50 protein-coding genes, 3 tRNA genes and 1 pseudogene (1 of these 54 running past the window's edge) are annotated in these 57,671 nt (G+C 59.8%); 6 read left to right on the forward strand and 48 right to left on the reverse strand.

Translation table 11 applies throughout. The features are described from left to right. Window positions 1-127 precede the first annotated feature (127 nt). The 17 genes from XcodCFBP4690_RS22500 to uvrB all read right to left on the reverse strand — a co-directional run bounded on the left by XcodCFBP4690_RS22500 (window position 128) and on the right by uvrB (window position 16,783). Entirely contained in the window at window positions 128-427 is a 300-nt protein-coding gene (locus tag XcodCFBP4690_RS22500) for a killer protein (RefSeq protein ID WP_146091925.1), read from the reverse strand. 51 nt (window positions 428-478) lie between these two features. After that, window positions 479-997 (reverse strand): DUF4189 domain-containing protein, encoded by a 519-nt coding sequence (locus tag XcodCFBP4690_RS16290; protein WP_104542492.1) that lies wholly within the window; start codon window positions 995-997, stop codon window positions 479-481. Window positions 998-1,023: 26 nt separating this feature from the next. Next, the gene (locus XcodCFBP4690_RS16295; RefSeq protein ID WP_244183681.1) at window positions 1,024-2,199 is read right to left on the reverse strand and encodes a TrbL/VirB6 family protein; all 1,176 of its coding nucleotides are present in this window, start codon (window positions 2,197-2,199) and stop codon (window positions 1,024-1,026) included. A 53-nt stretch (window positions 2,200-2,252) separates the two neighbouring features. Further along, window positions 2,253-3,026 (reverse strand): TrbJ/VirB5 family protein, encoded by a 774-nt coding sequence (locus XcodCFBP4690_RS16300; protein ID WP_146091926.1) that lies wholly within the window; start codon window positions 3,024-3,026, stop codon window positions 2,253-2,255. A 67-nt stretch (window positions 3,027-3,093) separates the two neighbouring features. Next, window positions 3,094-5,526, reverse strand: coding sequence for a VirB4 family type IV secretion/conjugal transfer ATPase (locus tag XcodCFBP4690_RS16305; RefSeq protein ID WP_104542496.1), 2,433 nt, complete (start codon window positions 5,524-5,526; stop codon window positions 3,094-3,096). Between the two features lie 93 nt (window positions 5,527-5,619). Then, the gene (locus tag XcodCFBP4690_RS16310) at window positions 5,620-5,922 is read right to left on the reverse strand and encodes a VirB3 family type IV secretion system protein (RefSeq protein ID WP_104542498.1); all 303 of its coding nucleotides are present in this window, start codon (window positions 5,920-5,922) and stop codon (window positions 5,620-5,622) included. A gap of 1 nt (window position 5,923) precedes the next feature. Continuing rightward, the gene (locus XcodCFBP4690_RS16315; protein WP_104542500.1) at window positions 5,924-6,316 is read right to left on the reverse strand and encodes a TrbC/VirB2 family protein; all 393 of its coding nucleotides are present in this window, start codon (window positions 6,314-6,316) and stop codon (window positions 5,924-5,926) included. 62 nt (window positions 6,317-6,378) lie between these two features. Beyond that, window positions 6,379-7,320 carry a lytic transglycosylase domain-containing protein gene (locus tag XcodCFBP4690_RS23360; protein WP_104542502.1) on the reverse strand — a complete coding sequence of 314 codons (942 nt, stop codon included), beginning with the start codon at window positions 7,318-7,320 and terminating at the stop codon, window positions 6,379-6,381. 107 nt (window positions 7,321-7,427) lie between these two features. Then, complete coding sequence (gene virB11, locus XcodCFBP4690_RS16325; protein ID WP_104542504.1) at window positions 7,428-8,465, reverse strand: P-type DNA transfer ATPase VirB11; 1,038 nt, start codon at window positions 8,463-8,465, stop codon at window positions 7,428-7,430. 11 nt (window positions 8,466-8,476) lie between these two features. Further along, complete coding sequence (locus XcodCFBP4690_RS16330) at window positions 8,477-9,730, reverse strand: TraB/TrbI/VirB10 family type IV secretion system protein (RefSeq protein WP_104542506.1); 1,254 nt, start codon at window positions 9,728-9,730, stop codon at window positions 8,477-8,479. Continuing rightward, entirely contained in the window at window positions 9,727-10,473 is a 747-nt protein-coding gene (locus XcodCFBP4690_RS16335; protein WP_410049653.1) for a TrbG/VirB9 family P-type conjugative transfer protein, read from the reverse strand. The genes XcodCFBP4690_RS16330 and XcodCFBP4690_RS16335 overlap by 4 nt, the downstream gene beginning before the upstream one ends. Before the next feature lie 20 nt (window positions 10,474-10,493). After that, on the reverse strand, window positions 10,494-11,414 hold the full coding sequence (locus XcodCFBP4690_RS16340; RefSeq protein ID WP_104542510.1) for a VirB8 family type IV secretion system protein: 921 nt from the start codon (window positions 11,412-11,414) through the stop codon (window positions 10,494-10,496). A gap of 69 nt (window positions 11,415-11,483) precedes the next feature. Beyond that, window positions 11,484-11,894, reverse strand: a complete 411-nt coding sequence (locus XcodCFBP4690_RS16345; RefSeq protein ID WP_104542512.1) for a hypothetical protein — start codon at window positions 11,892-11,894, stop codon at window positions 11,484-11,486. Window positions 11,895-12,237: 343 nt separating this feature from the next. Next, on the reverse strand, window positions 12,238-13,914 hold the full coding sequence (locus tag XcodCFBP4690_RS16350) for a type IV secretory system conjugative DNA transfer family protein (protein ID WP_104542514.1): 1,677 nt from the start codon (window positions 13,912-13,914) through the stop codon (window positions 12,238-12,240). A 34-nt stretch (window positions 13,915-13,948) separates the two neighbouring features. Next, the gene (locus XcodCFBP4690_RS16355; RefSeq protein ID WP_104542516.1) at window positions 13,949-14,191 is read right to left on the reverse strand and encodes a hypothetical protein; all 243 of its coding nucleotides are present in this window, start codon (window positions 14,189-14,191) and stop codon (window positions 13,949-13,951) included. 397 nt (window positions 14,192-14,588) lie between these two features. Beyond that, window positions 14,589-14,663: transfer RNA gene (locus XcodCFBP4690_RS16360), tRNA-Val, on the reverse strand. Window positions 14,664-14,761: 98 nt separating this feature from the next. Further along, window positions 14,762-16,783 carry an excinuclease ABC subunit UvrB gene (gene uvrB / locus XcodCFBP4690_RS16365; protein WP_104542518.1) on the reverse strand — a complete coding sequence of 674 codons (2,022 nt, stop codon included), beginning with the start codon at window positions 16,781-16,783 and terminating at the stop codon, window positions 14,762-14,764. Window positions 16,784-16,966: 183 nt separating this feature from the next. Between uvrB and XcodCFBP4690_RS16370 the strand changes: the two genes are divergently transcribed. Continuing rightward, window positions 16,967-17,467 (forward strand): GspH/FimT family pseudopilin, encoded by a 501-nt coding sequence (locus XcodCFBP4690_RS16370; RefSeq protein ID WP_244183683.1) that lies wholly within the window; start codon window positions 16,967-16,969, stop codon window positions 17,465-17,467. Window positions 17,468-17,514: 47 nt separating this feature from the next. On the opposite strand, the gene XcodCFBP4690_RS16375 is transcribed toward XcodCFBP4690_RS16370, so the two are convergent. The 12 genes from XcodCFBP4690_RS16375 to grxD all read right to left on the reverse strand — a co-directional run bounded on the left by XcodCFBP4690_RS16375 (window position 17,515) and on the right by grxD (window position 31,896). Continuing rightward, window positions 17,515-17,591: transfer RNA gene (locus XcodCFBP4690_RS16375), tRNA-Asn, on the reverse strand. A 52-nt stretch (window positions 17,592-17,643) separates the two neighbouring features. Beyond that, window positions 17,644-18,093 (reverse strand): type IV pilin protein, encoded by a 450-nt coding sequence (locus tag XcodCFBP4690_RS16380; protein WP_104542522.1) that lies wholly within the window; start codon window positions 18,091-18,093, stop codon window positions 17,644-17,646. 12 nt (window positions 18,094-18,105) lie between these two features. Continuing rightward, a complete protein-coding gene (locus tag XcodCFBP4690_RS16385; protein WP_244183684.1) occupies window positions 18,106-21,999 on the reverse strand; it encodes a pilus assembly protein in 3,894 nt (1,297 codons plus the stop codon). Window positions 22,000-22,009: 10 nt separating this feature from the next. Next, the gene (locus tag XcodCFBP4690_RS16390; RefSeq protein ID WP_104542526.1) at window positions 22,010-22,519 is read right to left on the reverse strand and encodes a pilus assembly PilX family protein; all 510 of its coding nucleotides are present in this window, start codon (window positions 22,517-22,519) and stop codon (window positions 22,010-22,012) included. Between the two features lie 3 nt (window positions 22,520-22,522). Further along, window positions 22,523-23,689: a PilW family protein gene (locus XcodCFBP4690_RS16395; RefSeq protein WP_104542528.1), complete on the reverse strand. Its 1,167-nt coding sequence runs from the start codon at window positions 23,687-23,689 to the stop codon at window positions 22,523-22,525. After that, window positions 23,686-24,165: a type IV pilus modification protein PilV gene (gene pilV, locus XcodCFBP4690_RS16400; protein WP_104542530.1), complete on the reverse strand. Its 480-nt coding sequence runs from the start codon at window positions 24,163-24,165 to the stop codon at window positions 23,686-23,688. Before pilV ends, XcodCFBP4690_RS16395 begins: the two co-directional genes overlap by 4 nt. Next, window positions 24,162-24,677: a GspH/FimT family pseudopilin gene (locus tag XcodCFBP4690_RS16405; protein ID WP_104542532.1), complete on the reverse strand. Its 516-nt coding sequence runs from the start codon at window positions 24,675-24,677 to the stop codon at window positions 24,162-24,164. Before XcodCFBP4690_RS16405 ends, pilV begins: the two co-directional genes overlap by 4 nt. A gap of 186 nt (window positions 24,678-24,863) precedes the next feature. Next, window positions 24,864-26,249 carry a nucleotide 5'-monophosphate nucleosidase PpnN gene (ppnN, locus tag XcodCFBP4690_RS16410; protein WP_104542534.1) on the reverse strand — a complete coding sequence of 462 codons (1,386 nt, stop codon included), beginning with the start codon at window positions 26,247-26,249 and terminating at the stop codon, window positions 24,864-24,866. A gap of 106 nt (window positions 26,250-26,355) precedes the next feature. Next, a complete protein-coding gene (locus XcodCFBP4690_RS16415) occupies window positions 26,356-29,601 on the reverse strand; it encodes a TonB-dependent receptor (RefSeq protein ID WP_104542536.1) in 3,246 nt (1,081 codons plus the stop codon). A gap of 641 nt (window positions 29,602-30,242) precedes the next feature. Continuing rightward, entirely contained in the window at window positions 30,243-30,842 is a 600-nt protein-coding gene (locus XcodCFBP4690_RS16420; protein WP_039407493.1) for a YhgN family NAAT transporter, read from the reverse strand. Beyond that, window positions 30,839-31,579 carry an SDR family NAD(P)-dependent oxidoreductase gene (locus tag XcodCFBP4690_RS16425; RefSeq protein ID WP_104542538.1) on the reverse strand — a complete coding sequence of 247 codons (741 nt, stop codon included), beginning with the start codon at window positions 31,577-31,579 and terminating at the stop codon, window positions 30,839-30,841. Before XcodCFBP4690_RS16425 ends, XcodCFBP4690_RS16420 begins: the two co-directional genes overlap by 4 nt. After that, window positions 31,576-31,896: a Grx4 family monothiol glutaredoxin gene (grxD, locus tag XcodCFBP4690_RS16430; protein ID WP_104542540.1), complete on the reverse strand. Its 321-nt coding sequence runs from the start codon at window positions 31,894-31,896 to the stop codon at window positions 31,576-31,578. Before grxD ends, XcodCFBP4690_RS16425 begins: the two co-directional genes overlap by 4 nt. 120 nt (window positions 31,897-32,016) lie before the next feature. On the opposite strand from grxD, the gene XcodCFBP4690_RS16435 reads away from it, so the two are divergent. Beyond that, on the forward strand, window positions 32,017-32,595 hold the full coding sequence (locus XcodCFBP4690_RS16435; protein ID WP_104542542.1) for a superoxide dismutase: 579 nt from the start codon (window positions 32,017-32,019) through the stop codon (window positions 32,593-32,595). 144 nt (window positions 32,596-32,739) lie between these two features. Here the strand turns inward: XcodCFBP4690_RS16435 and XcodCFBP4690_RS16440 are convergent, their stop codons facing one another. After that, window positions 32,740-33,885, reverse strand: a complete 1,146-nt coding sequence (locus XcodCFBP4690_RS16440) for a 5-(carboxyamino)imidazole ribonucleotide synthase (RefSeq protein ID WP_104542544.1) — start codon at window positions 33,883-33,885, stop codon at window positions 32,740-32,742. Continuing rightward, window positions 33,882-34,385 carry a 5-(carboxyamino)imidazole ribonucleotide mutase gene (purE, locus tag XcodCFBP4690_RS16445; RefSeq protein ID WP_104542546.1) on the reverse strand — a complete coding sequence of 168 codons (504 nt, stop codon included), beginning with the start codon at window positions 34,383-34,385 and terminating at the stop codon, window positions 33,882-33,884. The genes XcodCFBP4690_RS16440 and purE overlap by 4 nt, the downstream gene beginning before the upstream one ends. Before the next feature lie 58 nt (window positions 34,386-34,443). Here purE and XcodCFBP4690_RS16450 point away from each other — a divergent pair, with 58 nt between their 5' ends. From XcodCFBP4690_RS16450 to XcodCFBP4690_RS22505, 4 genes and pseudogenes are all read left to right on the forward strand, one after another. Beyond that, a complete protein-coding gene (locus XcodCFBP4690_RS16450; RefSeq protein ID WP_104542548.1) occupies window positions 34,444-34,713 on the forward strand; it encodes a Trm112 family protein in 270 nt (89 codons plus the stop codon). A gap of 8 nt (window positions 34,714-34,721) precedes the next feature. Further along, on the forward strand, window positions 34,722-35,594 hold the full coding sequence (gene nadC / locus XcodCFBP4690_RS16455; protein WP_104542600.1) for a carboxylating nicotinate-nucleotide diphosphorylase: 873 nt from the start codon (window positions 34,722-34,724) through the stop codon (window positions 35,592-35,594). 63 nt (window positions 35,595-35,657) lie between these two features. Next, window positions 35,658-36,709, forward strand: a pseudogene (locus XcodCFBP4690_RS16460) (DUF2272 domain-containing protein). Between the two features lie 110 nt (window positions 36,710-36,819). After that, on the forward strand, window positions 36,820-37,044 hold the full coding sequence (locus XcodCFBP4690_RS22505; protein ID WP_146091927.1) for a hypothetical protein: 225 nt from the start codon (window positions 36,820-36,822) through the stop codon (window positions 37,042-37,044). 13 nt (window positions 37,045-37,057) lie between these two features. Here XcodCFBP4690_RS22505 and pnp read toward each other — a convergent pair whose 3' ends face one another. The 17 genes from pnp to nuoF form a co-directional block, all read right to left on the reverse strand. Continuing rightward, window positions 37,058-39,172: a polyribonucleotide nucleotidyltransferase gene (gene pnp, locus XcodCFBP4690_RS16465; RefSeq protein ID WP_104542550.1), complete on the reverse strand. Its 2,115-nt coding sequence runs from the start codon at window positions 39,170-39,172 to the stop codon at window positions 37,058-37,060. A gap of 167 nt (window positions 39,173-39,339) precedes the next feature. Beyond that, the gene (rpsO, locus tag XcodCFBP4690_RS16470; protein ID WP_003485583.1) at window positions 39,340-39,600 is read right to left on the reverse strand and encodes a 30S ribosomal protein S15; all 261 of its coding nucleotides are present in this window, start codon (window positions 39,598-39,600) and stop codon (window positions 39,340-39,342) included. 156 nt (window positions 39,601-39,756) lie between these two features. Continuing rightward, window positions 39,757-40,683: a tRNA pseudouridine(55) synthase TruB gene (gene truB, locus XcodCFBP4690_RS16475; RefSeq protein WP_104542552.1), complete on the reverse strand. Its 927-nt coding sequence runs from the start codon at window positions 40,681-40,683 to the stop codon at window positions 39,757-39,759. Between the two features lie 80 nt (window positions 40,684-40,763). Further along, window positions 40,764-41,156, reverse strand: coding sequence for a 30S ribosome-binding factor RbfA (rbfA, locus tag XcodCFBP4690_RS16480; RefSeq protein WP_104542554.1), 393 nt, complete (start codon window positions 41,154-41,156; stop codon window positions 40,764-40,766). Window positions 41,157-41,272: 116 nt separating this feature from the next. Beyond that, window positions 41,273-43,984 (reverse strand): translation initiation factor IF-2, encoded by a 2,712-nt coding sequence (gene infB, locus XcodCFBP4690_RS16485; protein ID WP_167394674.1) that lies wholly within the window; start codon window positions 43,982-43,984, stop codon window positions 41,273-41,275. Between the two features lie 95 nt (window positions 43,985-44,079). Continuing rightward, the gene (gene nusA / locus XcodCFBP4690_RS16490; protein ID WP_104542558.1) at window positions 44,080-45,591 is read right to left on the reverse strand and encodes a transcription termination factor NusA; all 1,512 of its coding nucleotides are present in this window, start codon (window positions 45,589-45,591) and stop codon (window positions 44,080-44,082) included. A gap of 4 nt (window positions 45,592-45,595) precedes the next feature. After that, entirely contained in the window at window positions 45,596-46,186 is a 591-nt protein-coding gene (gene rimP, locus XcodCFBP4690_RS16495; protein WP_104542560.1) for a ribosome maturation factor RimP, read from the reverse strand. A gap of 197 nt (window positions 46,187-46,383) precedes the next feature. Continuing rightward, window positions 46,384-46,460: transfer RNA gene (locus tag XcodCFBP4690_RS16500), tRNA-Met, on the reverse strand. Between the two features lie 199 nt (window positions 46,461-46,659). Then, on the reverse strand, window positions 46,660-48,120 hold the full coding sequence (gene nuoN, locus XcodCFBP4690_RS16505; RefSeq protein WP_104542602.1) for an NADH-quinone oxidoreductase subunit NuoN: 1,461 nt from the start codon (window positions 48,118-48,120) through the stop codon (window positions 46,660-46,662). A gap of 36 nt (window positions 48,121-48,156) precedes the next feature. Further along, on the reverse strand, window positions 48,157-49,659 hold the full coding sequence (locus tag XcodCFBP4690_RS16510) for an NADH-quinone oxidoreductase subunit M (RefSeq protein WP_104542562.1): 1,503 nt from the start codon (window positions 49,657-49,659) through the stop codon (window positions 48,157-48,159). 20 nt (window positions 49,660-49,679) lie between these two features. Beyond that, window positions 49,680-51,860 (reverse strand): NADH-quinone oxidoreductase subunit L, encoded by a 2,181-nt coding sequence (gene nuoL, locus XcodCFBP4690_RS16515; RefSeq protein ID WP_104542564.1) that lies wholly within the window; start codon window positions 51,858-51,860, stop codon window positions 49,680-49,682. A gap of 7 nt (window positions 51,861-51,867) precedes the next feature. Continuing rightward, complete coding sequence (gene nuoK / locus XcodCFBP4690_RS16520; RefSeq protein WP_005914274.1) at window positions 51,868-52,173, reverse strand: NADH-quinone oxidoreductase subunit NuoK; 306 nt, start codon at window positions 52,171-52,173, stop codon at window positions 51,868-51,870. Then, window positions 52,170-52,832 carry an NADH-quinone oxidoreductase subunit J gene (locus XcodCFBP4690_RS16525; protein WP_208622759.1) on the reverse strand — a complete coding sequence of 221 codons (663 nt, stop codon included), beginning with the start codon at window positions 52,830-52,832 and terminating at the stop codon, window positions 52,170-52,172. The genes nuoK and XcodCFBP4690_RS16525 overlap by 4 nt, the downstream gene beginning before the upstream one ends. A gap of 4 nt (window positions 52,833-52,836) precedes the next feature. Beyond that, window positions 52,837-53,325, reverse strand: coding sequence for an NADH-quinone oxidoreductase subunit NuoI (gene nuoI / locus XcodCFBP4690_RS16530; protein ID WP_014508211.1), 489 nt, complete (start codon window positions 53,323-53,325; stop codon window positions 52,837-52,839). Window positions 53,326-53,328: 3 nt separating this feature from the next. After that, window positions 53,329-54,420, reverse strand: a complete 1,092-nt coding sequence (gene nuoH / locus XcodCFBP4690_RS16535) for an NADH-quinone oxidoreductase subunit NuoH (RefSeq protein WP_104542566.1) — start codon at window positions 54,418-54,420, stop codon at window positions 53,329-53,331. After that, window positions 54,417-56,651 carry an NADH-quinone oxidoreductase subunit NuoG gene (nuoG, locus tag XcodCFBP4690_RS16540; RefSeq protein WP_104542568.1) on the reverse strand — a complete coding sequence of 745 codons (2,235 nt, stop codon included), beginning with the start codon at window positions 56,649-56,651 and terminating at the stop codon, window positions 54,417-54,419. Before nuoG ends, nuoH begins: the two co-directional genes overlap by 4 nt. After that, window positions 56,648-57,671 carry the 3' portion of an NADH-quinone oxidoreductase subunit NuoF gene (gene nuoF, locus XcodCFBP4690_RS16545; protein ID WP_104542570.1) on the reverse strand. It continues 311 nt past the right edge of the window, so the window shows 1,024 of its 1,335 coding nt (coding positions 312-1,335); its start codon lies off the right edge, out of view; the stop codon is at window positions 56,648-56,650. Before nuoF ends, nuoG begins: the two co-directional genes overlap by 4 nt.

A 57,671-nucleotide genomic window follows, 5' to 3' on the forward strand; every position in this document is an offset into this window, starting at 1 on the left:
GCTTGATCTCTTCTTCCATCACTTCGCTCATCGGTGTCTCCTTCGGGGAAAGTAACACCTGAGCAGGAAATCAGTGGGTCATTACAGCTTATGCCGCCAAAATCCTTAAAAATCATCAACAGATACTTTAGAAACCCAAACGCATGGTTCCAAATTTATCGTTGATGCGTTTACCCTCGCCTGTCGTTTCCGAGCTGCAAGAATCTAGATATGCCTGCCGGGCATTTTTTGTCTTACTTTCACTGTAACCGTGACGATCAAATTGAACGATTTTGAAATAATCTGCCATCGGACCTGCACAACTTTTGCCAGTGCTGGCCCCTACTAATTTTCCTGACATGCACATCAACGTCGCACATGAATCTCCCGCATAAGCTGGTCCAACACCAAGCATCACTAATAAAAGCGCTACATGCAAAAGCCTCATAAGACAAACTCCGGATTTGTACTCGTTATGCTAAAAGCCTGATGAAGTGCTTTAATATTTAAAAAAAACAGGCTGACTGCAAGCAGAATATATTACTTTGCAATCTCCACCACTGTCATTACAATTATTGATGGCACGGATCTTCGCATAATTTTCCTCTTTTGCTAGCCCGGTTGAAGCAGGCCTTCCCTTAACAGATGGCCAAGCTAGCGCAATGCATTGATTGCTATAAGTTGTTATAAGCTTGCATTTTTTTGAATCTTCCACCGCACAAGTGCTAATTGCTTCGGAAGCAGCAGCTGACTTACTTTTTAGGTCAAATGAAGTCCCGACGCTTCCAGTCAGACTGTCGATAGCAATAGCACCCCAACGCGACTCCCACTTACCGGTAGGTACGGCCCTAGGAGCAGGCACCTCATTATTATTGTAACCACCGCCACCAGTCTCGGTAGGGCCGCACACTGCTGAGCCTGCTGCAGTGCCAATTGGACAAGCAGTTTGCGCGTCCGCCTCACCAATTAAAAAAGCGTAAAAACCAATGATGTAAAAAAAACAAAAAATAACATTCATATTAAACTACCGGTTTATGACATTTACTAGGCTTGGTCATTGCGATTATAAACGCCTTTCGAACCAGCTAACATTTCCTGACCTCCCTGTCGACCTCTAACGACTGGCGAATTCATTCCAGAGTTGACATTTCGCTCTTCTCGGCCCACATCAGCCGGCTGCTGGGGATTGTAGCCATACGACCCCGGCGGTTGCCCCTGCGGACCCGGCCGATTTGCAGCACCAGAAGCGCCGGTGGCTGCTCCCATCGCTGCATACGGCGTAAACGCTCCAAGCGTTCCTTGGAAGAACATCGCAGCCATGGGAGGTGCGGTCAAGATCAATGTGGTCAGGATCAGGCCCATACCCCCTTGCTGCAGGGCTTGGCTGCTGATACCCGAGTTGAAATCCTGGCCTAAAACGCTGCCTATCAGCGAAGAGCCCCAGAAGGCCAAAGACACCTTGCTGACCATGTCCAACGCGATGGACGTCATGACCGCAAGGACTGACATTGAGAAAAATGTGCCGATCCCATAGAACAACCACCGTTGAAACAAGGATTTTGTCTGCTCAAATAACAGACACAAAATGAACAACGGCCCAAAGCCGACAAACAATGCCATCGCAATGCGATACAGCAACATCATGGAACCGGCTACGACCGCCGGCCCGCCCGTTCCAACGCCGACCATCCACATTGCGCGGGACTTCTGCGAGTCCAACGTCGGGTCCTGTACAACGTCAAGCACGTCAATGCTAGACAGAGCTACCTGCATCCACCCCAAGCTTTCGTCGACTTGATCTTCCGGAGTCTTGTTTTCACCAGTGATCGCATACGCGATTTCTTTCTTGACATCGTCGTTGACGAACTTCTGGATAAAGGGACTCGACATGCCGATCGAAGCGGCTATCGTGACGATCAGTGCGCTTTTGCACATCGTCACAATGAAGGCAGCCATCGATTCCCGGCTACGACCCGTGATCATATTGAAGCCTTGGATCATTACCCAAATCGTCAACACGATCATCGCGACGCCTGAGACCCAGAGGGTAAACCGCCCCAGAAGATCTGCCTCAAACTCCGAAATTCTATTCGTCAGATAACTCATGATCTGACGATAGAACACGAAGTCTCCGACCGATGAAACCGCCGGATATGGACTAAATGCCTGAACACTCAGGTGATTCATCCATTGCCCAAAATTTGAAATTCCATTTGCCATTACAACACCTCAATCAACGATTCGGGCAACGACGAACATCTAACCACCGCGGTCTAGTCTTCCAGCGCTTTAGCGAGCGCGGCAGTTTTCACCACGGTCCCTACGATACTCTGCTTTCCGCGCAACATATCTTGCGTAAGCGCACGCTGGTTGTCTTCTAATGCAGCAATGTACGTGTCATAACCCTTGACTTGGTTATTTACCTGCTCAAAGGTCTTGGTCATACGGGTGTTTGTATCGTTCAACGAATACATAGATGCACCCAAATCACCAGGGTTTGTGCTGAAATTTCGCAACGACATCAATTTATTCAAGCTTTGATCCATCGTCGGCATGGTTTCAGCTAGAAATCCAACAACGTAGTTGTAACGCTGATTCTTCATATACTGAATTGCCACGCAAAGCTGCTTTTGCTGCTCACGTGGATTAGTGTTCGCAAACCCGGTCGAGCTACTGAGCATGCTTGTGATGGACGACATACTAAAGCTGATGCCGCTACCGCAACGCTCAAATCCAAAGTTAGGCGCTACAGGCTCAAGTTTGACCCCAGTCGGCAGACCAAATGTGTTGATCATGGACTGTAACTGCACCAAGTTTTTCTGAAGAAGCTCGAACTGCGCAGTATATTGGCTATATTCAACGCCCCACTGCTTTACAGTGGCAAGCATATTCTTTATAGATTCTCCAATTGCAGCCACGTCAATAACCGGAACGCCAGTAGCTCCAGCATTAAGCGGCACCAATGTCAAGCCGAGACTGGCATATAGAGACATTGCCAAGATCCGGGCTTTTAGTTTTGGAAATCCAACCTTCAACTGACGACTCATGGAATTTCTCCTATCATTCATGGTTGCAACAGCAGTGACGACAGCAAAGTTCAAAATCAGTTGCCAACTAGGCAACAACCTTTCCTTTACCAGAACCCTTTCTATTCCGATAAAACGCAGGAAGCCATTCTTCCGGCGGCACATCATTTGCGGAAACGTGCAAACGTGCAGCTGCATCGTTGACTACCGAGTGCATGATTTCGATGTTATCTGTTGACGCCGAAATTACCGCCAATGCGTCGTCCATCCCCCGCAGATTGAGCTGACAGACGCTGGACGCATGTCCTTGTTTGACCAAGAAGCAACGTGAACGCTCGTCCAGCCCGATCACAACCTGATACTCCGCCTCGCTTAGCTTAAGACCATTGATGTAATCATCGCGGTCCGCATTTGGATTAGGCAGGAGGATCAACGTCGCAGTTTGCTCGATCAATGCAGCCGAAATATCGCTTTTTAGCGCATCTTCCGGACTTTGCGTGGCGAAGATGCCCAAGCCGTTTTGCTTTCGAATGGTCTTCTGTTTGTTTTTTGCGAATTCTTTCAATCCGCCACCACCATCAAGGATCTTCCAGAACTCATCCATCACATAGATCAATGGCCGACCATCGATCAACGTCTCCAGCTTATGGAGCAGATAATTGATAACCGGAACACGAACCTCAGGATTATCGATAACGTCGGTATAATCGAAACCGATAATATTGGCACGCGACAAATCGATCGTATCGACGGGATTGTCGAATACCCATCCCAGAGAATTACCCGAGGTCCAGCGACGCATGCGTGCAAATAAACCATCATCGCCCATGTTAGGCAAACTTTTTTGGAAATTTGTCATGCTGCGTAGGTGCATGGGCGTATCAAGCATGTTTTCAACGGCTCGAAAGATATCCTCTTCTTCACGAGCGCTGTATTCGCGCTTGCCAGCCAGCACCTTGATCAAGTCAGCGAGAAACTGCACATTGCTTTCGTTTCTTTCACACTGAAAAGGATTGAAACCTGTTGGCATGCCGTTATCGAGTGCAAGATAATTTCCACCACACGCGCGCACAAAGATTTCAGCACCACGGTCTTTGTCAAAGAAAAAAATGGTCGGCGATGGTTCATACTTTTGAACCTGACTCAGCAGAAAGTTGATGAGTGCAGTCTTGCCGGTACCAGACTTACCAATCACCATCGTGTTCGCAATTGCCTTCTCGCCCAGCGAATTCTCGCTCGGGTGAGTTGCGTGAAAATTGAAAAAGTAAGGCTGACCGTTTGTGGTTTGGAGCGTGGTAACACAATCGCCCCAGGGGTTATTGTTTCGTTTACCAGTCGCAAAGTTATGAAGAGGCGAAAGCCCAAGAAAGTTTAACGAGCTGACATTGGCAATACGCGTGCGATATCGCCAGTTACCTGGAAGCTGTGAATAGAATGATGATGCGACAGCAAGATCTTCTTTGGCGGAAACAAACCCTCCATTCGAAAGCTCTGCGCGCGTAGCAGCGATGTTTTGCGTTAAAGTCTCTTGACTATCAGCATAAACCGCCATTGTGAAATGATATTCTCCAAGCACAAAGTTACCGGATGCGATTTGATCCATCGCCATGTCCAGCTCTATGATCTGGCTGACTGCCTTGTCCCCGGATGAAATCATCATTCCTTTCGTGCGATCTAGTACACGCAAAGCATCCTGACGTCCGATCGGGCTAAAAGAGTGCGTAATCACATACTCAAAGTCCAGATACTTCAAACCATTCAAAATCCCCGGGTATGTACCCTCAGCATATTCCTTGACGTTCAGCAGAGCCCCGAAATGATTCGCTCCATTTGGAGTATTAATTACGTAGTCGCCGCTTTTAGCCGAGAACATGTGCCGGCTGACCGGCAAATATTCGTTCACCGGAGCAGTAAGAACCGGAACTGGCTCATCAATCCTATTGATGAGATAAGCAAAAAATTCGAGAGTTTCGGAAAAAACGACGCCGTTCTTTGCTTCATAGATACCGAGTCGATAAGGTGCATAGTCACGAATGACGGCTTCGACGTTGCCTGCTAGCTCCATCAACTTTGCAACTGCCTGCTCTTGGGCAGCTTGCAACCGCTTGATGTCGGTCGTTTTCTCTGCAAACCTTTTGCCGCTGACCATGGGGCGATACAACATTGTCAAATACAGCTCATTTTGCATAAGCCGCTGTGAAGACAACATTTCGAAATATTTTTCGGATAGTTTCTGATTGAACAGATTGCTGTAGCTGCCTTTTTGAGTCAGCTTTCGTCTACGGCGGACGTCATGCACCCAAAAAGCTACATTTACAAAGTCGGGAGCACGAAGGGTTTGTAACAACCTGTTAAATGTATTATGCCGATGTTCAAGCTCCCATTCGTCACGACCGACGAACGGCAGACCTTCCAAGTGCCAGGTAAGCAAGTAGTCGCCACCAGTTGTCTTGACCACATTGGTCGAGACATGGGACGAAAAAGGAATGAATTCGCTTATGGAAGTATCCGGGTTAAACATCAGCTTGATCTAGCCCCTGTGGCTAATACTGTGAACGCAGGGAAGTCGGCGTCTGACGACGCCGACTTCCACTCCATCAGAAGCCCAACAATTTCACGGTGGTGGGTTCTTCCGATAACTATTGGGTGTAAAAACCCACTTCCCTGAATTTGAACGAACGTTCCTGACTTTAAGCTTGAACTGCCAACGCAAACCTAACAAGCGGAAAATCATTTCATCACGACGCGCCATCTGACGCATTATGAAAATAATGACAGGAATGAGGAAAAGATATAGCAAATTCGTATACATAGAGAATACTAACGTCCCGCCCGCACCGATGAAGAACGGAACATATGGCACGCCCAAGAACATGGCAGGCCTCGTGCAACCGCGGAAGACGACGTTCTTCTTCATATTAAACGGTCAGGAACGGCACACTGTGAGTAATAAACGCGTTTACAGCTCCGCAGGAGCCGCCCGCGCCGGTGCCCAGTAGCATACGGGCAATCTGACCTGCCGCTCCGATCAAAACGCCGCCGATCAGAATTGGGGCCACGTCGCCAATCCGCTTGTGCGCGAACGCGATTTGGTAGCCGGCGAAGATAACTGCGATTGTTACCACCGCAATAGAAGCGATGTTAAGCAATCCAGTGATGCTTGTGAAAAACTCACATGTCTTGGTGTCAGTACCACCGAAATTTTGCGCGAAAGCTGAAGACGCGGAGAGGGCTGCAACAAATATTGCAGACTTCACAACAGTCTTCGCAGTGCGCTCAGTTTCCAGTGACATAAATTTACCATGCTTCATTGTGACTCTCCTTGTTAAGGCCCAACATGACGATGCACCTACCGGATTGGCCAAACCGGAGGCTAGAAAACAAATGCAGCGTCTCCTGCCTGCACAAGTGGCTGTTGCAGAGAGGGACTTGCCGCAACGTGTGAGGTGGCTGCTTGCGTGGGAGGGGCACCTAGTATCACCGGTGTCCGTGAACTCATCAAGACAGCGACCTCCCCATCGCCCGAAAGGCCCGGAGAGGCTCGGGATTCAGCTGACGATCTCGAAGGGGTAGCAGCCCTGCCACCAGACAACTGCGCGGAAACTTCCGGTCTGCGCATCCCAGAACTGGCTGAACCAGTTGGGTTCTCTTTGTTTGACCGAGAAGTTCCGACCTCTGAGGTAACACTTGTCTGAGGAAACACCTGCGCGGGATCCTGCTGCGACGCTGAGTTAACACTTTGAGTTCGTTCTTCCAATACACGCGACAACACTCGATCAGGCAAGGACTGTGTGAATTCCTTCGTTGACCTGGCCGTCTGCCTGATATGCATCGGACTTTGGCCCACTAAAGGAATAGCGGTAGCTCCCGCCTGTGCCGTGGTTCGTGCCATGGAATCAAACACCTTTTGCACATATCCGTGCCGAAAGCCAGTCACGAAGTTCCCTGAGTAGTAGCAACTCAGTGCTTTGCCCCAATCCCTTCCAGAGCGCTGATAGCATTCTGAGAGAATGGCTGATCCAGCTTTCAGGTTCGGACACTGCTGGAACGCCTGCTCATAAGACAGCAAGCCATATTTTGAAAGGTTGTAACGATTCACTTGTGCAAGCCCAAGAGAAAAGTTGTAGCCTTTTTCCTGAAGCATCTGAACCGTGGATAGAGCTTCGCCCAAGTTTTTCGGCTGTCGCACCAGTCGCCCGCCCACGACGCCGATGGCGTAAGGATTATAAGAAGACTCTACTTGGACAACATGCTGCATCACAGAAAGCGGCGCTGACATTTCTCCGCAGGCCATCATTTCAATTCCGGGCAGCATGAGACTCCCCCCTGGCGCTTCATTTTGGAAGCCAGCTACCGACGCGCACGTGGCAAGACTTGGAGCAAACCAACCCAGAGATAAAAAAATCGCTGCGCCTTTTTTTATCATGATTGAAATTTCCTCTCAGGATTAAAGTCAATACCCGTGATATATCGACGGCCTTCGTGGGCTTTAATGTGCACAACCACATCGATTGTCATCATCAACAACCGTTTTATCACGTTGAATTCCAGTCCAGAGCCCTCCACGGAAGCCTTTACCATCAAGGCCAGTTGGTCCCAAGTCTGCTCTGGGCTACCGGCATGACAGCTGGTAATCGACCCGGGATGACCGGAGGCGCAGTTTCTTATAAAATAAAACGCTTCATCGCCGCGCAATTCTGCCAAAATTATTCTATCCGGCTTCATACGCAAGCAAGCTTCCATACAACTTTTGGCTGTCACGTTGCTTGCGCTCTGCCCGCCTTTCGAATACAAAAGATGCACCACATTGGGCTGCGAAATGAAGAGCTCACGTGCATCCTCAATCGTGACCAAACGCTCGCTTCCGGGAATGTGGTTGACAAGCGATTTCATGAAGGTCGTCTTACCGCTACCGGTCGCACCAGAAACGACAATATTCTTCTTATAAAGCACTGCCTGCTTGAAGAATTCGGCATATTGTCGGCATTGACGGAGCATTAAGAGCTCTTTATCGTGCTCACTTACTTCACCGCTATGCTCCAAGATTTGATCAAAGAACCCATCTTCCTGGTATTGGGACAGGGTCTTTGTGTGCTTGGAAGGCAAACGAATAGTGATGGATACCTTTCCGGCATCACAGGCAGGAGGGATCACAAACTGAGCACGTTGACCGGTTGGGAAGGTTAGTGAAACAACTGGATCAGCATCAGTAATCCGCTGACCAGTATTACTTTCATTAACCACTGCTGTACAAAACTGACGGGCGCGCTCAAATGTCAGACCGGGCACTTCTACACGCTCCCATCCCCCGCGCGTCTCTAGGTAAACCTCTCCAGGACGATTTATGCAAATTTCTGTCACTTCGGACGACAGCATGTAATCCTGAATACCAAGTACGCTGTACTGGTATTCAAGAAACTCGCTAGATGCCTTTGAGACGGGCGAAACTTCTGCGTCCACGTGCGCTCTCGTTACCTTCTTGGCAGTACATTCGTAAAATCAACATCTTTCGCAACATACACATTAACCAATGATCCCTGATTAATGGTGACAGTTGCTGGCCGTCTCATACTTTCCGTAGCGGCGTCATTAGCAATACGCTCCATCGTTCTCGCTGTAGCACTTTCATAAGGCGACTGAACTTCTACGCCTGTTTGCGAAACCGTCGTCTGCTCAGGACCGTACTCGGCAGCTGCGTACTTGAAAGCGTCTGCCAACAGACTAATCATCAATGCCGACGACAGACGCTGCCCCCAATGCGCGTCGTACTGCCCAGGGTGTCCAGCTCCGCCCAATCCATCGGTGCCAGGACTTGACATAGTCACGTCTATGCCGTTCGGGGTGGTAATACGATCCCAAATAACAGACACGCGTCGCCCTGTCGGACCGCCGCTGTAGCTTCCGTAAACTTTTGATCCCTTAGGCAGCAGTAGAGTACGACCATTTATCGAATAAACCGGCTCTGTAATGAGACAAGACGTAAAGCCTGGGATATCGGTAATCACCCGAGTCTCCAAAATGCAGCGCAGATACGTTCCCCGTACAAGCAGTGCGTCTGGGTGTCGAATGAATTGCGCATTCGTCACTTTCTGCCTGTCTGCGTCAGCACTGCCTTCCGAATTTGCAGATCCTGCTTCACCTGCGGGATTAAGTCCGGCAAGGATAGAGTTGGAGTACTCCTCGGCACTCATTGGTGCACCGCTAGCAGATTCCGGGGCACCTCCAGCTGACGCCATACGTCGCTCAGCTAAAGTGGGACCGGCAGGCCTGCTGCTTGGTGAATAAACCGGCTGCGGGTAATCGGGGGCTTGCGCCGGAGGCAACGGCGGTGCAGCAAGTGAAATCGGCGGTACATCTTGCTGAACATCGGTCGACGGAGGCGTAGTTGCCATTTTTGGCAGGCTTGGCGCAGTTACGGCGGCTGTAGGCTCTTTTTTCGCTTCTGCGGAGTTACGATTGGTCGCGCTTTTGTAAAGGAAAAAAGCGAGCACGAGCAGAACCAAGACAATTGCCCCGAGAAAAAACAACGCTTTCCTGTTAAGGCGCTGATCTTCCACTGAACGAAGCTCAGGGGCTGAGGCATCCAAATTTGGAAGTGGTTGCGCTTGAGTACGCGCATAGTAGGGGTTATTTGGATCCTGGCCGCTGCCCTGAGCCTGCTCGCGATCCAGATCGCCGCTATCCAAGCGGCCCTCATTGTTCCCAGGAGGATTATTTTGGCTCATTTTCTCACATTCCTCCGCAGACCAACGACATTACTTCCATGTCTGATGACTAGATAGGGATATGTACCGTGCACGACGAGCACATTTCCCTCGACTGTTGTATTGACTACAAAATCTTCGCCATGCTCTTTTTCGCGACCGAACACCGCCGGGAAATTTCCGGTTTGGAATTTATTTGAATCTGTAAGCTTCAGGTATGTAAAACGACCATCATCATATGCGCTTACAGGCACAAGCCAGCCCAACTTGCTCCTAGTGGCGTAAGAATAGTCAAAGTAATATTGCCTATCTTTGGACAACTCGGTACTCAGAAGCGGCTTCGCTTCTTCCTCAGTCGTTTCCTTCGCGACTGAGAATTGGGAGTCACTCGGGTAATTAAAGACAACTTTGTACTGGACTCCTGCGCGACGCGCTTGTTCAAGTTCGCGCCAATCAGTTGCAACCACTTTTAGCTCGAAGATATATGAGTGCGTTTCAGTTCTCACCATCATGTTAGTATCAACATCGATGTTTTTTGGCTTTAAGTAAAACACATTGTCTCGACGGGTCAGTTCCCACCCGCTACTGAAACCTGTGCTGTAGTCCAAAATTTTCTCGTTGGGATTTAGCTCGATTTGAGTTGTAATTCCCAAGCCAGCCCGGATCGGGTAGATTTGATCAGCTTTGTAGTCGTAGTAATCTACAGCTTGAGCGCCAACGCTTCCTGCCGATCCAACTCCTGTGACTACAGCAAGGAGCCACATTATTAATTTCTGTCTATACTTCATTGACCTCTTGCTCCGTCAGTTCCAATCGAAATCCCTTCGGCCGACCCTGCTACATCTGGCTTGGTCGCTGCTGGCACTGCAACGCCAATCGCCGGGGCGGCTAGGTCTGAATTCGGAATCGCAACAACCTGAGGCTGTGCTACACCGGCAGCTACACTGGCACCAGCAGCGGGCGCGCCCACGTCTGGCGGAGCCTTATCGTAATCATTATCGACGCGGTACTCAGTCACTTGGAATCCCAAGGGATTTTGCAACCGGTCTTGCTCATCCAACTTAAGGTTGTCGTTGTAGTCAAACGCCAAGGTAACCAGCTTGTTGTCAATGAAAGTCGAGATACCAGTGGTTTTTTCGTACAGATTGCGCTGTATTCTGACAGCAGCCCCTCTGAATCCGCCTCCAGCTCGCTGACCCAATGGGGTTATACTCAAAATTTTAACCCGAATCGACTTCCCCTTACCGTACTTCAGGAAGGGATTATCAGGGTTATTTTCCATATAGAGCTGTTTGTGTCCAGCACCCACTTGCGGCGTGGACATAATGAAGACGAGATTCCAATCCCGCAGTGTCATTATCTCTGAGTCATAAGACTCACGCGCCGTCACGTACTGAGCAACATTACTTCGATTTATTGCTTCGCTAGAGGTAATTTGCTGGTTGTAAAAATCCTCCTGCAACCGAGCGACGGTCGCAGTTCCCGTCGAGGCATCCGCCATCACCAGATAAGGCACCTTTTCCTTAAGCGGCAGCATGTAGTAGTAACCGCCTGCTAGCATCACGGAAACTGCCAACGAGACGGTAGCAACCATCCAAGCACGCTTCTGGCTACGCTGCGCGAGATCTGCAATTGTCAGCTCATAGTTAACCGCTTTGGCGACTACTTGATCGACCTGGCGACTTGGTTCTTTCTTACGGAACATAAGTAATCCGCTTCCACCTAATTTACAGAAAAACTGCCTGATTGGTTAGCACCGCGGCAACGACAGTAGTTAACCAGCCGCCTTGGAAACAGGCTGAACTACAATCTGATTTCCAACAACCGAAACGAGCACACCCTGAGTCGCATAAACCGCGCTAAGCTCTTCTACAGCCTGCTTGATACTCGTCGTATCAACTTTTGCAACGGCAGAATAAAGGGTGTAGTCAGATGTTATGTTGTAAGCGAGGGTCATATTGGAGTCTTTAGCCCACCGCTCCAGCATTGTCTTCAGTGTCCCGTCCATGGGAGTTGCCTGATAGACGTAAGAAGAATGCAGCGGGAGTTCCATCGGAGTTTCCGCGAAACGATTTACTGGCTTCCATCGCCCGCCAAAGTCCGCGGCAGGTTTCGTCGCGCAGGACGACAGCGCTGCCGTAGTCACCAGAAGTACTGAAACCTTCAAAAGATGGACCTGTCTCACGCCCTAATCTCCATAACAAACAAGTTATTCTGATTCCACGCCGGCGAAAACGCGCATGCAATCCATCGTAAGCCAATTCTTAAAACCTGCTCGCGTCGAGATATTTCAGAAACGGAAAATCGTTCGCATTTGAAGCGAACGTGGCGGAAAGTTTCTGAATTCGTTTTGTCAAGCATAAAGCCCCTACACTCCATGTACCCCGAGTCCATAAGAGCAGCCATACTTAGGTATCGCCAGACTGCCAGCTCAAGTGATCAATTTGCCTAGCACCCGACAAGGTGTCAAGTCTGAAGTGATAAAAGTCACTAATTTATGAAAAATTATCATAAAATTGTGATAAAATTCACAATTTCACACGAAGCGTGGGCACGTCAGCTTTTGTCATTAGACGAGACGTAAAGTGCTTGTCTTCGTAGTACTTGATTTTTTCGCATTTGACAGGGTGAGGAATGCCTTCGTAGAGGAAGACCTCAGCGTCGCTTCCCATTGCCTTCAGCTCCTGGGGCAACATCAGCGCCCGACGCTCCTCTGAGACGCTGTGCGTTATCTCACGCCCTCTAGTGACATTCTTCTTCTTGATGGTGGTGTAGCCCAGCATCTCCGAATAGTCGTTAGCGTCTTGCTGCTCGCGTGGCGCGTACAGAATCTGCAGGGCATGGTTGGTAATGATGGTGCGCGACAAGTCTTTGCCATAAGTGGCGTCCAGCTGCGCCATGCTTTGGATGATGGGCAGAAGACGGATGTTGTAGCCAGCCATGTAGGCTACCGCAGTCGCGATGATGTCCACCTTGCCAATCGAGGTGAACTCGTCCATCAGCAATAGGCACTGGTACTTTAGCTCAGGGTTGGACTTCGGCAACTCACGGGTATTGAGGTTGATGATCTGACTGAAAAGCAGATTGATGATCAGACGGCTTTCGGCCAGCTTGTTTGGCTGGATGCCGATATAAATGGTCATCTTTTTTTTGCGAAGATCGGTCAGCAGGAAATCGTCAGCACTGGTTGCCGCATCCAGGACAGGATTGATCCATGCATTGAGCGGCTCTTTCAGCGTTCCCATGATGGAGGCGAAGGTCTCATCCGCCTGTGACAGCATGTTGGCAAAGGCCGACTTGGCATTGCTGCTGAGGAAGCGCCGCTCCGATAGGGATTTCAGGTATTTCTTGAGATCGGTGCCGTCACCTGACGACAGGCGATAGATGCCGCCAAGCGTCGGGGCCCCTGCCCCGCCAGGGAAACCAAGCGTCAGCTCTTCATCCCAGTTCTCGAACAGATAGAGGGAAAAGGCCATGAACGCATTACGCGCCTGGCTGACCCAGAATTTCTGATCGTCCGAGCCATCCGGATAGAGCATCGCCGCGATGCTCATAAGATCCGAGACCCGAAATGCCGGATCGCTTGACACGTAAGTCAGCGGGTTCCAGCGATGCGTCCGCCGATCTTCGGCGAACGGATTGAACAGGAAAACCTCATGCCCCTGGCTAGCGCGCCACCCGCTGGTCAGGTCGAAGTTCTCCTGCTTGATATCGAGCACGACAACCGATTCCTGATATTCGAGCAGGTTCGGAATGACCACTCCAACGCCTTTGCCGGACCGCGTTGGCGCAGCGAGAATCACAAACTGCTGACCACTCAGCCGCACCAGCTTGCCATTGAATTTGCCGACGACAATGCCATTAGGGCTCGCCTTGAACAGACCATGCTTGGAAAGATCAGCCGCTCCTGCAAAACGCGCATCGCCATGCAGAGCCTTCTGCTTGGGTTTGACCAGGATCACCATGCCGATGGCCCAAATGATCCCGGGCAGGCCGAATCCGAACATACCAGCCAGCTTGATCTTGGTGACATAAGGCGCCACCTGCGGCAGGCCTAGCGCGCTGACGTAACGATAATACGTATCCCACGCATACAGCTTGGCATCTAGCCGTAGCAGCAGAAGCGTGAGATAGCCCGACAGGCAATATCCAACGATCAACGTTGCCACTGTGGCGATCGCAGCGATCTTGAGCTTGGAGGACACGCGCCCTACTCCTTGGCTAATCTTCTATCGACGTCTAGCGACGCAGGGTTGGCTGGTGGTCGAGGGGGCCAAGCTTACGCCCTCCGCTCTCGCTTTCGACCAGTGAGTCGATCCACATCTTCGCTTGGTCGAGGGACAAATCCGGAGTCAACCGTGCACCCGCATCCGTCACGACGGCATACGCCACAACGTTGTCGGCGGAATACACCTCTTCGCGAGTAATGGCCACCACGCGATACTTCCCCCTGCTCAGCACGGTGTGCTGGAACTCGTCCATCGCCAGTCTTCCTTTCCGTCAGCGCGGTAGGCGATGCTAAAGCAAGACGCCTGTCGGAGAAAGCGATTTCAGCATGACCCACAAGTGTCTTGCTCAACTGAGGGGGTGCGGGCCGGGCCGCTGCGTCCGTGGACATGACGGAGCCGCCTCGTTCGTCGTCGAACCGCAGAGGGGAACATCCGCATTGGCATTCGTAGATTCGAGGCCGACGCCGCGTGGAGACTAGGCGTCACGCTCCTTGCAAGGAGCAGCTCATGGTCAACCCTGCCTAGCCGGAAGCCAACGACACACGACGCCTGGATTGCCCACCGGCAAGGAGACGACAGGCTTTTACCAGCTTCCACGCTTGCTGCCTGCACTAAATCCACCCAAGTCGTCATACCATCTGGACTTGGAGTGGTGGGCGGTACAGGGTTCGAACCTGTGACCCCTACCATGTCAAGGTAGTGCTCTACCGCTGAGCTAACCGCCCGAATCCTGCGTCAGCATTGCGCTGTGCAGGGCGCGCATTCTAGCGCAGGGTTTTACCGACCACAAGCCCCACTGCACCTGCAGGGCGAGCGACCCGCCCTATCCCAGGCTGGCGGCCTTCAACTTCTGGATCTGGTCGCGGATCTGCGCTGCGGCCTCGAATTCCAGGTCCTTGGCGTGCTGGTACATTTTTTGTTCCAGGCTCTTGAGCTTGCCGGCGATCTCCGCGGGCTTCATTGCGCGATAGTCGGGAGTCTCTTCTGCAATCTGGCGCGACTTCGAACGGCCCTTGCCCGCCTTCTTCTCGGCCGCATCCTCGCGCGCGCCTTCCATGATGTCTTCGATCGGGCGCGCCACGGATTTGGGTGTGATGCCGTGCTCGAGGTTGTACTCGACCTGCTTCTCGCGACGGCGGTCGGTCTCGTCGATCGCGGCCTGCATCGAGCGCGTGATCTTGTCGGCATACAGGATCGCCTTGCCGCGCAGATTGCGTGCGGCGCGACCGATGGTCTGGATCAACGAGCCGGTCGAGCGCAGGAAGCCCTCCTTGTCCGCATCCAGGATCGCCACCAGCGACACCTCCGGCATGTCCAGGCCTTCGCGCAACAGGTTGATGCCGACCAGCACGTCGAACTTGCCCAGGCGCAGGTCGCGGATGATCTCCACGCGCTCCACGGTGTCGATGTCCGAGTGCAGGTAGCGTACGCGGATGCCGTGCTCGCCCAGGTATTCGGTGAGATTTTCGGCCATGCGCTTGGTCAGCGTGGTGACCAGCACCCGGTCGCCGAGCTTGATGCGCTCGTGCACCTCGGACATCAGGTCGTCGACCTGAGTGCCGACCGGCCTGATCTCGACCACAGGATCGATCAGGCCAGTCGGGCGCACCACCAGTTCGGTCACCTCGCCCGCCGACTCGCGCATCTCGTAAGGGCCCGGCGTGGCCGACACGTAGACACTGCGCGGCGAACGCGCTTCCCATTCCTCGAAGCGCAGCGGCCGATTGTCCAGCGCCGACGGCAGCCGGAAGCCGAATTCCACCAGCGTCTCCTTGCGCGAGCGGTCGCCCTTGTACATCGCGCCGATCTGCGGAATGGTCACGTGGGATTCGTCGATGACCAGCAATGCGTCCGGCGGCAGGTAGTCGAACAGGGTCGGCGGCGGCTCGCCTGGCGCCTTGCCGGTGAGATGTCGCGAGTAGTTCTCGATGCCGTTGCAGAAGCCCACCTCGGCCATCATCTCCAGATCGAACTGGGTGCGCTGTGCCAGGCGCTGCGCTTCCACCAGCTTGTTCTGCGAATACAACTGCTCCAGCCGCTCCTTCAGCTCTTCCTTGATGGTATCGACGGCACTGAGCGTGCGCTCGCGCGTAGTGGCGTAGTGCGTCTTCGGATACACGGTGTAGCGCTGCAGCTTGCGCAGGGTTTCGCCTGTCAGCGGATCGAACAAGGTCAGTTGCTCGACATCCCCATCGAACAACTCGATCCGCAAGGCCTCGGTATCGGACTCGGCCGGAAACACGTCCACCACCTCCCCGCGCACGCGAAACGCACCGCGGGTGAGCTCGAATTCGTTGCGCGTGTACTGCAGGTCGGTGAGATGCCGGATCAACTGGCGCTGATCGATATGCTCGCCGATCGACAGGATCAGACGCAGCGACAGGTAATCTTCCGGCGCGCCCAGGCCATAGATCGCCGACACCGTTGCAACCACCAGCGAGTCGCGCCGCGACAGCAAGGTCTTCGTCGCCGACAGCCGCATCTGCTCGATATGCTCGTTGATCGAACTGTCCTTCTCGATGAAGGTGTCCGACGACGGCACGTAAGCCTCGGGCTGGTAGTAGTCATAGTAGCTGACGAAGTACTCGACCGCATTGTTCGGAAAAAACGACTTGAATTCGCCGTACAACTGCGCCGCCAGCGTCTTGTTGGGCGCCATCACCAAAGTGGGTTTTTGCACCTGCTGCACGACATTGGCGATGGTGTAGGTCTTGCCCGAGCCGGTCACCCCCAACAGGGTCTGCTTGGCCAGGCCAGCCTCGAAGTTGGCCACCAGCTTCTCGATGGCAGCGGGCTGGTCGCCGGCTGGAGAGTACGGGGAGACGAGTTCAAAGCGGTCGGTCATGGAGCGGATCTCGGGGGGAGGACGGTACGAAATCTCGTAGGTAGATGCCGGTAAAAGTCTGACGTTCACTTGAGTGAAGTAAGCGTTTCCTGGCATGCGGCCAACACGAAGACTGCTCGCTCGACCTCAAGGAGAAGCGTGATGGGAGCAGTGTCTCGTTCGAGCGCGAAAGGGTACACCGCAGTGCAGTTGTTGGTCGTGATGGCAGTCATCGCCATCACCTCAGCCATCGGCTTACCGAGCTTCCAGGGCGTTCTGGGGTGGCATCGGGCGACAACGCGCGTGCATCTGTTGACGACCTGTCTGGCGATGGCACGAAGTATGGCCGTCGCGCAGCGCATGCCCGTGAGCGTGTGCCCATCGGCCGATGGCGCGAGTTGCCGAACGGATGGCGACTGGAGCCACGGCTGGATCGTGTTCAAGGACCCGGACCGCAACGCGCAGCCAGTGGATGCGTCCTCGGTCCTCAGGGTCGAACACTACCCGCTGACCAATGATATCGAAGCCACGGCTACGCTTGGCAGACCTGTCGTGCGGTTCCTGCCCAGCGGCCTAAACAGTGGTACCAACATCACCATCAGCCTCTGCAGCAACGCCCGGCGCTTGGCCGACGTCATCGTGAACAACACGGGACGCACGCGGACAGTCCGCTACACCACGCCCTCCAGCTGCCGACCACGCTGACGCACAAAACGAAAAAGCCGCGACACGTCGCGGCTTTTTCAACATCTTGGCGCCCGAAGTTGGACTCGAACCAACGACCCCCTGATTAACAGTCAAGTGCTCTAACCGGCTGAGCTATTCGGGCGGGGAGGCGTATTCTAGACGCAGGATTGCGATAGTGCAACCCCAAAATTCGACTACCAGCACCCCGGACTGGTCGACGCACTCGGCGTCTTCACCCCGGCCTGGTTCAACGAGATCGTGCCGCACGTATCTTTGGTTTGGTTGCCCTGCGGCACTGCGGTGATCGTGAAGGTGGACTGATTACCGACGAACGTTATGGTGTATTGCGCAGTACCACCCTCACGCGGCGACTGGATAGTTGTTGAACCGTTCCCAAAACGAAAACTTGCATAAGTATTGTTCGTCGTGTGGGAGCGCTCGGCCATCTGAGCATACTCGACTAGATCTGCCTTCACCTGTGCTCGCCGCGACTTGCGAACATGCTCAGCATAGGACGGATAAGCAACTGCAGCCAGAATTCCCACGATAGCGACGACCACCATCAACTCGATCAGGGTGAAGCCATTGACTCCGGCTCGCCGTGGTAGCCGACGAGAAAGCGCGCGAGACAAGCGTAGCGACATTGACGACCTCCGTCACTGAATCTGGCGCCAGGATTGGCGGCCGCAAGGATAAGGAACATACATGGGCGTGGCGCCTGCCACGTTGACGACCATCCAGCAACCTGAACCAGCCGGAACAGCTGGGGCAGCTGAGCCATCCTTTGGATTGACCTTGGGTTCAAGCCTGGGCACGACCGATACCCCCACATCCTTGACCGGTGCATTTCCGCCCGTGTTAAGTGAGATACCGGCAGAACCGCTGGCAAGCGTGGAACCACTGACCCCGCCCATTCGAACACCAGACAATGCACCTATGCCCGTGCGCGGATTCAGCCCGAACAGCCAATTCACGCCATCGGGGACGCAGCCGCTACTCGCAGCGAGCGGCGCATATGTAGGCATGAAGAGAATTCCCGAGACAAGCTCCGGATAACCCACGAATCGCTCGCCGGCGGGCAAATCCACATACCACCCAAGCGCCGTTGTCGGAGCAGTACCTGCTTGCAAGCTGCGCGTCGCGCCGCCCGTAGCAGTCGTGACCGAATAGGGGGTCAGATTCGCCCTGCTTAGGGTAGTGGCGATCACGCCATCCACCTGATCCGTAAAGCCGTACAGGCTTTGTATGTGTTGCGCGGAACTTGGCAGGCTGTCGTCGTTGAACGAAAAGCTACCAGTACCAAACAACACGAGGACCCCGCCATTTTCGCCAGAAGCGGCCTGTAGTCCACCTGTAATAGGCTGCCGATAGGTCCGCCCACCTTCGGTGTACGTCCCCGTAGTGAAAGCCGGAACGGTCACCAAAGCTGCCGTCGACGTGAGATCGAACTTCCAGATCGCACCACGAAGATCGGCGGCATAAACCGTGTCTGCATAGCCATCCCGCGTACGAGCCGGCACACCGGACGGGTCGACTGTTAAATTGTCCACGCGATCCAGGACAATGATATTGCCCAGCCCGTTCCGGCCACTGATCGCGTTCCCCGGCTCCGTCGCCTCGATCATACGGACGACCGGAGTCGAAGACGTTCCGATATCCACTACGAACAAGACAGCTTTGCCGCTGGCGCTGTCATAGCCGTTACCGAAGATCGCTTTCCAGCTCACCGAGCCATTTGCAGCACGTACCGGGACAATGACCGGCTTGCCGAGCACATGCCCGATATTGGAACGCACCGCGGCATCACCGCTGAGATCATTGATTTCCCAAAGTCGACTCCCGCTACCGAACGCACCCGGATTAGTGACATCCAGCGCGAACGCACCGCGACCACCGGCTCCTGTCGTGCCAACCAGTGTCGTTTTCCAACTGTTGCTGTAGTAGGCATCTCCCACCGCCAACGGACCATCGACGAAATAACGATGATCGAACGAGGGGATAGTTCCCTTGACTGCCTGGTACGGCAGCAATAAATTGCCCATATGCCCATAGGATGTTGCGGGAATATAAGCAAAGCGTTCGCGGCCGCCAGTACCTGTCACCGTGCCACCGCTATTAATCCCCCCATCGAAAGCATGTAACATTCCGTCATTTGCACCGGCATATACCATGTATCCCCGGTTGGCACGTTTGCTTTCCAAGTAAGCGGTGTAGGTCGTACCCAACGTTCCACTTAGAGCTCTGTATCCATAATCATCGGTAGGAGCACTGATCAACGGCGCAGAGTTGATGATATCACCGAGCACGGTGCTGCGATCACGAAACCTGCCTTTCTGCTGAACTTCCCCAGTCCGATCACCTAATAGATAACTAGCCGCCGTCGCAGCGGTCGCCCCGAGATCGGTCAGGTTCTGTGCTGAACAGAGCGTTTGGCCGCGATAAAGCGTCTGAGAGAGACCGCAGAGACCGTCGAGACTGATAGCCGTTCCTTCGAACTTTCGTACATTACTGCCATCGTTGAAAAAAACATTGCGGGCATTCGGCGCAGGAATCTGCCCGGAAGCCTCCCACAGCTGAGTGAAGCGAGCTTCCCGTGTAGCGGGATCGACCGAGGCCTGGCTTGCTTTAAGTTTACTTGACCAATCGGTTCCATTGTTCCTTATCTGATACTCAGGCGCGACCGACAAGGAACCCGTGCCGATTCGTGCCCCCGTCAGCGCCAATGTTCCGGAAGGCGAGCTGGGCGAACTAGCCGCGGACAGAACACGCTGCATTGCGGCCGTTACTTCTGCCGGACTTTTTGCATTGATGAATTGACCTCGACCATTTACGGTGGCATGCCAAAGCTCATCAATTACCCTACCGTCGTCACCATCGTTTGGATCACCATTTGCATTCCAGTCAGGCGCGTTCGTATAAGGGTCGGCGGTAGCGGACTGATTGACTTCATAAATATTCCCTTGTGCGCCAAGCGTGATTGCATAAAAATTCATATGCAAATCTTTCTGGCAGTCCAGCCGCTTCCAGTCTGGCGATTCTTTTGAGAGTGTTGCGCACTTGTCATCCACTGGCACCAAACCCGCTTGAAACCCCTGCCCGGATACCAACGGCGTCGACGCTCCCGAATAATATGACGCCGCAATGTCGGCTATAGTGTTTGAGTAATCATCGGCAAAAGGCACGGCAGGAAAATCTATGGTACCCACCGAATCCGCATTATCATACCCCGCAACCGCATCTGTACTATTCGTATAACCGTCGGTAAACAACATGCCGCCGTTTTTTTGACATGCACGCAATACCGGAGCACCATCCCCGACGCGTAAAAACTGCCTACCCAAGTAATCCACAGCCGTACGATTCGGCGTTCCTCCAGAGGGTTTCAGCTTATATACGCTATCATACAGCGAGGCCATTTCGGAATCGACACCCACGTCATACATCGTGACATTGGTGCGATTATTAATAGTAAAATATCCCACGCGCATTTTTTCGACTGTCGATAGAGCACGCGTCTCCGATCCAATGACAGCAAGAATACGATTACGATGATATTGGAACCAGTTTGCAAAGTTCGTACTTGCTGCGTTATAAGCATTTACATTGTTGTCATAATTACGCAAAGTAATTTGATAACGCCTCATATTGCAACCGGGACCGCAGGCGTTTTGAATTACAGGCCGATTAGTATCATTGGCAAGATAATTCGCGGGAGCTGGAGCAGCTTCGGGCAAGTAGAAGGTAGCAGGCACATAGCCGATTTGCACTTGACAGTTCGCTGCAACAGTGACGGTCGAAGCCAATGTAGCCCAATTGCCGTTACTACTTGGCAACCCATTATTATTCGGAAACCCTTGATTATTGAATGTATTGCACGATCGAGCAGAGGATCGGTAACGGGTGCCTGCCGGTATCCTCATCCCAGTAAGGAACTGAAAGAATTCGTCATTAGCCTCACGATATGCAAGGTCGTATTTAGTGTTGTAACCAGTGAAAAAGTCGCTGCCGTAAATAGAGGAATCACGGGGATCGACCCGGGCCTCATTAAAATTGGCATTTGCCCAAAGAGTTGGGCCGCCCCCTGATTTAGGGGGAAGTGCCCAAGGACTGTAGACAACATCTGGATTATAATAGCTCGCATTGTAGGTTGGCGATCGCGCAAACCCGAAGATGTCAAGCGGAGGAATCGCATCTCCCGGAGTATAAGCAGCGTTGTAGCCACTGTGCGGATACAAGTAGAGATAGCAATCCGCCGAGTTATTTGCGCACCCCTGACTGGCATCAAAAAAAGTTCCTGCCGCACTGAAGAAACTGGTGCCATTCCAACGTAAACGACCGTCCCCCCCTTTAAAGATTCGCTCAAACGTCATCGAATTCGAGTCATCCACAGCCATAATAAAAGCGGGAGGAATCGAGTTCACATTATTGAGCGGGGCCTGCGCCAGGGTACCTTGACCTTGCGCAGCAATCAGGCTGTAGACGAAGTAGCCGCCAGCTGCGGCAAGCACGATCGCGGAAACGACAGCGGTTCGGAAAATGCGACGGGACATGCCGGCAGCCTCAGAGCTTGAAGATGGTGTCGATCGATGCCGATGACGAGGCATCCGTCGCGGCATCGTTGGAGAATGCGGTGATTTGGTACACCGGCGTCACGGGGTCAAGTGGGTCACCCATCGCAAGCGATCCTCCGCCGATGATGCACGAGTCGATGCGACGTACATTGACTGCCTCATTCACAGTCGTTGCCTTGCTGCGTCCCCATGCAACTGGGTCAAATGCAGCGTCACAGTTCTGCTGGATATCGGTATCGACCAAAGGGGCGCCTGTTGGCGCACTCGTACGATTGGCAATGGCCTCAATGGCACGCTCGCTCCGACGTGTCACTCCCTCGGCATTCTGGAAGGCGATGTTGGTCGCAAGGTAATTGGATGCCATCTTTTCCTGCATCCCTGCCACTTGCATCCCGGCAATGCCAATCAAGGCCAGCAGGATCAGCATGATCAGGGCAACGTAGAGCACCGCGCCACGAGGGCGAGCGGACAGAGGTCGCATGCGGGCGTATGCATTCATGAGTCAGTTTCCGAACAGTCGATTGCGCAAGGCGATCGTGGACTCGTACGTCATTCTGTACCGCCCGTCTGTTTGAGCAGGTGACGCAAAAGACACTCCTAAGGCGCTTGGATAGCGCACCGCAGTCGTTGGCTTCTCAGCGGTGGAAGGTAAAGGACTACGGGCGAGAATGCCGACCTGGACCTGCCCCACGCGTCTCCATTGCCCAGCCGCAGCAACATTTGCGCCGGTGGAGACATCGCTTGCGATGGCTTGGGTGTTGATGTTGCCCAATGGTGGAGAGGTTGTGGACATATTGGCGGTCTGATCGAGACCAAACAACAACTGCATATTTTCGATACCTTCAACCAGCTCCTCTGGTGTTCCGTAATCGTCAAGACCGTTCGAGCGCGCACGCATAAGCGCCGGCTCGCCCGTTGTTGCCGAGGTCCCCACGTAGTACACGAGTGATTCGGCTCGGTAAATCAAGGCCTGGCCAGTTGGCCTTGCGGAGTAGTTCGACAAATTGGTTCCGTTGGCAGTGACTTTGCCACTGGCGTAGACACCCTTGAACACCGTTGCATGTGCGCAATCAGCGATTCCAAATACAGTGGGAGCGGCCTGGCCGCCCTCGGTCAAGCGTAGGCCACTAGTAGCATTGAAGTTGACCACGCTGTTACTACCCGACGTCAGCCCAGTGATCGGCACGCTCTCTGGCGCCAAGTAGCGCAACACCAGGATGTCGCTACCTCCGCGCGGGTTGAGCTTGGAAATCGATGCTGGCAGATTCGTTGGTACCGCCCAGTTGGCTCCGATCGTCAGGACACCGGTCGGTTTGGTATTGGGCGCTTCGTAGCCCTGCACGCTAACACTGAAATCCAGCGGATGGCCTGAGCCACTAGCGGCCCCAGTGGTTACCACCGGATCCCCCTCACCACGTACGAAGTGCGCCTGGTCATTGACGCAGCCGAAGTGCCCTGCCATGCGGATGTCGCGCTGCAGGAACTCCAATGCAAACCGCCCGTTCTCCTGCGCACGCGCACTTCCTTCTGCAAGCATCGATGCGGTACGGGATGCCGAGAAGACCTGAATCACTCCCAGCATCAACACCAGGCCGATCACCATGGCGATCATCATTTCGATCAAGCTGATACCGGCAATTGCAGGCTTGGACGGGGAGCGAGGGGTCATAGCTGAGACACCAAGGTGAAGGTTGTGAGCGCATTCGGGTTGCTTGCATCCCAGCGCTGATCCCCCCAGCTGATGCCCACGGTGACTTGGCCGTTGGTATTCAGCACTGTCGCACTGGCGCCCTCTCCCAACGCCTGTACCACCTGACACTTCCAGCGTGCGATGTTGGTTGCGATCGTGAGATCAGTTCCAAGCGGTCGGCTGCAACTGGCAACGGTGACCGTGTTCGCGGCAAAGGTAGCGTCGGTATACCAGGCCGATTGGAAGCGATTGCTGCGCATCTGGTCTATTAAGTCATAAGCCAGATTGGTAGCCTGAGTACGATAGTTGGCGCTCTGCACGAACCGCACATTAGCGGTCTGCAATAGCGCAAACCCAAGCAGACCAAACGCGAGAACGACGATGGCGATTAGCACTTCAAGCAAGCTGAAGCCAGCGGACCGGGAGCGCGATACGAAGGATCGGGGAAGCCTCATTGGCAGGCGCCTTTCTGGGAGGTGATCTGACCGGCGCCGTTGACGACCAGCGTGCGGCGCAATGCCTGCCCATCACACGCGGTTGGCTGCAGCGTGATCTGCTGGTTGGTGGAAGCAAGCCTACGCCCCCTCCCATCGAACGCAATCGCAGTGCCGGACGGGCCGGAATTGCTCAGCGACCGGTCTATCGAAACGAAACGCAAGACGGTGTCGCCACTCTTGAAAGCGCCATCTCCATCGGTATCCGCCCAAGCCAGCATCCCGCTCGCCCAGTTATTGTCGCAGGCCGTTCCCGACGCGCTGCCGCAAACCCCCCCACCTCGGCGATTGCGTATCGCCTCGCTGCGGGCAAGAGACAGTAGCCCGATGGTCTCATTGGCACTGCTCGCGACGCGATTGGAGCGAATCACTCCACGAAAGCTTGGAAACGCGATGGTAAGCAAAATCGCCAATACGGCGATCGCAATCATCAATTCGACAAGTGTGAAGCCGGTAGATCGGCGATAAGACATTGGACGCTCCCCAGCGTGACCTGCTTAACATGCATTGACCGACATCCCGGAAACAAGTGTCAAGGGGATGAACGGTCGTTCTGAGGGCGCCGACGTACCAACTAGGCGGTGCAACGTCCGCGCCCCGCACCCAGCGCAAGAGTTTGCGCCCGCCTTGCAGAGAGGGGTCGCGGTACCGGCCAGCCTTCAGGTCACAACCCGATAACAAGGCCGGTAATCGCCCGAGATCTTCATCCGGCGTTGTTCGACGAAGCCGCGTAGCAGCTCGTCCAGGGCCTGCATGATGTCCGGGTCGCCGTGGATCTCGAACGGGCCGAACTCCTCGATGCGGCGCATGCCGTCTTCCTTCACGTTGCCGGCGACGATGCCGGAGAAGGCGCGGCGCAGGTCGGCCGCCAGGGCGGGCGCGGGGCGGCCGTGGTGCAGGTCCAGCGCGGCCATGGCTTCGTGGCTGGGCACGAACGGCTGCTGGTACTCCAATGGGATGTGCACCGACCAGTTGAAGTAATAGGAGTCCTTCTGGTCCTTGCGGTGCGCGCGCACCTCGTGGATGCCTTCGGCCATGCGGCGTGCCACGGCGACCGGGTCGCCGACGATGATCTCGTAACGGGAGGCGGCCGCATCGCCCAGGGTCAGGCGGATGAAGCGATCGATCTGCTCGAAGTACGGCGCGGCGATGGTCGGGCCGGTCAGGATCAGCGGGAACGGCAGGCTCGCGTTCTCCTCGCGCAGCAGGATGCCGAGCAGGTACAGGATCTCTTCGGCCGTACCGACGCCGCCCGGGAACACCAGGATGCCGTGACCGATGCGGACGAATGCCTCCAGGCGCTTTTCGATGTCCGGCATGATCACCAGATGATTGACGATCGGGTTCGGTGACTCGGCTGCGATGATGCCGGGCTCGGTCACGCCGATGTAGCGCGTGTGGTGCTTGCGCTGCTTGGCGTGCGCAATGGTGGCGCCCTTCATCGGGCCCTTCATCGCGCCCGGGCCGCAGCCGGTGCAGATGTCCAGGCCACGCAGGCCGAGCTCGTAGCCCACCTGCTTGGTGTAGAGATATTCATCGCGCGAGATCGAGTGCCCGCCCCAGCACACGACCAGGTTCGGGTCTGACGGCTGCAGGATGCGTGCATTGCGCAGTTGGCCGAAGACGGCGTTGGTGATGCCTTCGCTGGTATCCAGGTCGCCGCGCTGGGCTTCGAGTTCGATGGCCATGTAGGCCAGGTCTCGTACCACGGCGAACAACAGCTCGGCCACGCCGCGAATGATCTCGCCATCGACGAATGCCATCGCCGGGGCGTTGATCAGATCGATGCGGATGCCGCGGTCCTGCTGGTTCACCTGGATGTCGAAATCCGGGTACAGATCGCGTGCGGCACGCGGGTCGTCCGAAGCGCTGCCGCTGGTGAGCACGGCCAGCGCGCAACGGCGCAGCAACTCGTGCATGCCGCCACTGGAGGCATCGCGCAGCCGGGCCACTTCCGCCTTGGACAGCACGTCCAGGCCACCACGCGGATAGATCCGCGCATCCACTACCGGCAGCGCCCGTGCCGCCGTACTGCTGAGTTCCATAGCTTGCTCCTGTCGTCTGCGCAGGACTTTAGCGCACTCACGCGCCCAAAAGAAAACGGCCGGGTTGCCCCGGCCGTTTCCGCAACACATGCCACGCTAACCGCGATCAGAACTGGTAGCGGAAACCCAGCTGCAGCGCCCAGCGGGAGATGCCGCGATCGTCGTAGATCGTGGACTGGTCCGGTGTATTGAAGCGGTACACGTACTTGCCGCTGGCCGCGTCGACACCGCCGTACTCAACGATGCCGCGCATGCCTGGGAAGCCATATTCGTCGACACGGCCCCACTTCTTGTTGAGCAGGTTGCCGACGTTCATGACGTCCAGCCAGATGGAGGCCTTGTTGTCCTTGAAGAAGCCAGGAATTTCCTGCTCGATATGCAGATCGAACTGGTTGATCCAGGAGTTGCGTGCGCCATTACGCTCGGCAACCTGACCACGACGGGCGGCCAGATACTCGTTGCCTTCGATGTAGTTCCAGAACGCCTGTTCTTCTGCCGCGGTACCGAACAGCACATCGCCGCGACCGGCCGGGATGTACAGCAGGTCGTTCAAGCGACCATCGCCATTGGCGTCGTTGTCGAACGCATAGCTGTACGGGCGACCGTTACGACCCTGGTAGATCAGGCCGACCTTGGTCTCGTAATCGCCGAAAAACGCATGCTTCCAGTTCAAGGTACCGAGGATGCTGTTCTTGACTTCGTACGCGGCGGTCGAGGCGACATTCTCGTTAGCCTGGAACACCGCATTGTTGCCCAGCTGCGACCCGGAGGTCGAACTGGTCAGACCACTGACTTCATCGGCGTCGGTGTAGGTGTAGTACAGGCCCCACGACCAGTCACCACCATTGAAGGGCTTGTTCAGGCCGATGGTGAAGCTCTCGCTACCGCCCTTGTCGGTCGGACGCGCGATGATCGCATCGTTGAAGCGCGGATCGCGCGAGCCGCGCGCATCGACCACCGAAGCGGTGCCACGCACACATGCCGCCGGAGCGCCTGCACCGGTCGGGTTGCGACCATCGACCAGCCAGCAGGCCGGATTCAGGCCAGGAGTATTCCAGTACAGATTACGACCATCCTGACCCACGCGGCTGGTATTGCCCAGATTGAGCTGCTGGTAGTAGATCGCCTCGTTGACCTTGGTCACCACCGCCTCGGCAGATGCCACGATGCCGTACCAGGGCAGCTCGGTATCGAATGCCAGGTTGGCCTTCCATACAGACGGCTGACCCAGCTTGCTGTCGACGAAATCGACGGACTGCGTAGCGCCATTCAACGAACCATTACCGATCGGCTGATTGTTGATGTCAGGCGTGAAGCGAATGCCGTTGGTGTTTACCAGCGTCTGACTGGAGAAGTTGTAATCGGTATACGCCAGACCGGTGTTGGAGTACGGGTTGGACAACCACACGGTTGCCGCGGCGCCCTGGAACAGGCCCACGCCGCCACGCAGCTGGGTGGGGCGATCGCTGTTGAAGGTGTAGTTGAAGCCGAAGCGCGGCTCGAACAGGCCATTGCCGTCGATGGTCTGGTCGTTACGGAAGCCGAACAGCGTCGATGCAGTGGCGTTGTAGGCAGGGCTGTTCTTGACCATCGGCTCGTCGTAACGCACGCCGAACGTCAACGTCAGGTTGTTGTTGACCGCCCAGGTATCCTGCAAGAACACGCCGACATTGCGCATGCCCCAATCCGCGGCGATATCGTCGATGTTGCCGCTATTGGAACGCGAGTAGCGGTAGTTCAGCGGGCGATTGGCCGCATAGTCGGCGATCGAGTTAAACGTGTAAGAACCGAAGACACGCTGACCGAACAGGTTGAACAGGTCGTTGTCTTCGTAATCGAAGCCGAACTTGACGGTATGGTCGTTCAAGAACAGCGTGCCTGCGAAGAACGCATTCCAGGTCTCGGTGCGCAGCTCGTTGGCCTGGGTGCTCTGCTCGGTGCCCAGATTGACGGTGTTGTTGCCAATACGCACGGCCACCGCAGGCAGCTGAGACGCGGCAGTGCGCACTGCCGAATAATCGCGATACGACACCTTGGCTTCAGTCGAGAAGGTATCGGTCCAGTCGCTGAACAGCTGCGCCGTATAGGTCTTGAGGCTGAAGTCACGCACGTAATGGAAGGAGTTAAGCGACAGCGCCTGATTGCCGAAGCCGTTGAGGTTGGCGGTGCTCTGCTCGCTCTCGCCGTAGCGCAGCGAGGCGCGGTGCTTGTCGGAGATATTCCAGTCGAGCTTGAAGCCCTTTTCTTCGGAGTCCGAATCCAGTGCCGGCAGCGCCAGGGTTCCCGGATCGAACCCATAGATGTTGCGCGAGATGTCGATGATCCGATCGACGTCCGCCTGCTGGATCTGCACGATGTTGCTTGCGCCCGACCCGATCGGGCCGTAGCCGGAGGCGCCGGTGAACACGCCCTTGCCCTTGTACTTCTCGTAGTTGGCGAAGAAGAACAGCTTGTCCTTGATGACCGGGCCGCCCAGGGTCAGACCGTAGGTGGTTTCGTTATCGAACAGCTGCGGACGGATATCGTTCTGATTCTTGCCCGACCAGTCGTTCTCACGGTAGGTGCCGTAGACCGAACCGTGGAATTCATTGGTACCGGACTTGGTGACCGCGTTGATCACGCCGCCGGTCGCGCCGGTGATGGTGACGTCGTAATTGGCGACGTCGACGGAGATTTCGTCGATGACGTCCATCGAGAACGGCTGACGCGGGGTCGGCAAGCCGTTAGATTCCAGGCCGAAGGCGTCGTTGGTGCTGATGCCGTCCACGCGGATCAGGTTGAAGCGCGGATTCTGGCCGCCCACCGAGATCTCGTTACGTGCTTTGTCGGTCTGCGCCACGCGCGGATCCAGGCGCACATAGTCCTGCAGGTTGCGGTTGATCGAGGGCAGCGATTCGATCTGCTCGCGGGTCACGTTGGTACCGGTGCCCATCTTGTTGGCGCTGAACAGCGCCGAGCCGTAATCGCCACCGATCGCCTGCACCGCACCCAGCGTGGTCACATCACCGCCCAGCGAAGCATCGACGCTGTTGACCTGATTGAGGTTCAGGTACACGCCCTCTTCGGTCTTGGTGCCTTCGCCCGACTTGGTGATGGTGATGGTGTACGGGCCACCCACACGCAGGCCGCGCGCGTTATAGCGTCCGCTGGCATCGGTGGTGGCGCGGCTGACCGTCCCGGACTCCACGTGCGTGATGGTGACTTCGGCGTTCGGGACGGGCTGGCCGCCACTGCCGGTCACCAGGCCGGCAACGCCAGCCGAGGTGCTTTGCGCAAACACAGGAGCGGCGGCGAGCGCGGCGACAAGGCCAAGCGTGAGCTTGGACATGCGGAGACAACGTGGGTGGGTCATTTCGGTGGCCTCGATACAGGTTGGGCAGTGACAAAAAGCGCAGTCAGCCCAACCGTTCCCGGGGTTGGGCTGCCGATGATCTGGGGTCCCTCGCCGCGCGGCTGGTTGCCGCCGCAACGGTTAACAACAGATTAACACGCTAAAGCCTGATTGTGACGGCGGCGTGACAAAGTTCGCACAGTGCAACATGAACTGCACATGCGGCTCCGTAGACGCCAGATTGCGCAAGGTCGCACCGAGAGCGCGATGCAGGTCTCGACTTCCGGCCGTTCTGCCGGGTGGACGCGGGAAAGGGTCTCTCCAGTGTTTCGGTGCGCTGATCTGGCGACCAGGAAGCTGTCCCGATTGTGACAAGCCGCCTGGACCTGGCTTGGCAACCTTCCGCATGCGTGGAGCTCGCACTGCTCGACAAGAGTCCGGGGGACGCATTGTCGATGCGTGCGCCCTTTATCGCCCCGCCACCGCCGGTTGGGCCAGACAGCGCACTATTGCTCTCTCCGGACAGACTCGCCATCAAGGCGCTCGCGGCGCACAAGGCATGGCAATCGAATGCGTCCGAGCAGCGCCATGCCTTCCCCAGCGCATCTACATCCCCAGAGCGCCCGCATCCAGATGTGCGACGCCCCTACTCCATCAGCGCCTTAAATCGACACCGGTAACTTGAAATACGTCCCCAGGCCATCCAGGAACATCTGCACCGAGATCGCCACCAGCAACATGCCCATCAGGCGTTCGACCGCGGTGAGTGCGCGGTGACCCAGCAGCTTGTACAGCAGCGGTGCGGAAGCCAGGATCGAGGAGGCGCCGATCCAGGCGATCATCAGCGCCAGGCTCCAGTCCCACAGCCGGGTGGGCTCGTTGCTGCCCATCAGCATCACCGCCGCCATGCCCGAGGGACCGGCCACCAGCGGGATGGCCAGCGGCACGATGAAGGGCTCTCCATCGGGAATCTCGCCCATCAGGCCTTCCGGCCGCGGAAAGATCATGCGGATACCGATCAGGAACAGCACGATGCCGCCGGCGATCGCCACCGACTCCTGGCGCAGGTGCATCAGCTCCAGCGCGTACTTGCCACCCCATAGGAAGGCCATCAGCACGCACAGGGCGATCAGCAGTTCGCGCGCCAGCACGAAGCGTTGTCGCTTGGGCGGCAGCGGTTTGAGCACGCTGAGAAACACCGGGATGTTGCCCAACGGGTCGAGGATCAGGAACAGCAGCAGGGCTGCCGACAGAATGGTCATACCGAAGGGCTCCAGATCGCACCGCGGTGCGGAGCACCTGCCATGGACAACAAGGTGACGCAGGCAGCGGCATAGCGCGCGGGGTCGGCTGCGTCGGCGTCTTCCTGATGGGTGAAGGCACGCGCGCGCAGGGCGGTGCGCATGGGGCCCGGCTGCAGGCCATGGAGACGCACCGGGCCAGCGGCGGTTTCGTGATGCAGGCTGGCGAGCAGACCACGCTGCGCATGCTGGGCGGCGCCATAGGCGCCCCAATAGGCCTGGCCGACACGCGCCGGGTCGTCCACGACCAAGACCACCGCCGCGTCGTGCTGCTGACGCAGCAGCGGCAGGCAGGCCTGGGTGAGCCAGGCGCGCGCGGTGAGGTTGACATGGATGCTGCGGGCGAAGGCATCGGGCGCCGCCAGCTCGGCCGGCGTCAGCCCGGCGAAGTCGGCTGCACAATGCAGCACGCCGGACACCCCTCCCAGCTCGGCGTGCAGGCGCTGCGCGAGCGCGGCATAGTCGTCCGGCGTGGCGCCGGCCAGGTCCAGCGGATACAGCAAGGGCTCGACGCCCAGCGCGGCGACCGTGTCGTAGACGCGTTCGAGCGGGCGCACCTTGCGCCCCAGCAGCACCACCGTGGCACCGGCCTGTGCGCACGCCCGCGCCGCGGCGCTGCCCAGCCCGCCGGCCGCGCCGGTGATCAGCACCACGCGCCCGGTCAGGCCGGCCGAAGCGGCGGACTGCGCTGCACTCACGGCTGGTAGGCCTCGCTGACGATGCGCTTGAGTTCGCCGGCTTCGAACAGTTCCAGCGTGATGTCGCAGCCTCCGATCAACTCGCCGTGGATGAACAACTGCGGGAAGGTGGGCCAGTTGGAATAGCGCGGCAGGTTGGCGCGTATTTCTGGCTCTTCCAGTACGTTGACCGTGCGCAGCTGGTCGGCGCCGGCGGCCACCAGGGCCTGCACCGCGCGACTGGAAAAACCGCACATCGGGTATTGCGGGGTGCCCTTCATGAACAGCACGATCGGGTGCTGCTCGACTTCGGCCTGGATCCGTTCCATCACCGGCATTGAACTCTCCTGACTGGGAGCGGCAGGCCCGACCGCCGGGTCGGATAGACTTCCGCAAAGGCGCGCATTGTAAGCCTTCACGCGACCTGCCGCCGGACTCCCTTCGCTGCCCTGCACACCATGCCGATCGAACACCTTGCCCTGCCCTACTCCCGCGCGGCCCTGGAGCCGCATCTATCGGCCGCGACGCTGCAAGCCCACCATGATGTGTGCCACCGCAGCGAGGTCGAGCAACTCAACGCCCGTATCGAAGGCAGCGAGTTCGCCGAGCTGACCCTGGACGAGATCATCGGGCAGGCGCAGGGCAGCCTGTTCCATCTTGCAGCACAGGTGTGGAACCACAATTTCTATTGGCAGTGCCTGCGCCCGCGCGGCGGTGGCGAACCGCTGGGCAGGCTGGCCGAGCGCATCGGCAAATCGTTCGGCGATTTCGCGCATTTCAAGCAGGAATTCAACCGCGTGGCGCTAGGCACCTTCGGCTCGGGCTGGGTCTGGCTGGTGCAACGCCCGGACGGCACCCTGGCCATCGTCGCCACGCCCAATGCGTCCACTCCATTGACCGGACCGGACACGCCGCTGCTCGCCTGCGACATCTGGGAACACGCGTATTACCTGGATTACCAGCAGGACCGCGCGCAGTACCTGGACGCGTTCTGGAAGCTGATCAACTGGGATTTCGTGGCCAGCCGATTGGGTTGAGCTGAGCTGACCATCGAAGCGGCAACCGAACCGGTTCCCGCGTGCGGCGCAGCCCATGCGCGTCAGCAGCGCACACCCTCGCCTGCGAGCCATCCCCCACACCGCTTGGCTGGTGCGCCGCGGCGCAGGCGGCAGCGCGATCACTCAACCTTCCTGCAGACGCCCGACAACCGGCGCGACCTGCGCAGTGCGCCGCAATGCCTTGCCCGCCTGCGCCAATGCAGCCGCCAGCGCCTGCGGCGTATCCGCACGCACGGTGGCATGCCCCACCTTGCGGCCTTCGCGCGCCTGCTTGCCGTAGTCGTGCCAGTGGGCACCCGGCACGGCCAGGAACGCGCCCGCCTCGGGCATGCTGCCCAGCCAGTTCAGCATGCAGGCATGCCCTCGCATCGCCGTGCTGCCCAATGGCAGGCCAAGCACCGCACGCAGATGATTTTCGAACTGCGAAGTCTCGGCGCCTTCGATGGTCCAGTGGCCGGAGTTGTGCACGCGCGGGGCGATCTCGTTGGCAAGCAGTTCGCCATCGCGCACGAACAGCTCCAGCGCGAACACGCCCACGTAGTCCAGCGCCTGGGCGATTGCGCGCGCATGCGTTTCGGCCAGCGCCTGCATGGCGGCATCCACCCTGGCCGGTGCCAGGCTCGCCGACAGCACGCCATCCACATGCCAGTTCTCGGTCAGCGGCCAGGCGCGGAATTCGCCGTCGCGACCACGCACCGCCACCACGCTGACTTCGCGCTGGAACGGCACGAAGGCTTCGAGAATCAGCCCAACCTTCTGCGCCTGCGCGCCGAGCGCGTCCCAGGCGGCATCGGCATCGGCAAGCGTCCTGATGCGGTACTGGCCCTTGCCGTCGTAGCCGAAGCGGCGGGTCTTGAGCACGCAGGGCGCACCAATATGCGCCAGCGCGGCATCCAGGCCGGCACGATCGTCGATTGCAGCGAACTCTGGCACCGGGATGCTGAGCTCGCGAAACAGGGTCTTTTCGCTGAGCCGGTCCTGCGCGACCGCCAACGCCTGCGGTCGCGGAAACACCGGCAGCTGCGCGGCCAGATGCTGCGCGCTGGCCGCCGGTACGTTCTCGAAATCGAAGGTGATCACCTCCGCCTGCGCGGCGAAGGCCGCAAGCGCTGCGGTATCGTCGAACCCACCAACCTGCAGGGGCGCCAACTGTCCTGCGCAGGCATCGGCGGCCGGGTCGAACACCGCAACGCGCAGGCCCAGCGGCGCACCGGCCAGCACCAGCATGCGCGCCAGCTGGCCGCCGCCCAGAATGCCGACCATGGTCATTGGCGCGGGTCGTCGCTGGCCATGACATCGTCGGTCTGCCTGGCGCGGAACTGCGCCAGCGCGTCGCCGATCTGTACTTGCTCGGGCGCCAGCATGGCCGCCGCGAACAAGGCCGCGTTTGCGGCGCCGGCGTTGCCGATCGCAAACGTCGCCACCGGGATGCCGGCCGGCATCTGCACGATCGACAGCAGCGAATCCATGCCGTTGAGCGCCTTGGACTGCACCGGCACGCCCAGTACGGGCACTGCGGTCTTGGCCGCTAGCATGCCCGGCAGGTGCGCCGCGCCGCCGGCGCCGGCAATGATCGCGCGCAGGCCGCGCGCACCAGCCTGCTCGGCGTAGGTGAACAGCACATCCGGCGTGCGGTGCGCCGAGACCACCTTGACTTCGTAGGGCACGCCCAGCGCATCGAGCTTCTGAGCCGCGTGTTGCATGGTCTCCCAGTCCGAACGGGAGCCCATCACGATGCCGACCAGCGGCGCGGAGTGGTTGGAGGTCATGGCCCTGCCCTGCGGTAAAGACGTATTCTAGCCAATCTCCACGCAAGACAAGACTTCGATGGATCGCAAACTGCTCGACCTGCTGTGCTCGCCCGACACCCGCCAGCCGCTTTCGCTGCTGGATGGCAAGGGGCTGGACGCACTCAACACCGCCATCGCAGGCGGAACCCTGCAGCGCGCCGATGGCAGCGCGCAGTCGCAGCCGCTGCGCGAGGCGTTGATCACCCGCGACCGCAAGCAGATCTTCCGCGTCGACGACGGCATCCCGGTATTGCTGGCCGAAGAGGCCATCGCCACCGCGCAGATCGCCGACTTCCCCGAAAAGTGAGTTCGCCCGTGCGTACCAGCGCGCCAGAGGCGCCCCCGGCGGCCGTGATCGACGCCGATGTGGCGCGCGCGCTGGCCGAGGATATCGGCAGCGGCGACGTCACCGCCGCATTATTGCCCGACCAGGCCGACAGCGCCTATCTGCTGTGCAAGCAGGAGGCGGTGATCGCCGGTCGCCCCTGGTTCGATGCCACCCACCGCGCGCTCGATCCGCACGTGCGCATCGACTGGCACGTCCACGAAGGCCAGCGCGTGAGCGCCGGCACCGTGCTGGCCATCCTGCAGGGCCGCAGCCGCAGCCTGGTCAGCGCCGAGCGCACCTCGCTGAATTTCCTGCAGACGCTTTCGGCCACCGCCACCACGACCGCAGCCTATGTTGCCGCAGTGGCCGGCACCGGCACGCGCATCCTGGATACGCGCAAGACCCTGCCGGGCCTGCGCGCGGCGCAGAAGTACGCGGTGCGTTGCGGCGGCGGCGACAATCACCGCATCGGCCTGTTCGACACGGTGATGCTGAAGGAAAACCACATCCGCGCCGCCGGCTCGCTGAGCGCGGCGGTGCACGCGGCACGTGCGCAACAGCCGCAGTTGCCGCTGGTGGTGGAAGTGGAAACGCTGGAGCAGCTGCGCGAAGCCTTGCAGGTGGGCTGCACGCGCATCCTCATCGATGATTTCGATCCGGCCATGCGGCGCGCTGCCGTGCAGCTGGTGGCTGCGCTACCGCACCAACAGCGCATCCCGCTGGAAGTCTCCGGCAGCGTGGATCTGGCAGGCATCCGCGCCATCGCGCAAGACGGTGTGGACTGCATTTCCATCGGCGGGTTGACCAAGCACGTGCAGGCGGTGGACCTGTCGCTCAAGCTCGGGCCGCCGCCGTACTGATTTCACGCCTGCACGCCGGCCGCTCTGGCAGCCTGCCACGATTGATTGCGTGCGGGATGTTCGATGACTGCAAGACCTTGGCCGTGGATCTGTCTGTTGCTTGCCGGATGGGGCAGCGCCGCTACCGCTGCCGAAGTGTGCGATGTGCCACCACGCTTCGGCACCAGCCCGGCAGCCATCGCCATCGTGCGCAGCGCCTGCAACGAACATCGTTTGTGGCAGCGTCCGTTTATCGATGCCAAGGGCCGGCTGGCCAGCCTGGGCGTGACCGAAGCCGAATCCGGTTATCTGGCCGACCACGGGGTGGTGGCCTGGCAGCGTGTTGCAGGCTACTGGCGCGATAGCGGCACGCTCGATTCGATGGGCGGGCGCCCTGGCGCATCCAGCTGCGCCGCACTGGACGGCACGCGCTACACCGCCAGCGATTGCCGTGCGTTCCTGATCGACAACCCATGGTCGGCCGCCTTCATCTCTTGGGTGATGACGCAGGCCGGGCTGAGCGGTTTCCATCGTTCGGCGCGTCATCTGGACTACATCCGCAGCGCCTACAACGACGGCGCCACCGGCCCCTATCGGTTCACCGACCCGGCCGTGGAAAAACCTGCGCCCGGCGACATGCTGTGCCTGCTGCGCGGGCGCAGCGTGGCGCTCGGCCACGCAGGCCTGAAAGCCGCGCTGGGCGGCAGCGCACCGATGCCTTGGCAATCGCATTGCGATGTGGTGATCGCCGCAAACGTGGGCGGCGATCGCACCCTGTATCTGATCGGCGGCAACGTGTTCAACACGGTGATGATGCGCAAGATGCCGCTGGACCGCGCCGGCCGCATCGTCCTGCCGACGCCGCAGTCGGACAGCAACCAGGATCAGAACGAGGACAGCCTGGGCATTGCCAGCGAATGCACGCCGGCCAAGGAAGAATTGTGCGATTTCAACCGACGCGATTGGGCGGCCTTGCTGAAGCTCAGGCCGGATGCGCCCATGATGGCGCCCACGCCAATCGAGGCAGTGCCCGCACCGCCTGCATCGCCGAGGAACAGGCAATGCCGCCAGGTTTTCCGCGTGTCGTGCCAGCACGCCCGGAGGCACAGCCGGCACCGACGCCACCGTCTGAATGACAGGCGGAAGCCACGTCCTGGGTGAGGGCGTGGCATGGCTGGGGCGGCGGCGAATCCGCCGTTGACTCGTCAGACCTTGCAGGACGCATGGTGGGTATTGAGGACGCTCGATGCCGATGCGCCCTCATCCGGCGCTGCGCGCCACCTTCTCCCATGCATGGGAGAAGGGACAAGCTCCCGGTTGCGGCGATGACCGGTGGCCGGCGCGCCCGTTGCGCCGCCCGATCGCACGCGCCTTTCTTGCCTGCATCCGGTTCGCTGTTTGCTGTTTGCTGTTTGCTGTTGCAAAAATCATCGGCAAAAAAAAAGCGGGCCGAAGCCCGCTTTATCAGTGAACTGCAGTGGCGATTACTCGGCCGAAGCCTGCACGCCCTCGCCTTCTTCCACTGCCTTGATCGACAGACGGATGCGGCCCTGCTTGTCCACTTCCAGCACCTTTACGCGGACCACGTCGCCTTCCTTCAGCTTGTCGCCGACCTTCTCCACGCGCTCGCTGGAGATCTGCGAGACGTGCACCAGGCCGTCCTTGCCCGGCAGGATGGTGACGAAGGCGCCGAAGTCCATGATCTTGGCGACCTTGCCTTCGTAGATGCGGCCCGGCTCCACGTCCGAGGTGATCTGCTCGATGCGCGACTTCGCCGCCTGCGCAGCGATCGCATTGACCGAGGCGATGATGATGGTGCCATCGTCCTGGATATCGATCTGGGTGCCGGTTTCCTTGGTGATCGCCTGGATGGTCGAGCCGCCCTTGCCAATCACTTCGCGGATCTTGTCCGGGTGGATCTTGATGGTCAGCAGACGCGGCGCGTAGTCGCTCAGCTCCTGACGCGGCGTGGTCAGTGCCTTGGACATCTCGCCCAGGATGTGCAGACGGCCGGCCTTGGCCTGCTGCAACGCCTGCTTCATGATCTCTTCGGTGATGCCTTCGATCTTGATGTCCATCTGCAGCGCGGACACGCCTTCGGCAGTACCAGCCACCTTGAAGTCCATGTCGCCCAGGTGATCTTCGTCACCCAGGATGTCCGACAGCACCACAAAGCGGTCGTCTTCCTTCACCAGGCCCATGGCGATACCCGCCACCGGCGCCTTGACCGGCACGCCGGCGTCCATCAGTGCCAGCGAGGAGCCGCACACCGAAGCCATCGACGAAGAACCGTTGGATTCGGTGATTTCCGAGACCACGCGAATGGTGTACGGGAATTCTTCCAGGCTCGGCATCACCGCGAGTACGCCGCGCTTGGCCAGACGGCCGTGGCCGATCTCGCGACGCTTCGGCGCACCGAAACGGCCACACTCGCCCACCGAGTACGGAGGGAAGTTGTAGTGGAACAGGAAGTTTTCCTTGTACTCGCCGCTGACCGCATCGATCACCTGGCCGTCGCGGGCGGTGCCCAGCGTGGTGACCACGATCGCCTGCGTCTCGCCGCGGGTGAACAGCGCCGAGCCATGAGTCCGCGGCAGCACGCCGGCCTGCACCGAGATCGGGCGCACGGTGTCCAGTGCACGGCCGTCGATACGCACCTTGGTGTCCAGCACCGAGTCGCGCATGGTGCGGTATTCCAGCTCGCCGAATTCCTTCGACAGCTCGGCGGTGTTCCAGCCTTCGGAAGCGACGCGGCCGGCCAGCGACTCCAGCACGTCCTTCTTGATGGCCGAGATGGCGTCGCGACGCTGCAGCTTGTCGCGCACCTGGAAGGCGCCAGCCAGCTGGGTGCCGACCGCTTCCTTCAGCGCGTTGATCAGCGCGGTGTTCTTGGCCGGGGCCACCCAGGTGCTGGGCTTGGTGCCGGCTTCGACGGTCAGCTCGTTGATCGCATTGATGACCTTCTGCATCTCGCGATGACCGAAGGTGACCGCGCCCAGCATCACTTCTTCCGACAGCAGCGCCGCTTCGGATTCCACCATCAGCACCGCATTGGCGGTACCGGCGACCACCAGCTCCAGCTGCGAATCCTTCAGGTCGGTGACGGTGGGGTTGAGAATGTATTCGCCGTTCTTGTAGCCCACCTTGGCGGCGCCGATCGGGCCGTTGAAGGGGGTACCGGCCAGCGACAACGCCGCCGATGCGCCGATCAGCGCGGCGATATCGCCGTCGATGTCCGGGTTCATCGACATCACGGTCGCGATGATCTGTACTTCGTTCTTGTAGTCCTCCGGGAACAGCGGACGGATCGGACGGTCGATCAGGCGCGAGATCAACGTCTCCTTCTCGGTCGCACGTCCTTCGCGCTTGAAGAAGCCGCCCGGGATGCGGCCGCCGGCATAGAACTTCTCCTGATAATCGACCGTCAGGGGAAAGAAGTCCTGCCCTTCGCGCGCGGTCTTTGCGGCGACGGCGGTGACCAGCAGTACGGTGTCGTCCATCTTGACGATGACGGCACCGCTCGCCTGGCGAGCGACTTCGCCCGTCTCCAGGGTGACGGTGTGCTTGCCGTACTGGAAGGTTTTGGTGATTTTTGCCACGGAGGTTTTTTCCTTAGGTGTAACTGTCTGCGTTGGACCGTCGTCGACCCATGCCGAGAACGGGCGGCCGGGAGGCTCCGGCCCTTGAAACTAACGGTGCAATGACATCTTGCGAAAGGCCAAAACAAAACCGCGGCGCATCGCTGCGCCGCGGCGGTAGGACTCGATCAGCGGCGCAGGCCGAGCTTCTCGATCAACGACTTGTAACGCTCGTTGTCCTTCTTCTTCAGGTAGTCGAGCAGGCTGCGGCGACGATTGACCATCTGCAGCAGACCACGACGGCTGTGGTGATCCTTCTTGTGGGTCTTGAAGTGACCGGTCAGCAGCTCGATGCGCGCGGTCAGCAGCGCGACCTGCACTTCCGGCGAACCGGTGTCCTGGGCGCTGCGCTTGTTGTCTTCAATAACTTTCTGGGTGTCGACGGACATGATGTGTTCTCGATAGATGCGTGGTCGACAGGAACGTGCATGACGCACCGTCGGACTCGCCGTTTGCTAGGAATGTGCGCGCTTGGCGCTGAGGTGCCCCGATCGGGGCCGCGAAATTGTACCGTTGCACAGCGCGGGGAACAAGTTGACTAAACCTTAACAACCCGGATCCCGGTTCAGTCCGTTGAACAAGCGCTGCGGCGACAGCCGCCCCTGCTCGTCCACCAGGCCTAGCCCCGAGGGCGTTCCGTCCGGGCCGAACACGGCGACCTGGCCGACCGGAAAGGCCTCGTCTCGCAGGCGCTGGCCCATCCGGAACCGGGTGGCGTGGACGTGGTCCAGGGTGATCTGCGCAAAATCAGCCAGCCCGGCCTCGATCGGGAGCAGCAACCGTTCTGCCGGCGTACCGGCCTCCAGCGCAGCGGCCAGGGACTCCAGCGTCATCATCTGCGGTGTGCGGAAGGGCTCCACCCACAACCGTCGCAACGAGGCGATATGGGCGCCGCAGCCCAGCGCCTCGCCCAGATCGCGGGCAAGGCTGCGGATGTAGGTGCCCGAGCCACAGGTCACCCGCAACTGCAGGCGCGGCGCCTGGTAGCCGATCAACTCGATGGCATGCACATCGACCTCGCGCACCGGCGCCTCGATCGCTTCACCGCGGCGCGCCTTGGCATACAACGGCTCGCCGCCCTGCTTGAGTGCCGAGTAGATCGGCGCCTGCTGCCGGATGCGGCCAGTCAATGGCAGCAGGGCAGCACGCAGCTGCGCCTGACTCAATTCCGGCACTACGCGTTCGCGCAACGGTTGACCGTCGGCATCGTCGGTGTCGGTGGTCACGCCCAGCACCACCTCGGCGTCGTAGGCCTTGGCTGCGCCCAGCAATAGTCCGGCGATCTTGGTGGCTTCGCCGAAGCACAGCGGCAGCAAACCGGTGGCCAGCGGATCCAGGCTGCCGGTGTGGCCACCCTTCTCTGCCCGCAATAGCCGGCGCGCGGCCTGCAAGGCGTTGTTGGAGCTGAGCCCGGCCGGCTTGTCCAGCAACAGGATGCCGTGCAACGGGCGATAGACGGTGCGGGGTTTCAAAGGATCGGTGCTCGAATCAGCGCATGACGCGCCTGCGAAAAATCAGGACCGCCGCGTGGGCGGCCCGTGCGACGCCGCGCTCAGCGCTGTTCGGCGTCGTCGTCGCTGGACGCGGCGTCGGGGCCGACATCGTCCAGGTCACGCAACAGGTTGTCGATGCGTTCCCCACGGTCGACCGAGTCGTCGTAGTGGAAATGCAGCTCGGGCACGTGACGCAGCTTCATCGCGCGCGCCAGTTGCGTGCGCAGCTGCCCGGCGATTTCCTTCAGCCCCTTGACCGCTTCGGCCGAGCGTTCCTGCTGCAGCGCGGTGACGAACACCTTGGCGTGCGCCAGGTCGCGGCTGATTTCGACATCGGACACGCTGACCGACGGCAGGCCGTGGTCGCGTACTGCCGCATGCACGATCGTGCCGAGGTCGCGACGCACCTGCGCGGAGACGCGGTCAGTGCGATGGAATGATTTGGTTGGCATGGCCTGGAACCTTTTGGTTCGGGACCGGGGACCGGAGATCGGGGACCCGGAAGAGCAAGAGCCTTCGCTTTCGCTTCTCCCGGGTCCCCGGTCCCGGGTCCCCGGTCCCGTCTTCGTTACAGCGTGCGCGCCACTTCGATACGCTCGAAGCACTCGATCTGGTCGCCGGCCTTGACGTCGTTGTAGGCCTTCACGCCGATACCGCACTCGGTACCGTTGCGCACTTCCTCGACGTTTTCCTTGAAGCGACGCAGCGATTCCAGCTCGCCCTCGAACACCACGACGCTGTCGCGGAGCACGCGGATCGGCTTGCTGCGCTTGACCACGCCTTCGACCACCATGCAGCCTGCGACCGCGCCGAACTTCGAGCTGCGGAACACATCGCGCACCTGCGCGATACCGATGATCTCTTCGCGGATCTCCACGCCGAGCAAGCCGGACGCCACCTGCTTCACCTGATCGATCACGTCATAGATGATCGAGAAGTAGCGCAGATCGATGCCGTTGGATTCGACGATCTTGCGTGCCGACGCATCGGCGCGCACGTTGAAGCCGATCACCGTGGCCTTGGAGGCCGCAGCCGAGTTGGCGTCCGATTCGGTGATGCCGCCCACGCCGGAGTGGATCACGTTGATGCGGATGTCGTCGTTGGACAAGGCGACCAGCGACTGCTTCAACGCCTCCACCGAGCCCTGCACGTCGGCCTTGATCACCAGGTTCAACACCTGCTGACCTTCGCCCTTGCCCATCTGGGCCAGGATGTCTTCCATACGGTTGGTGGCCGAGGCGACCAGACGCGATTCTCGGCGCTTGGTTTCGCGCTGCTGCGCCACGTCCTTGGCCAGACGCTCGTCGTCCACCACCACGAAGTCGTCGCCGGCTTCCGGCACCCCGGACAGGCCGAGCACCTGCACCGGAATCGACGGACCGGCCGATGCCGGCTGGTGGCCGGTTTCGTCGAACAGCGCACGCACGCGGCCATACTGGATGCCGCACACCAGGTAATCGCCACGCTTCAGCGCGCCCTGCTGCACCAGCACCGTGGCAACCGGGCCGCGGCCCTTGTCCAGCGAGGATTCGATGACGGTACCGCTGGCGCGGCCTTCGGCCACCGCCTTGAGTTCCAGCACTTCGGCCTGCAACGAGATCGCGTCCAGCAGCGTATCCACGCCGGTACCGAGCTTGGCCGACACTTCGATGAACTGGGTGTCGCCGCCGAATTCTTCGGCCACCACGTTTTCGGCCAGCAATTCGTTCTTGACCCGCAGCGGATCGGCGCCGGTCTTGTCGATCTTGTTCACCGCCACGATCAACGGAACACCCGCCGCCCTGGCGTGCGCCACCGCTTCCTTGGTCTGCGGCATGACGCCGTCATCGGCGGCAACCACCAGCACCACGATGTCGGTGATCTTGGCACCACGGGCACGCATCGAGGTAAACGCAGCATGGCCGGGCGTATCCAGGAAGCTGATGACGCCACGGCCGGTTTCGACGTGGTAGGCACCGATGTGCTGGGTGATGCCGCCGGCTTCGCCGGAGGCGATCTTGGTGCGACGGATGTAATCCAGCAGCGAGGTCTTGCCGTGATCGACGTGACCCATGATGGTCACCACCGGCGGACGCGGCGTGGCATCGCCCTGCGCGTCCTCGGCGTGCGCCAGCAGCGCATCCTCGAAGTCGGCATTGTCGGCGCGCACGGCCTTGTGGCCGAGTTCTTCGGTCACCAATGCAGCAGTATCGTGATCGATGGTCTGGGTGATGGTCGCCATGACGCCCATCTTGAACAGCGCCTTGACCACGTCGCCGCCCTTGAGCGCGAGCTTCTGCGCCAGGTCGGCCACGGTGATGGTCTCGCCGATCGCCACTTCACGTACCACCGGCGCGGTGGGGCGCTCGAACCCGTGCGGACCGCTGTTGGCCTGGTTGCCACCACGACCACCGTCGTTGCCACGACGCGACGACGACGAACCCGGGCGACCGGTCGGCTTGCCGCGCACGTTGGAACGGCGCGCACGGTCGGCCGCCGACAGATGCAGCTGACCAGCGAAACGCTTGGTCGCATCGTCGTCTTCGACGCCGGCCACCATGACGTGCGAACCGCGCGTCTTGTGCTTGGCCGCGTTGTTGCGATCGTCCGGACGTGCCGGCGTGGCCGGACGCGAAGCCGGCGACGCACCTGTAGGGCGAGCCGGACGCGGAGCGGAAGACGGCGACGACGGCGCACGTGCGGCGGGCGCCGCAGACGGCGTCGGCGCGGCAGCCACCGGGGCCGGCGCGCTGGCAGCCGCAGCGGCTTCCTCGGCAGCCTTGCGCTCGGCTTCTGCGCGGTCCTTTGCGGCCTGCTCCTCGTCGCGCTTGCGCTGGATCGCTTCATCGCGCACACGGTCGCTTTCGGCCAGGCGCTGCTGCTCGTCGAGGTTGCGCTTACGCGATTCCTCGAGCTTGCGCAGAATGTCGGCGCGCTCTTCGTCCGGCGTCATCGGCGCTGCGCGGCCGCTGCCTTCGTTCTCGGATTTCACGTAGGTGCGCTTCTGCCGCACTTCCACGTTGACCGTGGTCTTGGTGCGGCCGGCGTTGACCGTGACTTCCTGCAGCTTGCGCCGGTTGAGCGTGATCTTCTTGGCTGCTTCGCTCGCCGCTTCGGCCGGCGTGTCGGCCTTGCCATGCGTGCGGCGCAGGAAGCCAAGCAGTTTCATCTTCTCGGTGCTGGTCACGACCTGGTCGGGACCGCTGAACTTCATTCCGGCCTCGGCCAGTTGAACCAGCAGTTTATCGACCGGCGTATTGACCAGTTCGGCAAGCTTGCGGATGGTGGTTTGCTGCGACATTCGGATCCTATGATCTGGTTGGCGCCCCCTCGCCCAGAGCAAGGGATACGCTGATTCTAAGCCCTGATGGGGTCAGGGCGCGGTTCATTGCCGGCTCATTCGCCGCGCTCCAAACGGGCGATCTCCTCGGCGCGGGCCGCCAGGATCAGCGCCGCGGCGCGCTCCTGGGTCATGCCCTCGATGCCGAAGTCGACGATCTCGTCCGCGGCCAGGTCGGACAGGTCCTCGCTGGTACGCACGCCGTGCTCGGCCAGAGCAAAGGCCGTCTCCTCGTCCATCCCCTCCAGCGCCAGCAGGTCCTCGGTGGGCTGAGTTCCTTCCAGGCCTTCTTCCTCGGCCAGCGCGGCGTTGAGCAACGCATCGCGGGCACGGGCACGCAGCTCCTCGACGATGTCCTCGTCGAAGCCTTCCACCGCCAGCAACTCGCCGACCGGCACGTAGGCGATTTCTTCGACCGTGTTGAAGCCTTCGGACACCAGGATGGCCGAGATTTCCTCGTCCACTTCCAGGCGGTCCATGAACAGCTGGCGCGCCGATGCCTGTTCAGCCTCGGACTTGGCGGCCACCTGGTCGGCGGTCATCACGTTGAGCTGCCAGCCGGTCAGGCGGCTGGCCAGGCGTACGTTCTGGCCCCCCTTGCCGATCGCCTGGGCCAGGCGATCCTCGGCCACGGCCAGATCCATCGAATGCTTTTCTTCGTCGACGATGATCGACTGCACTTCGGCAGGCGCCATCGCATTGATCACGAAGTTGGCCGGGTTCTCGTTCCACAATACGATGTCCACGCGCTCGCCGTTGAGCTCGTTGGACACCGCCTGCACGCGCGAACCGCGCATGCCGATGCAGGCGCCGATGGGATCGGTGCGGGTGTCGTGCGCAATCACCGCGATCTTGGCGCGATCGCCCGGATCGCGTGCGCAGGCCTTGATCTCGACCAGGCCCTGCCCCACTTCCGGCACTTCCAGCTTGAACAGCTCGATCATGAATTCGGGTGCGGCGCGGCTGATGAACAGCTGCGGTCCACGCGGCTCGGAGCGCACTTCGGCCAGGTAGCCGCGCACGCGGTCGCCGGGGCGCAGCACGTCGCGCGGAATGCCCTTGTCCTTCGGGATAAAGGCTTCGGCATTACCGCCGAGATCGACAAAGATGTTGCCGCGCTCGGCGCGCTTGACCACACCGGTGATCAGCTCACCGACACGATCTTTCCACGCATCGACCACCTGCTGGCGCTCGGCCTCGCGCACGCGCTGCACGATCACCTGCTTGGCGGCCTGGGCGGCGATACGGCCGAAATCGGGGTTTTCGATCTGCTCTTCGATGTAGTCGCCCACTTCCACGCCGTCGGCTTCGTCGACGGCATCCATCAGGCGCACCTGGCGGTCAGGCGACTCCATCACGACATCGTCGGCTACCACTTCCCAACGGCGGAAGGTCTCGTAGTTACCGTCCTTGTGATCGATGGTCACGCGCGTCAGCACGTCCTGGTCGGGATAGCGCTTCTTCGCTGCGGACGCCAGTGCGGCCTCGATCGCATCGAAGATCACCTCGCGCGGCACGCCCTTCTCGTTGGCCACCGCATCCACTACCAGCAAAAGTTCCTTGCTCATTTCGTCACTCCGCGCGCGGCTTGCCGGCCGCCGACTCGTTGGATGGTTTCTTCTTGTCGTGCCCGGGTTTTTTCGGGCCGGGCTTATTCGGTTTTTGCGGTGCCAGACCCAGCGCGACCCAATCCGGCACGATGCGCGCCTTGTCGATGTTGTCGAAGCCGATCTTCACGTCCTTGCCGTCGATGGCGAACACCACCGCATCGGCGGCGGGCTCGATCCGCACGATCTGGCCCTGGAAGCGGCGCCGACCATCCTGCGCCAGCTTCAACACGATCTTGGCCGACTCGCCTGCATGGCGGCCGAACTGCTCGAGGGTGAACAAGGGACGATCGACACCCGGCGAGGACACTTCCAGGGTGTAGTTGCCGCTGATAGGGTCTTCGACATCGAGCTGGGCAGACACTTCCCGGCTCACGCGCTCGCAGTCGTCGACGTTGATCACGCGCTCGGGCTGTTCGGCCAGCGGCACATCGATGTACAGACGCAATGTCGCGCCACCCGGAGCGGGAAGATATTCCACGCCCAGCAGCTCCAAGCCCAGGGACTCAACCGTTGGACTCAGCAGATTGGCGATTTCGGTCGCTTTTTCGCTCACAGACTGCCCTGATCAGATGATTGCCAGTAATACCCCGGCAACCGGCAGCAAACTTTCCGGTTCCGGAAAAAACAAGGGGCCCGATGGGCCCCTTGCGTGAAAAAAGCCCGACCTCTCAGGGTCGGCGCAAGGACGGGAACATGCGTCCTTACGATCCAAGACATTGAATCACTGCGGTAAAGCAACAATTCGAAACTTGGTAGCGGGGGCAGGATTTGAACCTGCGACCTTCGGGTTATGAGCCCGACGAGCTGCCAGACTGCTCCACCCCGCAGCAGAAGCGGAATTATGAAGAACTTGAGCGGCAATTGCAAGCCCTAGTTTTTCATCTGTTGGACACCGTGGCGGCTGTTCAACGTCGCGGCACATGATAACCGCAATGCAACAAAAACGAAACACTCATCACGACATCGATTCATTGCGCCATACATCGGCCGAGCACGACGCGCATGGCCGGATGCGCACGCAAGACGCTATGCGAGGCCTGCGAATGCGCGCTGGCACCACACCATGATCGGGTTCCATGCCACGCCCAGCGCAAGCAAGGCCAGCGCATTGACGCCCAGCACGGTGCCCAGCACGCGGTCGTTGTTGGCCGGCAGCGGCTCGCCGACCGGCTCATCGAAGTACATGACCTTGATGACGCGCAGATAGTAGTAGGCGCCGATCACTGCACAGATCACACCGACCAGGGCCAGCCACAACATGTCGCCCCGCACCGCGGCGCCGAGCACGGCCAGCTTGGTCCAGAAGCCGAGGAACGGCGGGATGCCTGCCAGCGACGCCATGATGCACAGCACCAGGCCGGCCATCCACGGGTTACGCGCGTTGAGGCCTTTGAAGTCGTCGATGTTCTCGGCTTCGAAGCCATTGCGCGACAGCGCAATGATGGCCCCGAACGAGGCGGTCGACATGATGGTGTAGCTCACCGCATAGAACATCGCGGCCGAATAGCCCTCTTCTCCGCCACCGGCCACACCCATCAGCAGGAAGCCGATGTGGGAAACGGTGGAATAAGCCAGCATGCGCTTGAGGTTGCTCTGCGCAATGGCCATCAGGTTGCCGATCACCAGCGACACCGCCGACAGACCGCCGATCAACAGGTGCCATTGCGGCGACAACGGGCCCATGCCTACTTCCAGAAGGCGATACGCCATCCCGAACGCGGCCAGCTTGGGTGCCGAGCTGATGAACAGCGCAATCGGCGCAGGTGCGCCCTGGTAGACGTCGGGCAGCCACATATGGAACGGCGCGGCGCCCAGCTTGAAGGCCACGCCGGCAATCATGAAGATGGTGCCGGTCAGCAACAGGGTACGCTCGCCCGAGCCTTCGATGGCGTCGTGGATGCCGGCCAGGCTCAAGGTGCCGGTGGCACCGTAGACCAGCGACATACCGTACAGCAGCAGGCCCGAGGCCAGCGAACCGAGCACGAAATACTTCATCGCCGCTTCGGTGGCCAGCCCGTTGTCGCGGTTGGACGCGACCAGCGCATACGAACACAGCGCCAGCAACTCCAGACCCAGATACACCATGAGCAGGCTGCCGGCCGAGGCCAGCAGCATCATGCCGGCAGTGGCGAACAGCACCAGCACCGGGATTTCGCCCTGATAGAGATTGCGTTCACGCAGGTAGCTCCAGCCGTACACCAGGCTCAGGCCACTGACGAGCACGATCACGGTCTTCATCACGTCGGCGGCGGTATCGCGCACGAACATGCCACTGAAGATCTCGCCCTGCCCGCCCGTACCGGTCGCCAGCAGTACGAGCACCACGGCCAGGACGGCAACGGAGAACAGGTGGGTCCAGACCTTGTTCCGCTGGCTCACGAACAGGTCGAGCATCAGCAGGGCGAAGGCGCCGCCGATCAACACCAGCTCCGGTACGAGCGGAGCCAGGTCAGCGGTGGTCAACGGCGCGAGCGTTGGCGTGGTCATCATCAAATCCTGGAAATCAAAACGGACGGCAAGCCGTTAGAGCTTGGTCGCAGCAATCTGGGTCGCCAGCTTGGCGATCGATGGTTCCATCAGATCGGTCAGCGGCTTCGGATACACGCCCAGGGCCAGCACGCCAGCGGCGAACACCCCAAGCACGAAGACCTCGCGACCGTTGATGTCCTTCAACTCGGCCACGTGCGCATTGGCCACTTCACCGAAGAACACGCGCTTGTACAGCCACAGCGTATAGGCGGCGGTGATCACCAGCGTGGTGGCGGCGGCAAGGGCCACCAGCGGGTGTTTCTGGAAGCTGGCCAGGATCACCATGAACTCGCCGACGAAACCGCTGGTACCCGGCAGGCCGGCATTGGCCATGAAGAACAGCATGGCGAAGGTGGCGAACCACGGCATCACGTTGACCACGCCGCCGTAATCGGCGATGCGCCGGGTATGCATGCGGTCGTACAGCACACCAATGCAGGAGAACATCGCGCCGGAGACGAAGCCGTGCGAGATCATCTGCACCATCGCACCCTGCAGGCCCAGGCGGGCAGCGTCTGTGCTGCCGTACTCGCGCACCAGGGTAAACGCGATGAAGGTGCCGAGGGTGACGAAACCCATGTGCGCGATAGACGAATAGGCCACCAGCTTCTTCATGTCGTCCTGGACCAGTGCAACCAGGCCGACGTAGATCACCGCGATCAGCGAGAGCGTAATGACCAGCCAGGCAAACTCATGACTGGCATCCGGCACGATCGGCAGATTGAAGCGCAGGAAGCCGTAGCCGCCGATCTTCAGCGCGATCGCCGCCAGGATCACCGAGCCGGCGGTCGGCGCTTCCACGTGCGCATCCGGCAGCCAGGTGTGCACCGGGAACATCGGCACCTTGACTGCGAAGGCGATCAGGAAGGCGAAGAAGATCCAGGTCTGTTCCTTGGCGGTCAGCTGCAGTGCGTACAGGTCGGCCAGCTGGAAGCTGCCACCCTTCAGGTACAGGTAGACCAGGCCGACCAACATCAGCACCGAGCCGAGGAAGGTGTACAGGAAGAACTTCATCGCCGCGTAGATACGCCGCGGGCCGCCCCAGACGCCGATGATCAGGAACATCGGGATCAGCATGGCTTCGAAGAAGACGTAGAACAGCATCGCATCGGTGGCAGCGAAGATACCGACGGTGACGCCCTCCAGGATCAGGAACGCAGCCACGTACTGGTTGACGCGCTTGTCGATCGAGCGCCAGGCACCGATCAATGCCAGTACCGTCACCAGCGTGGTCAGCACGATCAACGCAACCGCAATGCCGTCCACGCCCAGGTTGTAGCCGATGTTGTAGGCCGGGATCCAGGCATGCAGCTCGACGAACTGCAGGGCGTCGTTGGCCGTGTCGTAGCCCAGCAGCGGCAGGCTGAGCACGAAGGTCGCCACCGCCACCGCCAGCGCCGCCCAGCGGGCAGTCTCGGCGTTGCGCAACGCAAGGATCAGGGCGCCACCGATAATCGGCAGCCAGATCAAGATAGACAGTAAAGGCCAGTTCGACACGTTTTCTTATTCCGTACAGGTCAACGCCAGAAATGCATCAGTACCGCCAACAAGGCGATCAAACCGATGATCATTGCGAAGGCGTAGTGATAGAGGAAACCGGATTGCGTGCGACGCAGCACATTTGCAGCCAGGTCGATCAGTCGGGCAGAACCATTGACGACCGCACCGTCGACCACATGGGTATCGACCGCACGTGACGCCTTGCCAAGGACAACGCCGCCACCGGCGAAGCCATTGATCCAGAGCTTGTCGAAGCCGTACTTGTTCTCCAGCAGCCACACGAGCGGTGCGAACGCCTTGCGCGACCTGGTGGCCAGTTCCGGCTTCCACAGGTAGAACAGCGCCGCCAGCAACAGCCCGGCAACGGTCAGGAAGAACGGCGCCGCCGTCATGCCGTGCAGTGCGAAGGCCACCGGGCCGTGGAATTCCTCGGCCAGGGCGCCAACGGTATCGCGCGCCGGGTCGTAGAAATCGACGATGCCGGTGAAGAACGAGACTGCCTGGCCCTGGATCGCATGCGCCGCGTGATGCCCCTGCCAATCGGTGCCGAACAACATCGGGCCGATGGTAAAGAAGCCGATCGCGATCGACGGGATCGCCAGCAGGATCAACGGCAGCGTGACCACCCACTTGGACTCGTGCGGCTCGTGCGCACCGTGGTGGCCATGGCCATGGCCGTGGTCGTCGTGGCTATGCGTCACGTGGGCATGCGCGTCATGTGCATGACTGTCGTGCGCGTGTACCTGAGCCTCGGCATCCGCATGCGCGCTGTCGTGGTGGGCATGGGCGTCGTGCGCATGCGCATCACGGAAACGTTCCTTGCCATGGAAGGTCAGGAACAGCAGGCGGAAGCTGTAGAAGCTGGTCACCAGCACGCCGCCGAGCACCGCCCAGTAGCCATAGGTCGCGACCCAGCTATGCGACTCATGCGCGTGGTGCGCGGCTGCCTCGATGATGGTGTCCTTGGAGTAGAAGCCGGAGAAGAACGGCGTACCGACCAGGGCCAGGGTACCGATCACGCTGGTCCAGTAGGTCACCTTCATGTACTTGCGCAGGCCACCCATCTTGCGCATGTCCTGCTCGTGGTGCATGCCGATGATGACCGAGCCGGCCGCCAGGAACAGCAGCGCCTTGAAGAACGCGTGGGTCATTAGGTGGAACACGGCCGCCGAATAGGCCGACACACCCAGCGCCACAGTCATGTACCCGAGCTGCGACAGCGTGGAATACGCGACCACGCGCTTGATGTCGTTCTGCACGATGCCGATCAGACCGGTGAAGAAGGCCGTGGTCGCACCGATGAACAGGATGAAGTTCAGCGCGGTCTCCGACAGCTCGAACAGCGGCGACATGCGCGCCACCATGAAGATGCCGGCGGTGACCATGGTTGCGGCGTGGATCAGTGCCGAGATCGGGGTCGGGCCTTCCATCGAGTCGGGCAGCCACACGTGCAACGGCACCTGCGCCGACTTGCCCATCGCACCGATGAACAGGCAGATGCAGATCAGCGTCATCACGCTCCATTCGTGGCCGGCGAACAGCTGCACCTTGGCACCGGCCATGGTGGTGGCGTTGGCGAACACGGTGGAGTAATCCAGCGAGCCAAACCACAGCAGCACACCAGCGATACCCAGGATGAAGCCGAAGTCGCCGACGCGGTTGACCAGGAACGCCTTCATGTTGGCGAACACCGCGGTCGGACGCTTGAACCAGAAACCGATCAACAGGTAGGACACCAGACCCACCGCTTCCCAGCCGAAGAACAGCTGCAGGAAGTTATTGCTCATCACCAGCGTGAGCATGGAGAAGGTGAATAACGAGATATAGCTGAAGAAGCGTTGGTAGCCCGGGTCTTCTTCCATGTAGCCGATCGTGTAGATGTGCACCAGCAGCGACACGAAGGTCACCACCACCATCATCATCGCAGTCAGGCGATCGACCATGAAACCGACGTGTGCGGAATAGTTGCCGACGTCGAAGAAGGTGTACAGGTTCTGGTTGAAGGGGCTGGCGCCCTGCTCCACCAGTTGGTACAGCGTCAGGCACGACAGTACGCAGCTGACCGCCACACCGAGGATGGTGACGTACTGTGCGCCCTTGCGCCCCACCTGACGACCGAACAGGCCGGCGATGATGCTACCGACCAGCGGTGCGAGCACCACTGCGATCAGCAGACTCTTGGAGAGAGTGATTTCCATCTACGGGTCAGCCCTTCAACGTGTCGACTTCGGCCACATTGATCGTGCGGCGCGTACGGAACAGAGTCACCAGGATCGCAAGGCCGATGGCGGCCTCCGCGGCGGCAACGGTCAGGATGAAGAACACGAACAGCTGACCGGCGGTGTCGCCGAGCTCGCGCGAGAACGCGATGAAATTGACGTTGACCGACAGCAGCATCAACTCGATCGACATCAGCAACACGATGACGTTCTTGCGGTTGAGGAAGATGCCGGCCAGGGAGATGCAAAACAGCACCGCACCCAGTCCAAGCAGGTGGCCCAAGGTAATCAAGACTTCGCCTCCTGTCCGTCGATCGCATCCGGCTGCGGAGCGACCGGTACCGGCTTTTCAACCGCCATTTTGACCATGCGCAGGCGATCGCCAGCCTTGACCCGCGACTGCTCGGACGCATTCTGCATCTTGACGCCGGTGCGCTTACGCAGGGTCAGCATCACTGCCGCCACCACCGCCACGGTGAGGATGACCGCAGCGAATTCGAACGGCAGCAGGAACTCGGTGTACAGGCTCTTGGCCAGCCAGGTCAGGTTGGAACTGTCGGCGGCCTGCGCCGCAGCGTTGTCGGCCGGGAACGGCGCTGCGCTGCGCGCCTTGACGCCGATCAGGGTGACCATCTGCGCCAGCATCGCCACGGCCACGATGACACCGACCGGCATGTACTTGACCCAGCCCTCGCGCAGGCGGCTGGTGTCGATGTCGAGCATCATCACCACGAACAGGAACAGCACCATCACCGCGCCGACGTAGACCAGCACCAGGGTGACGCCGAGGAACTCGGCCCCGACCAGCAGCCAGATGCAGGCCATCGAGAAGAAGGTGAGGATCAGGCACAACACCGCGTATACCGGGTTGCGCACGCTGATCACCGCGCCGGCGGAAACGACCGCGATGGCGGAGAAGGCGTAGAAAGCAATAGAGACCCAGTCCATCATGACCTCAACGGAAGGCGGCATCGGCAGCGCGACGCTCGGCGATCTCGGCTTCAAGCCGGTCTCCGATCGCCAGCAGCTGCGGCTTGTTGACAATGTTCTCGCCACGCTTCTCGAAGTGATATTCGAGGATGTGCGTCTCGACGATCGAGTCCACCGGGCAGCTTTCTTCGCAGAAGCCGCAGAAGATGCACTTGAACAGGTCGATGTCGTAGCGCGTGGTGCGACGGGTGCCGTCCTCGCGCTTGGCCGAGTCGATGGTGATCGCCAGCGCCGGGCAGACCGCTTCGCACAGCTTGCAGGCGATGCAGCGCTCCTCGCCGTTGGGGTAGCGACGCAGCGCGTGCAAGCCACGGAACCGCGGCGACTGTGGGAACTTCTCCATAGGGTACAGCACGGTGTACTTGGGCTTGAACGTGTATTTCAACGTCAGCCACAAACCGCCGAGCAGTTCGAGCAGCAGCAGGCTCTTGAAGTAGTGGGTGATCTTGTTCATCGGTTACACGCCCTTCTGGATCACGCCGTAAAACACCATCAATGCCGTCACTGCGATCCACACGATCGTGAGCGGAATGAAGACCTTCCAGCCCAGCCGCATGATCTGGTCGTAGCGGTAGCGCGGGAAGCTGGCGCGGAACCAGATGTAGGCGCTGGCGAAGAAGAACACCTTCATCAGCAGCCAGGGCCAACCGCCCTTCCAGACCCAGTCGATCCATGGCGAGACTTCCGCAGTGACCCAGCCCTGGATCGGGCTCAGCCAGCCACCGAGGAAGAAGATCGAGATCAGGAAGCTGACCAGGATCATGTTGGCGTACTCGGCCAGGAAGAACAGCGCGAACGCGCCGCCCGAGTATTCCACCATGTGGCCGGCCACGATTTCCGATTCGCCTTCCACCACGTCGAACGGCGCGCGATTGGTTTCGGCAACGCCGGAGACCCAGTACACGATGAACAACGGGAACAGCGGCAGCAGGAACCAATCGAGGAAGCCGGAATTGCCCGCCTGTGCGAACACGATCTGGCTCAGGTTGACGCTGCCGGAGGCGATCATCACGCCGACCAGGGCAAAGCCCATCGCGATTTCGTAGCTGACCACCTGTGCGGCCGAGCGCATCGCACCCAGGAACGCGTACTTGGAGTTGGAGGCCCAGCCCGCCAAGATGATGCCGTACACGCCCAGCGAGGTCATCGCCAGCAGGTACAGCAGGCCCACGTTGGCATTGGACAACACCAGCTGCGCATCGAAGGGCACCACCGACCATGCGGCGAAGGCCGGCGCCAGCGTCAGCAGCGGTGCGATGACGAACATCGCCTTGTGCGAGCTGGCCGGTTGCAGGATTTCCTTGAACAGCAGTTTGAAGACGTCGGCGAAGGCCTGGAAGATGCCCATGCCCACGTACATGGGCCCGTGGCGCACGTGCATCCAGCCGATCAGCTTGCGCTCCCACACCACATAGAAGGCCACTGCCACGATCACCGGCACGGCGATCAGCAGGATCTTCAGCACGGTCCAGAGCACCACGCCGCCATCGCCCAGCCCGACGAACCACTGGTGGAGGGGATCGACCACGTTCAACAGCAATTCGTTCATGCAGCCACCACCGTTACGCGACCGGCACCGAGCGGCGCGGTTGCGCCATGGCCGGATTCGATCCACACCGTGCCCGGTGCGACGCGCTTGTCCAGCACCACCGGCAACGTCGCCTTACCGGCGTCGGTACCGACCTTGACCATCTGCCCTTCGCCGACCTGCAACTGCGCGGCCTGCTCCGGATGCATCGCCACGCAGGGGGCGATGTTGAGCGGATGCGACTGCAGCGCGGCGGCGCGGCGCACGACCGCATCGGTGCGATAGATCGCCGCGGTTGCCGCTACTTCCAGACCCGTGTCGGAGACAACCGGCTGGGCCGAAGCGACCGGGCTCACCGAGCGGTTCTGCATGCCGGCACGCAGGCCGACCAGATCGATGAACTCGAAACCGGCCAGGCCCAACTCGCCGCCGAGCGCACGCAGCACTCGCCAACCTTCGCGCGCCTCGACCGGCAGGCGGCCTGCAGCACGTGCGGTCTGTACGCGACCGTCGAGATTGGTCAGCGACGCATCGATTTCCGGCAATGCACCGATCGGCAGGATCACATCGGCCACCTCGCGCGTGGAGGCGCAGGCGAACTGGCTGAAGGCCACGACCTTGGCACCGGCCAGCGCGCTACGCGCAGCCGCGGCATCGGCAAAATCCAGGCCCGGCTCGATGCCGTACAGCACATACGCCTGGCGCGGCTGCGCCAGCATGCCGGCCACATCGCGCGCGGTCGGCAGCACGCCTTGCGACACCAGGCCCACGGCGTTGGCACCCTGCGGGATGCGGCACAGCGAGGCGCCGGTTGCAGTAGCGAAGTCACGTGCAGCTGCACGCAGCGCCGCCGCCTGCGGATGATTCTCGGCCAGTGCGCCGACCACGATCACCGCGCGGGTCGCACCCTTGACGGCATCACGCAGGGTGGCATCGTCGAGTGCAGCCGCCAGCTGGGAGGGCGCGACTACGGTGCGGCTTGCCTGGGTGAAGGCGAAATCGAAGTCGACCGGATTGACCGAATGGATCTGCGTGCGGTTCTGGATATGCGCCTTGCGCAAGCGCGCATGCAGCAGCGGCAATTCATGACGCACGTTGCTGCCGAACAGCACCACCACATCGGCCTGTTCGATCTCGGCCAGCGGCGTGGCAAACGGTTCGGCCACTGCCGCGTCGGAGAAATCGCGGTTCAGCAGGCGATGATCCAGATTGCCGCTACCCAGCCCTTCGGCCAGGCGTGCCAGCAGCGCGCCTTCCTCGTTCGAGGTGGACGGATGCACCAGCACGCCAAGCTGATCGCCAGCGTTGTCGCGCAGGATCTGCGTCGCGGCAGCCAGGCCTTCGGCCCAGCTCACCTCGGCCCACTGCCCGTTGATCTTCTTCAGCGGCTTGACCGCGCGGTCTTCCGAATACAACCCCTGATGCGAGTAACGGTCGCGATCGGACAGCCAGCATTCGTTGACCGCCTCGTTCTCGCGCGGCACGGTGCGCAGCACTTCGCCGCGACGCACGTGCAGGAACAGGTTCGAGCCCATCGCGTCGTGATAGCCGAGCGATTCGCGTGCGGTCAGCTCCCACGGACGGGCGCGGAACTGGAACACCTTGTTGGTCAGCGCGCCCACCGGGCAGACGTCGATGACGTTGCCGGAAATCTCGGTGGTCAGCGGCTTGCCGTCGTAGGTGCCGATCTGCAGGTTTTCGCCGCGATACATGCCACCGAGTTCGTAGGTGCCGGCGATGTCCGCGGTGAAGCGCACGCAGCGCGTGCACTGGATGCAGCGGGTCATCTCGGTGGCGACCAGCGGACCGATGTCCTCGTCGGGCACCACGCGCTTGCGCTCGTTGAAGCGGCTCACCGAGCGGCCGTAACCGAGCGAGACGTCCTGCAGTTCGCACTCGCCGCCCTGATCGCAGATCGGGCAATCCAGCGGGTGATTGATCAGCAGGAATTCCATCACGCTGCGCTGGTACTTCAGCGCCTTTTCGCTACGCGTGGTGACCTTCATGCCATCCATCACCGGCGTGGCGCAGGCCGGCGACGGCTTGGGCGATTTTTCGACATCCACCAGGCACATGCGGCAGTTGGCGGCGATCGGCAGCTTCTCGTGGTAGCAGAAGCGCGGGATGGGAATGCCGGCCTTGTCGGCGGCCTGGATGATCATCGAACCCTTCGGCACGACCAGGCTCTGGCCGTCGATCTCGACGGTCACATGATCCGGCGGCACGTTCGGGTTCACTGGTTGGGCGCTCATGCGGCCACTCCGACTTGCGTGTCGACGATCGAACGACCGTTGACGATGTAGTACTCGAACTCGTCCCAGAACTGGCGCAGGAAGCCCTGGATCGGCCATGCCGCCGCTTCACCGAACGCACAGATGGTGTGGCCTTCGATCTGGCCGGCGACGGTGCGCAGCTGGTGCAGGTCTTCCATCGTGGCCTTGCCGGCGACGATGCGCTCCAGCACGCGATGCATCCAGCCGGTGCCTTCGCGGCACGGGGTGCACTGGCCGCAGGATTCCTTGTGGAAGAACTGCGAGATACGGCAGGCGAAACGCACGCAGCACACGCTGTCATCCAGAACCACGATGGCACCCGAACCCAGGCCGGTGCCCAGCGCACGCAGGGTGTCGTAGTCCATCTGCAGGCCGGCCAGTTGCTCGGCCTTGAGCACCGGCATCGACACGCCGCCGGGAACCGCCGCCTTCAGCTTGCGACCCGGACGCAGACCGCCGGCCATCTCCAGCAGTTCGTCGAAGGTGGTGCCGAGCGGCACTTCGAAGTTGCCGCCCTTCTGCACGCAACCGGACACCGAGAAGATCTTCGGGCCGCCGTTCTTGGTCTTGCTCAGGCCGAGGAACCACTCCGGGCCGTTGCGAATGATCGCCGGCACCGACGCATAGGTCTCGGTATTGTTGATCGTGGTCGGCTTGCCGTACAGGCCGAAGTTCGCCGGGAACGGCGGCTTGTAGCGCGGCTGGCCCTTCTTGCCTTCCAGCGATTCCATCAACGCGGTTTCTTCGCCGCAGATGTAGGCACCGGCACCCAGCGCACCGTAGATATCGATATCCACGCCGCTGCCGAGAATGTTCTTGCCCAGCCAGCCGTTCGCATAGGCGTCAGCCAGCGCCAGCTCGAAGTTCTCGAACGGCTCGTGGTGGAATTCGCCACGCAGGTAGTTGTAGCCCACGGTCGAGCCGGTGGCGTAGCAGGCGATCGCCATGCCCTCCACTACCGAATGCGGGTTGTAACGCAGGATGTCGCGGTCCTTGCAG

The organism is Xanthomonas codiaei, from assembly GCF_002939785.1.
Lineage (GTDB): Bacteria > Pseudomonadota > Gammaproteobacteria > Xanthomonadales > Xanthomonadaceae > Xanthomonas > Xanthomonas codiaei.

What these genes read in the sequence shown, in the direction of transcription:
- XcodCFBP4690_RS22500 (WP_146091925.1), bottom strand. Translation starts at nt 427, where the DNA reads ATGAGGCTTTTGCATGTAGCGCTTTTATTAGTGATGCTTGGTGTTGGA.
- XcodCFBP4690_RS16290 (WP_104542492.1), bottom strand. Translation starts at nt 997, where the DNA reads ATGAATGTTATTTTTTGTTTTTTTTACATCATTGGTTTTTACGCTTTT.
- XcodCFBP4690_RS16295 (WP_244183681.1), bottom strand. Translation starts at nt 2,199, where the DNA reads ATGGCAAATGGAATTTCAAATTTTGGGCAATGGATGAATCACCTGAGT.
- XcodCFBP4690_RS16300 (WP_146091926.1), bottom strand. Translation starts at nt 3,026, where the DNA reads ATGAGTCGTCAGTTGAAGGTTGGATTTCCAAAACTAAAAGCCCGGATC.
- XcodCFBP4690_RS16305 (WP_104542496.1), bottom strand. Translation starts at nt 5,526, where the DNA reads ATGTTTAACCCGGATACTTCCATAAGCGAATTCATTCCTTTTTCGTCC.
- XcodCFBP4690_RS16310 (WP_104542498.1), bottom strand. Translation starts at nt 5,922, where the DNA reads ATGAAGAAGAACGTCGTCTTCCGCGGTTGCACGAGGCCTGCCATGTTC.
- XcodCFBP4690_RS16315 (WP_104542500.1), bottom strand. Translation starts at nt 6,316, where the DNA reads ATGAAGCATGGTAAATTTATGTCACTGGAAACTGAGCGCACTGCGAAG.
- XcodCFBP4690_RS23360 (WP_104542502.1), bottom strand. Translation starts at nt 7,320, where the DNA reads ATGCTGCCCGGAATTGAAATGATGGCCTGCGGAGAAATGTCAGCGCCG.
- XcodCFBP4690_RS16330 (WP_104542506.1), bottom strand. Translation starts at nt 9,730, where the DNA reads ATGAGCCAAAATAATCCTCCTGGGAACAATGAGGGCCGCTTGGATAGC.
- XcodCFBP4690_RS16335 (WP_410049653.1), bottom strand. Translation starts at nt 10,473, where the DNA reads ATGTGGCTCCTTGCTGTAGTCACAGGAGTTGGATCGGCAGGAAGCGTT.
- XcodCFBP4690_RS16340 (WP_104542510.1), bottom strand. Translation starts at nt 11,414, where the DNA reads ATGTTCCGTAAGAAAGAACCAAGTCGCCAGGTCGATCAAGTAGTCGCC.
- XcodCFBP4690_RS16355 (WP_104542516.1), bottom strand. Translation starts at nt 14,191, where the DNA reads ATGGACGAGTTCCAGCACACCGTGCTGAGCAGGGGGAAGTATCGCGTG.
- uvrB (WP_104542518.1), bottom strand. Translation starts at nt 16,783, where the DNA reads ATGACCGACCGCTTTGAACTCGTCTCCCCGTACTCTCCAGCCGGCGAC.
- XcodCFBP4690_RS16380 (WP_104542522.1), bottom strand. Translation starts at nt 18,093, where the DNA reads ATGTCGCTACGCTTGTCTCGCGCGCTTTCTCGTCGGCTACCACGGCGA.
- XcodCFBP4690_RS16385 (WP_244183684.1), bottom strand. Translation starts at nt 21,999, where the DNA reads ATGTCCCGTCGCATTTTCCGAACCGCTGTCGTTTCCGCGATCGTGCTT.
- XcodCFBP4690_RS16390 (WP_104542526.1), bottom strand. Translation starts at nt 22,519, where the DNA reads ATGAATGCATACGCCCGCATGCGACCTCTGTCCGCTCGCCCTCGTGGC.
- XcodCFBP4690_RS16395 (WP_104542528.1), bottom strand. Translation starts at nt 23,689, where the DNA reads ATGACCCCTCGCTCCCCGTCCAAGCCTGCAATTGCCGGTATCAGCTTG.
- pilV (WP_104542530.1), bottom strand. Translation starts at nt 24,165, where the DNA reads ATGAGGCTTCCCCGATCCTTCGTATCGCGCTCCCGGTCCGCTGGCTTC.
- XcodCFBP4690_RS16405 (WP_104542532.1), bottom strand. Translation starts at nt 24,677, where the DNA reads ATGTCTTATCGCCGATCTACCGGCTTCACACTTGTCGAATTGATGATT.
- ppnN (WP_104542534.1), bottom strand. Translation starts at nt 26,249, where the DNA reads ATGGAACTCAGCAGTACGGCGGCACGGGCGCTGCCGGTAGTGGATGCG.
- XcodCFBP4690_RS16415 (WP_104542536.1), bottom strand. Translation starts at nt 29,601, where the DNA reads ATGACCCACCCACGTTGTCTCCGCATGTCCAAGCTCACGCTTGGCCTT.
- XcodCFBP4690_RS16420 (WP_039407493.1), bottom strand. Translation starts at nt 30,842, where the DNA reads ATGACCATTCTGTCGGCAGCCCTGCTGCTGTTCCTGATCCTCGACCCG.
- grxD (WP_104542540.1), bottom strand. Translation starts at nt 31,896, where the DNA reads ATGCCGGTGATGGAACGGATCCAGGCCGAAGTCGAGCAGCACCCGATC.
- XcodCFBP4690_RS16435 (WP_104542542.1), top strand. Translation starts at nt 32,017, where the DNA reads ATGCCGATCGAACACCTTGCCCTGCCCTACTCCCGCGCGGCCCTGGAG.
- XcodCFBP4690_RS16440 (WP_104542544.1), bottom strand. Translation starts at nt 33,885, where the DNA reads ATGACCATGGTCGGCATTCTGGGCGGCGGCCAGCTGGCGCGCATGCTG.
- purE (WP_104542546.1), bottom strand. Translation starts at nt 34,385, where the DNA reads ATGACCTCCAACCACTCCGCGCCGCTGGTCGGCATCGTGATGGGCTCC.
- XcodCFBP4690_RS16450 (WP_104542548.1), top strand. Translation starts at nt 34,444, where the DNA reads ATGGATCGCAAACTGCTCGACCTGCTGTGCTCGCCCGACACCCGCCAG.
- XcodCFBP4690_RS22505 (WP_146091927.1), top strand. Translation starts at nt 36,820, where the DNA reads ATGCCGATGCGCCCTCATCCGGCGCTGCGCGCCACCTTCTCCCATGCA.
- rpsO (WP_003485583.1), bottom strand. Translation starts at nt 39,600, where the DNA reads ATGTCCGTCGACACCCAGAAAGTTATTGAAGACAACAAGCGCAGCGCC.
- rbfA (WP_104542554.1), bottom strand. Translation starts at nt 41,156, where the DNA reads ATGCCAACCAAATCATTCCATCGCACTGACCGCGTCTCCGCGCAGGTG.
- infB (WP_167394674.1), bottom strand. Translation starts at nt 43,984, where the DNA reads ATGTCGCAGCAAACCACCATCCGCAAGCTTGCCGAACTGGTCAATACG.
- nusA (WP_104542558.1), bottom strand. Translation starts at nt 45,591, where the DNA reads ATGAGCAAGGAACTTTTGCTGGTAGTGGATGCGGTGGCCAACGAGAAG.
- nuoN (WP_104542602.1), bottom strand. Translation starts at nt 48,120, where the DNA reads ATGACCACGCCAACGCTCGCGCCGTTGACCACCGCTGACCTGGCTCCG.
- nuoL (WP_104542564.1), bottom strand. Translation starts at nt 51,860, where the DNA reads ATGGAAATCACTCTCTCCAAGAGTCTGCTGATCGCAGTGGTGCTCGCA.
- XcodCFBP4690_RS16525 (WP_208622759.1), bottom strand. Translation starts at nt 52,832, where the DNA reads ATGATGGACTGGGTCTCTATTGCTTTCTACGCCTTCTCCGCCATCGCG.
- nuoI (WP_014508211.1), bottom strand. Translation starts at nt 53,325, where the DNA reads ATGAACAAGATCACCCACTACTTCAAGAGCCTGCTGCTGCTCGAACTG.
- nuoH (WP_104542566.1), bottom strand. Translation starts at nt 54,420, where the DNA reads ATGAACGAATTGCTGTTGAACGTGGTCGATCCCCTCCACCAGTGGTTC.
- nuoG (WP_104542568.1), bottom strand. Translation starts at nt 56,651, where the DNA reads ATGAGCGCCCAACCAGTGAACCCGAACGTGCCGCCGGATCATGTGACC.